The sequence below is a fragment of the Dyella sp. EPa41 genome (assembly GCF_016586165.1).
Lineage (GTDB): Bacteria > Pseudomonadota > Gammaproteobacteria > Xanthomonadales > Rhodanobacteraceae > Dyella.
In genome coordinates, this window is the sequence record NZ_BCPR01000012.1 from 1 (window position 1) to 56,206 (window position 56,206).

Here is a 56,206-nt window from a genome sequence, read left to right on the forward strand (position 1 = left end):
GCGGATCTTTGCTCCCTCCCCCAAAGCAGGAGCGCGAACCTTTACCCCCTCCCCTGCTTGCAGGGGAGGGTTGGGGAGGGGTCACGCCACACCGACGAAACCCCTCCCGCCCAGCAACTAGCACTTCACCGCCCACATCCTTCACCGCCCACTGCTTCAACAGAGAACAGACCTTCACCCCTTCCCCAACAAGCAGAACCGCGAGCCTTTACCCTCTCCCCTGCTTGCAGGGGAGGGCTGGGGAGGGGTCGCGCCACACTGGCGAACCCTTCCCGCTCAGCAACAGCTCACCGTCACCGCACCTCACCGCCCATCCTTCGCCGTCCACTGCATCACGCACGCATTAACCACCTCATACCGCTGCACTTTGTTCCGCAGCTTGAGCACCCAATGGTTCTCGCCGGTGAAGCACCAGCTTGCTCGAAATGCCTCGCCGCTGCAGCGCAGTGACCGCACCCACGCCCTGCATGTCGTGAACGCGAGAACACCCAGCTGGAATGAACCACCAGCATCCACGCTCGCCAGTCCTCGACGAACCACACCGCTTCGCTCTTGTAGTACATGGCCCACACATCGAACTCGCCATGGTGGCCCACCAGATCGCATCCGCAGCTCTTCAGATAAACCCTCTGTCCGGAAGCAGCATGGGATGCCAGCTACACACTCAGAACGATGACGCGAACACTCAGACGCGCCGACAAAGCCGTCAGCCCAATCCGACGTCCGAATTCCGTCGCTGCGCGTACGGCTCTCGTGCCGACCGATCCATCGATAGCCGTCGATGACAAGCGCGGCATACAGCGTGCTGCCAATACAAGCGAGCACCTGGTCGTTCCGAACCTACAAAGAGAATCCCCCCGAGGGGAAGCAGAACTGGGGCTCAGTCGCATCACCGGCATTTTCACCAAGGTTATGAGGAGCCCCCATGAAGTACGTACAGAAAGGCTTTACCCTGATCGAACTGATGATCGTCGTGGCGATCATCGCGATCCTGGCCGCCATCGCCATCCCGCAGTATCAGAACTACACCATCCGTGCCAAGGTTTCGGAAGGCTTGGTGCTGGCTGATGCCGCGAAGCTTTCCGTGGCCGAAACCATTGCGTCCAATTTCGGCACTGCCATCACCAAATACGATGGCACCGGGGACGCGGACGCAGACAGCTATGGTTATGAGTTCACGACCACCAACAGTGTTGCAAGCATTGCCATTGCCGCGACCAACGCTTCACCCAAAACGGGCGACGGCCAGATCACTGTCACGTTCAGCAGCTCATTCCCTATTCCCGGCATGGTTCTTCACCTGACGCCCGGCAGTGGCACGGTGGTAAAAGGCAAGCCCACGGGCGCCGTGTTGGCGGGCCAACCTATCGTCTGGGGTTGCGACGCCGGCGCGAAGACTACAAATTACAAGTACGTCCCTTCGAATTGCCGCAGCTAAGCTCAACCTTGCGCTAGTAGTCATAAAGAAGCCGCCGAAAGGCGGCTTCTTTTCTAGCTCTTCCAGAAAAGAAAGGCGGCCCTATGGCCGCCCTTCCCTTGCCTGTTCCACACGCTTACTTAGCGTCGCCCTTCCCACTGTCGGCCGAAGTCCACTGCTTCAACCACGCATTGACCGTCTCATGCCACTGCACGCTGTTCTGCGGCTTGAGCACCCAATGGTTCTCATCCGGGAAGTGCAGCAGCTTGCTCGGGATGCCACGACGCTGCAGCGCGGTGAAGGCACCAAGGCCCTGCGTATCGGGAATGCGGAAATCCTTGGCCGAGTGGATGACCAGCATCGGCACGCGCCAATCCTTCACGTGGTTGACCGGATTGAACTTCTCGTAGTTCTCCGGGTGCTCGTACTGCGTGCCGCCGTTCTCGCGCTCTTCGAACCAGAGCTCTTCGGTGTCGTAATACATGGCACGCGCGTCGAACACACCGTCATGGTCCACCAGGCACTTCCACGGCTGGTTCCACACGCCGGCGATCCAATACGTCATGTAGCCGCCGTAGCTGGCGCCCAGCGCGCACGCGCGATCGCCATCGAGGAACTTGTACTTGGAAAGCGCCGCACTCCAACCCGCCTTCAGGTCTTCCAGCGGCTTGCCGCCCCAGTCACCGGAGATCGAATCGGTGAAGGCCTGTCCATAACCAGTGGAACCGTGGAAGTTGATGGTGACCACGGCAAAACCCTGGCCCGCGTAGGTCTGCGGGTTCCAGCGGTAGCTCCAGCCGTTGCTCATGGCACCCTGCGGGCCGCCATGGATGATGAAGGCCACCGGGTACTTCTTGCCCGATTTGTAGTTGGCCGGCTTCACCACGTAGCCCTGCACCGTCTCGTTGTTCCAACCCTTGAAGGTGAAGAACTCCGGCTCGCCCATCTGCGCGTTCTTCAGGCGCGCGGCGTTGTAGTGCGTCACCTGCTTGAGACCCTTGCCCTGCAGGTCGGCGACATAGAGGTCAGCGGAGCGCTTGAGGTCGTCGCGCTGCACCAGCAGCTTCGACTTGCCGGCCGAGTAGGCACCGACATCGCCCGCCGTCACCAGCGTCGTGACCTTGCCGGTCGCAGCGTCGATGGCAAACAGCGGGTGCTGGCCCTGGTCATCGGCGGTGGCGTAAAGCGTCTTGCCGTCGGCTGAAATCTGCAGGCCGCCAGCGGAGCGATCCCACTGGGGAGCCACTTCGCGCTTCTGCCCGGTCGCCAGATCCAGCGCCATAATGCCGAAGCGATCGGCCTCGGACACCGGCGTCTTCATCGCCAGGTAGTACAGCGTCTTGCCGTCTGGCGAGGGCAGCGGGAACGCATCCCAGGCCTGGTTGGCGGCAGTGAGGTTGTTCGGCGCCGCCGAGCCATCGGCGGGCACGCTGTAGACGTCGAAGTTGGTCGACCACGGCTCGGTCTTGCCAGCCACGCGCACGCTGAAATAGACCGTCTTGCCGTCGGGCGAGAAGCTGAACTCGTCGTCGCCACCGAAGGGCTTGCTCGGCACATCGCCGTCGATGCCATGGGTAAGAAGCAGCGGCTGTTCACTGGCGTTATCGACATCGGTGACAAACAGCTGCGCGCGGCGGCCGTCGGACCAGGTGTCCCAATGGCGCACGAACAGCTTGTCGTAGACCGTGCCCGAGGCCTTGTCGGCAGCGCGGCCGTCCAGGCGCTCCTTGGTGCAGGCCAGGTCGGCACAATCGGTGAACACGCCAAAGGTCAGCAGCACCTTCTTGCCATCCGGCGAGAGCTTGTAACCATCCACGTCGATCGGCGCATGCGTGACCTGCACCGCCTCCGCTGAAGCCGTGGGCGAGCGGCGCCAAACCTGCGCCACGCCGTCCTTCGCCGCGACGTAGTAGAAGGCCTGGCCATCCGGCGCCCAGCGCGGCGACGAGGCCTTCTCCACCAGCCTCACCGGCGTGCCGCCCTTGCCGAGATCCAGCAGGTAGATCGACGTCACGCCCTTGTTCGCCGCGTAATCGGTAGCACGCACGGTATACAGCGCATACCGCCCATCCGGCGACAACTGCGGATCGCCCACGCGATCCATCATCACGAGATCGCGGATATTGAACGGATGCGGTCCATGGTTTTCGACCTCGGCCGCCACGGCAGAGGTTCCGGCCAGCGCAAGCGCCAGCGCGACAAACAAGGGTTTCATTGGAGGGTTCCCTGGGTGCTGCGAAGGCGTTGACGGTAAGAGGCATGGCGTTGCGGCGCAAGCCGGCGCCCCCATCGGCCGCAGCTGGCGCACGGCTATATCGATAAGAACGGGAACCGCACTGCATCCCTCCCGTCCCGCTATATCGAACGGATATGGGCCATGGAAGCCGCGCTGAAGCGCCCTGCAGCGAGCCCCCGGAAGCCAACGCCTCGGCGGCAGATTCGCCCCCTCAAGCCCGAAATTACGCGGGACTTGCGGCCAGGCGCCCCTAAAAGGAGTGACCACCAAGGGCGCTTCGTGATCCCTGCCCCATATCACAATGACACCCAGCGTCACTTTGTGACAAGCAAAGGCACGCCCTTCAAATCGACCATTTCCGCTTAACCAGGTACCGGAGTCATCGAATTGCTCGATCCCGTGACAGCGTGCACAATCTTCGTGCCTACCGAACACCTACATAACAGTAGGCAATCACCTACGATATGGCCCGGCACGTAATGTGCTGTAAGTGCCATGAGCTTCCTGGTCGTTCCAGACCGCTGTAAGGGGAACCGTTCCCGCCTAGGGGGATTCGGGGCCGGGGCTCAGGGGGCATCACCGGTTAGCTAATCAAACAGAGGAACCACCATGAAGAACGTACAGAAGGGCTTCACCCTGATCGAACTGATGATCGTCGTGGCGATCATCGCGATCCTGGCCGCCATCGCCGTGCCGGCTTACCAGAACTACATCATCCGCTCGAAGGTGACCGAGGCGGTCTCCGCCATCGATATGGCGCGTACTGCCGTTGCGGAGACCTTCCAGTCCACCGGTACTGTCCCTGGTAGCAACCAGTCGGCAGGTCTGCCGGCCACGCAGGCGAGCGTTCAAACGACGTACGTTGACGACCTGGAGGTCGGCCAGAACGGTATTATCACGGCCACGATCCGTGCCACCAATAGCGATGCAGACCAGAAAAAGGTCATTTTCAAGCCGTATGAGTCTGATGGCGCGACTGCACTTACCAACGGTGCCAATTACTCCGGTCCGATCACCTGGAAGTGCACGGGTGGCGACGTACCGACCAAGTATCTCCCGGCTAGCTGCCGCTGATACTCGCTTTACAGCAAGTCCTTCGAAGGGCCGCATACTTGCGGCCCTTCTTTGTTTGCGCGGAAACAGCAAGCTGGCATCAGTCCCGGCCCCTGCTTGGCTAACATGACGCACCCAACCCGCCGGATCGTCCTGATGCATGTGAATGAACGCACTCGTCTATGGCTGCCTTGGCTACTGCTGGCTCTTGCAGCGCTGGCCACGGCGGCCGTGTACGCACCAGGCATGACTGGCGGTTGGGTGTTCGACGACTTCCCCAATATCGTGGATAACTCCGGCATCCACATCACGCCTGGGCAATCAACACTGGCGGCCTGGGTGAATTCGGCACTCTCTTCACCGTCGAGCTTTCTGCGCCGGCCATTGGCTTCGCTCACGTTCTCCCTGAACTGGTATGCCGGCAACGGGGATCCTCTGCCGTTCAAGATCACTAACATCGTCATCCACCTGATCAACGGCTTATTGCTGTTTTGCATGCTGCGGGTGCTGTTGCAATTGCTGTGGTTGCGAAAGGGTGGGCGTTCCGCCACGGCCCCACCCCATCTGCCGACAAAACAAGGGGACGCCATCGCCTTCGACCAGGCCGGCGCGACACGCCTCGCGTTGATCGTGAGCGCGGCGTGGATGCTACTGCCCATCAACCTGATGGCCGTGTTGTACGTCGTGCAACGTATGGAAAGCCTGTGCCAGGTATTCATCCTGGCGGGCTTGTGGGCATACCTGCATGGCCGCTGGATGATGCTGACGGCGAGCCACTCGCGCCAGGACAGAAAAGGGCTTGTATTGGCCATCAGCGGCATCGCGTTGGGCACGGCATTGGGGCTGACGTCGAAAGAGACCGCTGTCCTGCTGCCGGTGTTCGCTTTCCTGGTCGAATGGATCGTGCTGCGATTCGCGCGCGCAGCCCCTGCTGGACACCGACAGCCGGAAGGGCCCAGAAAAGAGACGCAGGATCCGCGGCTTTGGTGGACATTTATCATCACCCTGTTTTTGCCCGCCTTGCTGGGCTTCGTGTGGCTGCTGCATGCGGCCCTACGCCCCAGCGCGTGGGCCGGCCGCGATTTCAATCTCGCGCAGCGGCTTCTGACCGAGCCACGAGTTCTTGTGGATTATCTGCACTGGACGCTGCTGCCCAATCCAACGGTGTTGAGCCTCTACCACGACGAGATTGTTGTATCGACGGGGCTGCTGATGCCGTGGACAACGCTGGGCGCAATAGTTTTGCTGGTCGCGTTGATCGTACTAGCCGTAAAGCTCCGCAACCGCCACCCTCTGGTTTCTCTAGGCATCGGCTGGTTTTTCGCCGCGCAGCTGCTGACAGCCACCATCATTCCTCTGGAGCTCGTATACGAGCAGCGCATGTATTTCGGATCGATCGGCGTGCTGCTGGCAGCGGGAACATGGCTGCTTGGCCTGCGCTGGAAGATTGCACTGCCGATACTGCGCGGGTTCCTGGTAGCCACCGCCTTGATGTGGTTCGCGCTGGTCACCCACCTGCGCGCCCTGGAGTGGTCCAACCCTTTGCGGCTGGCCATTGCGGAAGCCAATGACCACCCCACATCAGAGCGCGCGGTGTACGAAGCCGGCCGCCTGCTGCTGATCGCATCGGACTATCAACCCGGCAAGACACAGGATGAGTCAGTGAAGTACTTGCGACGGGCAGCCGCCATCCCGGGCTCATCCGTATTGCCCGACCAGGCGTTGATCATGCTCGTCGATCACGGTCGGCCAGGCGACGATCTTGCCTTCTGGGATTCGATGGTCCGCAAACTGCGCGACCAACCCACAGGGCAGGAAAATATCTCTGCGCTAATTACGCTGACCCAGTGTTATAGCAAAAGCATCTGTAGATTCGATGTCACCCAATTGCAGCGCGCCTACCAGGCAGTGCTTTCACGGCCACACCCCATTGCGCGCCTCAACGGCGCCTACGCGGTCTTCCAGCGCGATATCCTGCACGATGACATGCTCGCGGCAAAATATCTGGCGCTTGCGGTCACCGGCGATCCAAACGAACCGGCCTATCGCATTGACCTTGCCGTGTTGTATGCGCGCCAGGGTCAGATGGAAAAGGGGCGGGAGCAGATTGATGCGCTGAGACGCTTGAACTATGCCGGGCGCCTCGACCGACAGATCGCGGAGCTCGAACGCAGATTGGCGCCAGGCAAGGCGCCGTTGTCGAAGTAGCAGCAACGGACCCCATTCAAACAGTCATGAAATCAAATGCCCTCCCCCCCCACGAGGACCAGGACTTGCGGTTCGCGTTTGGCCGCAATTGGAAATCCTTTCTCTCGACACTCGATGAGCGCCGAATCAACGAGGCGCAGCGTCGGCTATGCGAATCGCTGGGTCACGACCAACTACGGGGCATGCGGGTACTGGACATCGGCTCGGGCAGCGGCCTTTCGAGCCTGGTGATGCACCAGTTGGGCGCGGACGTCGTGGCCTTTGACTACGATGTCGATTCGGTAGCCTGCACGGAGGAATTGCGCAGGCGCTACGCGCCGAATGCAACAAACTGGCAAATCATGCAAGGCTCGGCGCTTGATCCGACGTTCATGGCCGGATTAGGACAATTCGATCTGGTCTACAGCTGGGGGGTTCTGCACCACACGGGTGCCATGTGGCCTGCCATTGATCTGGCTGCGACTCGTGTTGCCCCGCACGGGACATTGCTCCTGGCGCTGTACAACGACCAAGGGCGCCGCTCACGGATCTGGCATACGATCAAGCGCATTTATTGCAGCAGCACACTCGGGTGCTGGCTGGTTGGCGCCACCTTCTACCCGCTGTTTGCCACGTATGCGCTGTGGCAAGACCTGCGGCATTTCCACATGCCTGGTTCTCACGCGCGCAACTATGCGCGCAAGCGCGGCATGTCCCTTTTTCACGACTGGCGGGATTGGCTGGGAGGATATCCTTTCGAGGTCGCCAAACCCGAAGAGGTCGTGCGCAAACTCGCCGCAGCCGGATTCGAATTGCAAAGCCAAACCCTTACCCAAGGCTTGGGCTGCAACGAATTCGTTTTCGCCAAGAGCGCATTGTCGCATGACAAGTGAGTTCGCGCATGCCATGCGAAGCGCCGAGCTGGCGCTCGCCATGCCGCTGCTACCCGCTGGCGGCAGGATTCTTGAACTTGGCGCGGGTGATGGATGGCAAGCATCCATTCTCACCCAGCACGGATTCACTGTTACGGCTATCGATGTCGAGGGCGTTGCCGCAGGGTCTACGCAATATGCCCCGGTCACTCTCTACGATGGCCGAACACTGCCCTTTCCTGACGACTCCTTCGACGCTGTCTATTCCTCCAATGTGCTCGAACACATAAAGGACTTCGACCGGATCCAGGCGGAACTGGCGCGAGTGCTCACGATCGAAGGCATCGCAGTGCACTGCCTTCCCTCGGCAACGTGGCGTTTCTGGACGACACTCGGCCACCCTTTCCACGCTGCGAGGTGGCTTTGGAGTTCGCGCAAACCTCTGCCCTCACCACCAAGCTCGTCGCAAGCTTCGGGCACGCGCCCCTCTTTGATCGATAAGAGCATGCTTGGATTGCTGCGACTAGGATTGATCGCACCAAGACATGGCGAACATGGCAACTTGCTTACGGAACACTATCTGTTCAGTCGTAGCGCCTGGAAGCGCCGGTTCGAGCAAACCGGGTGGCAAATTCAAGTGACACGCCCGACGGGTTTGTTCTATTCCGGGAATGAGCTCTTCGGCCTGCGCTTGACCCGTCAATTTCGTGGATTGGTGGCAAGAATGCTTGGTAGTAGCACATTCCTACTTACAGCGCGCGCCGCACCGAGCGCGAGCCTGAGTCGACCTTTGAGGCAAACTCGATGACATACAGGCATGATAGCGAAGCCCAAACCGAGCAAGATTAAATGACGATGATGTACGCAAAACGTCTAGGCAGGGCCGCAAAATGGCTACTGACCGGAAGCGCTGCGCAGCGAAGGCGCGTGAGACAGGAATTGGCTCGCGCATCGGCTGCTATATTCGGCGACTTTCCAATCAGCGAGGATCACAAACTTTGGCGTGACGACAAGGCGTTCCTAGATGACTTCAGCCGCATGTCGCCAGGAAATCCGTATTCGCAGGATAGAAAATGGACGTTGCGCGAATACGTAAAGGTCAGCAATACGCTACAGGGAGACCTGGCCGAATGCGGCTGCCATGTCGGCACATCTGCGTTTTTCATCGCTCAAGCGTCTTCGCATGGAAAACTGTACTTGTTTGATTCATTCCAAGGGCTGTCCGCCCCGGATGAGACAGATTTGGATGTCGCGGAATCCGTGATGCCCTGGTCTAAAGGTGGTGGCGACATGACTGCGAGCGAGGCAACGCTTCGACACAATCTCTCCCGCTACGACTCAATCGCGATACTACCCGGCTGGATCCCTGAACGGTTCGCTGAAATCGCGGATCATCAATTCCGACTTGTACATGTCGACGTCGACCTCTATCAACCAACGCGCGACAGCCTCATTTTTTTCTATCCCAGACTCGTAAAGGGCGGCATAATCGTCATGGATGATTACGGATTCAAGACCTGCCCCGGCGCAACACGCGCCGCAGACGAATTGGCCGCATCGGAAGGCTTTCAGATTCTGCACCTCGCCACCGGCCAGGGTGTAATCATGAAACGCTGACCTCACCCGCACGCAATGACGTCACGCAGGATTCCTTTTGCGCGAGCACCTCGATGATATTGCCACCTGCGTGTAGTCGATCAGCCATACCGAGCAACAGTCTAAGCACGTAGTTTTTGGGCGAAAAAGGCCAAAAGGGAGTTTTGTTACTGTTGAATGTAGATAAGCTCAGAACGCTGAAGCCTGCTTCAGCAAGCAAGGTTGCGGCTGTTGAGGGCGTGAAGAAGTAAGTATGGTGCAACGAATAGGCATCGAATCGCGAAAGCTTCCCACCAATACTCAGCGTGCGACGAAGACGGTCAAGGTCATTGTCGAACTGCTGCGGCACTTCCAAAACAAATAGTCCACCTGGCTTGAGAATCCGCGCACACCAGCGAGCATGTGCAAGCGGGTCTGGCATATGTTCGAGCACATGATTCATGTGAATGGCGTCGAATTGCGACTCCACCATTCCTCCAACACCGTCAATCGACAGCAGCGTCACACCATTCTTTTGTTTTGCGGCTGCTCGCGCGTCTTCGGACAGCTCTATACCAATGCAATCATGTCCGGCGTCAAGACCCGCCCGAACAAAGTCGCCAGTGGCTGCACCGTAATCGAGAATCGACAACGGCCCCTCTTTGCCAGCCGCGTGCTCAAGACGCGCAATCCTCGCGCGCATGTAGTCAACTCTGGCCTTCACGGATGACTCATAGTCAGCAGGCGAAGCGCCGTCACCACCGAAATACATGGCATCGGTGTAGAGCTGCACATAACCCTCGGCACTTGGCCGAGGACTCAACCATCGCAAAGAACAGGCCGGGCATCGCAGTACGTCGAATGGCGATACGAGATTCAAGTATTCACGCCATCGCGGATCAGGCATTCCGCGCGCGCCCTCGCACAGCAAACAATCGCGCACTGTTTCAACCGGAAGTTCGCAAAGCCGGCTTTGCCAAGAGTTACTCATGACCCGCCTCAAATCGATCGCCACCACACCACGCACCCACCAGCGCAATCAGCAAATTTGTCGATATATTTGCGGTACGAATCAGTAGCGCCAACGCGCCAGCCTGCGCCAGGTCCAAGCCAAACCCATGGCCACCCAACATATAGATCGCTTCCGTCACACCAAGGTTACCTGGCAATACTGCGATGAGGGACGATGCATAAACCAGGCATGTCAATATTAGTGCTTGCCCAAGCCCAATCGGGGCATCAAAGCACGCATAGACCCAATACAGTAGAAATGTGCCGAGCACATACTGCGCGACAACACCACCGATGCCGCGCGGCGTGATGCCGGTGACGGCACGGACCATGAGCTGCTTTCGGTTCGCCAGCCAAGTGGGGTGCGTTATGTTGCTTAACCACTTTAACCACAGTTTGCGCATGAAAAACATGGCAAGACACAGGAAAAATAGTATAAGAGCAGGCCAGCGGCCGCGCGCGTCGCCCATGAGCAGCAGCCCAGCCGCCAATCCCGCAATCGCAATCCAGAGGCTCAACGCGAGCTGACGCCAAGTCGCCAGCAGGCTGTCTGCAACGCTCACCTTGTGTCTCCCCAGCCATGCCACGCGGATTGCGATGCTACCGGCCTGTAATGGAGCCACATAGTTGGCCAATGCTCCCCATGCCCATACAGGCATGAAACGCCAGACTCGCAAGCGGACTGGCGTATCGAGGAATACCAGAAAGTTGTTCGCCTGCACCAAGGTGGCACAAGCCATGATCAAGACAGCACCCACGAAGGTCAGTGCCTGCGCGCGCCAGATCGATGCAAGCGTCGGCCACCAGTAGACAACCAGAATAATTGCCACAGCCACAAGCAGTAGATATGCCGCATTGCGCCACACTTGCCATGGCCGGATCATGACTGCCCCCCCGCAGCCTCATTATCCAGCAACGCCAGATAGCGCGAGGCAATGACTTGGGAATGGTGGACTGCGAGTACCGCCTCAATGCCAGATGATGGCTGTTTCAACTCTTCATCCATAGCACGTGCCAAGGCAGTGGCGCTACCGACTGGCACGAGGCGACCGTAGCGTCCATCATTGAGCATCTCGCGCGGACCGTGCGGGCAATCGGTTGATACAACCGGGACTCCCAGCGCCAAAGCTTCCAGTAGAACGTTTGGATAGCCTTCCCAGCGGGACGAAAGAACGTGCAGCTTCGCATCCGCCAGTACACGATACGGGTTGTCCATCGCGCCGGTAAGCAGGACGCGATCCGTCAAGCCAAGTTCATCCACTAAGTGCTTCAGGTACATATGCAGCTCGCCCCCACCGACGATGACCAGGCGATGACTGGCGCGTAATAGGCTCGCAGCATAGGCGTGCAACAGGGTGGAATGATCTTTTTGCTCAGCCAATCGTCCAAGCGATGCCACGTACGGCTCATCGCCGTGCCCCGACAGGGGCAACCCTACTTCGGCCAGATGTCGCAGCCGGTCGACATCAACCGGATTGCGTATGACGTGAATACGGTCACCCGAAAGACCTAACCCACGCAGATCCTGCGCAACGCCCGTTGATACAGCGATTAAATTATCAGCATCCCGATAGAGCCAACGCATTGCCAGTCGTTTCAGGGCACCCTTCGCATTGACCAGGCTGGCAGCTTCCCGCAGCACAAGGCGCGCACGAGTACGCGCCACCATGCATGCCAACACTACAAGCAAATTGGTACCGGTCATCGTGCTCAATACCGCATGTGGCCTAATCGTGTGGATGACCGATACCAACCTAGGGAATGACCTCCATGCCAATGCAAGGCCCTTGGGCGCGTCACCGGCATCGACCAACTCGTGCAACGTCACCTCGCCCGGAACAAACGACCTCAGCGGACCGCCGCCGAGCAAAACCGCTACGTGCACTTCTCGACCCGAGGCGACGAAGGATCCAGCCAGTTGCAGCAACACACGCTCGCCACCCCCACGCTCGAGGCTCGGCAACACCAGCAAAATGCGATCGGCACGTGCAGTCACGTGATCAACCTGTGCGCCAGCGCAGGTACGCGTAGGCTAGCCACAGAGGCTGGGAATGATCGGCACGCCCTGCGCGGTGCTCGCGCAACAGCGCACGCAATCCCGCAACATCTACGACGCCGGTGTTATTTGAATTCGTCATGGCTAGCAGATCATCACCCAACCAATCGCGCAGCCAATGGCTGACCGGCGAAGCGAATCCCTGCTTGCGACGATTCCAGATGAAGTCTGGCACTCGACCGCGCATGGCCGCCTGCAGCAACTGCTTTCCTCGCATGCCTGAAAAGTGCCATTGCCAAGGCAGGCGGATCGCAAATTCAAACAACGCTTTGTCCAGGAACGGACTGCGCGCCTCGAGCGAATACATCATCGTTGCGCGGTCGACTTTCTGCAGGATGTCCTGAGGCAAATAGACCAGGCAATCCATCAGCAGCATATGCCTCAGTTCGGCCGGGTCATCGGGCCATGGCCGATCGGGCATCGGGTTTCCCGCACCAAGCCCAGGTACCAGTTGCGCGAGCGTCTCCTTGCGGATGGCCGGCGGGCCTATATAGGTGTCCCGGTCCTCACGCGCCAACCGCACAAAAAGATGTGCACGCTTCAAAAGGCTACCACTGTGATGCGCATAGGGCTCCGGCGTCGCCAGCACGCTGCGTTCAACCACCGAGCGCAACGCAGCCGGCAGGCGGTGATACCTCTGACGCAACAGGCGGCCCATATACCTTGCGTATCCGCCGAAGATCTCGTCGCTACCGTCGCCCGTCAACACGACTTTGACGTGCTTGGCCGCCACGGAAGCAACCAGCGCGCTTGGCACCAGCGATGAGTCGCCGAATGGCTGACCCATCCGACGTGGCAGGTCGGCTGCAAGGGCCGCTGCCACCTCCGGCCTGATCTCCTCGGCGGTATGTAGCGTACCTAGCTCGGCCGCAGCACGTGCCGCCGGCGCGCGCTCATCGTAGGTCGGCTCGGCGAAGCCGGCGGTGAACGTTCGCAGTCTCCCGAACCCGGATTCCTGCGCCAGCGCGCACACCGTGGTCGAATCGATGCCTCCGGAAAGGAACGCCCCGACCTCGACATCGGACGCCAACTGGCGCCGACGCACGGCTTGGGTCAACAAATCCCGGACGTGCTCTGCGGCTTCGGAAAAGCTCCCTGTCCACGGTTCGACCGAAGGCTTCCAATAACGCTCCTGAACCAGGGCACCATTTGCGCGCAGCCACAGCGTGTGCGCAGGCAAAACCTCGCTGACGCCTGCCACGCTGGTTTTTCCAGGTAACGCGTAACCGTAGCGAAAATAGTCCGCGATGCCTGCAGCATCCTCGGTAACGGCCACATCCGGAGTCAGCGCCGCCAGTGCCGGCAACTCGGAGGCGCAGGCAAACGTTTCCCCGCGGCATCGGTAATACAGAGGTTTCTTGCCAAAGCGGTCCCTGGAGAGCAGCAGGTCGCCGGAGGTCGTATCGTGCAACACGAACGCCCACATGCCATCCAGGCGCTCGATGAACCTCGCGCCTTCCGTGACCAACCCGGCCAGCAGCACCTCGGTGTCGCTGTCATCCCGGAAGTCCCAGCGCCCGGTCAACTGGGCACGCAGTTCCCGGTAGTTATAGATCTCTCCATTGAACACAAGGACCCAACACCCACTGGGATCGCGCATGGGCTGATGCCCACCCTTGAGATCAATGATCGCCAGCCGCGTATGTCCGGCGATGAAATCGTCGCCAGCAAAGCTCCCGGACTCATCGGGTCCGCGAAGCCTGAGTCGCTGCAACGCCGTGTCCATGCGTTCGCGGCGCTCACCGGGTGAGATCGTTGGCGCGCGGAGAAAGGCTATTCCACACATGAGGAGCGATGCCTCTCGTCTGCCGTCAGCGCGGCCAGAAACAGGGTTTCGTAACAACGCGCGGTATCTGCCCAGGTTCCGATCCGGTTCTGCGCAAATGTACGTGCGCGCTCACCACGGCGGTGCAGCTCCGCACGATTGTCGATCGCCTGGTCCAGCGCGGCGGCCAATGCATCCGCGTCATCGACTGCGACCAGCCAACCGTTGTCACCGTTGCTTACCATTCCCTGCACACCCTCCAGATCGGTAGAGATGACCGGCAGGCCGCTCGCCAGAGCTTCCACGACAACATTCGGGCGTCCTTCCGAACGGCTGGAAAGGACGAATACATCCGCCTCGGAAAAGCATTTCGGCATATCGGTAGCGGGCACGATGCCAACAAACGTGAAACAGGATGACACGCCGCGGGATGCGGCTTGGGCGAGCAACGGCTCACGCTCGGGTCCACCGCCCACGACCCATACATGCATCCGATCTCGATGGCGCGCGCGCGCAACAGCCTCGACCAGAACGTCGAAACCTTTAAGGCGAATCAGGTTGCCCACCGCGAGCACCCGCAAGCCGGCGTCGGCCGAGATCTTCCTGTCAATCTGGAAGAACGCGTCGTCGGCGCCATTGAGGCACGCATGGATATCGGCGCTACGCTGCGGATATTGCGCGCGTAGATTTTCGGCCATTGCCTCCGAAACACAAATCACGATTCGACTATTGCGCATGGCCAGATCCAAAATCATCCGGTCCACCCATGAACGCGTCGAGCGCGCCACATCACTTCCTCGCAAAGTCGTGATGACGGGCTTCCTCCGCAAACGTCCCACGGCTCCTGCCAAAGCTCCGCAGACTGACCAGTTCGCATGGATCAGGTCCGCACGGCTCGCGAGCAACAGGCAGCGCCAAAATAACCCTAACAGCAAGCCCGGCAGCAAAAATGCCTTCCAAGGCGCGCGCTGCAGGCCCGTCACGACGCCTCCAGAGCCCTGGGCCAATGTACGCCATGCTCTGGGGGCATAACGCACGGCATGAATTTGAATGTCCGATGCTGCGCCGTCGCCGGATGTCGGCCCTGTCGGATTTGAATCGGCGGGACATACGACCTCTATCGCGCAAGTTGCCGATAGATGCCGATAAAGGCTTTGGACGAACAGGCCAGCGCAGCTGTCCGGACGCAACGGATACGACGTGGTCAGCGCGAGCAACCGCAGTGTCTTCATATCCGCGTCACGCAGGTCGCTTTAAGCATCGCGGCGGTAGATCAATGACGTGATCTGCTCGGAGATCAATCCAATCAGGAAAATGATCACCGCCGCACTCCACATCAGCGTACTCATGTTCGTCAGTCGACCATCCGCAAGGAAGGTTCGCGCATAATTGGCACAACCCAACAGGAAGAAAAGCAAACTGGTGGGCGCGAAAAGTTTCAACGGCGAATAGAGCGTGGCGATCTTGAAGATGATCAGGAAAAACCGCACGCCGTCCTTGAACGGCTTGATATGGCTCTTGCCAATACGCTGCGCAGCCTTGATAGGCACATAGGCGACAGGGTAGGCACTGCGGAAAAAGGCCATCGTGCTGGTAGTGGGATAGGAAAACCCGTTGGGCAGCAGATGCAGGAACTCCCGAAACCGCCCAGCGCGCACCGCGCGGTAGCCAGAAGTCAGGTCAGCCACCATGTGCCCGGTCATGCGCGTGGCGAGCCAGTTGTAGATGGTATTGGCAACACCGCGCCCCACGCCCGCCTGGCTGCCCCAGTCGCGCGCGCCCACCACCATGTCGTAGCCCTGTTCCAGCTTCTCCAGCAAACGGGCAATGTCCGCCGGGTCGTGCTGGCCATCGCCGTCCATGAACACGAGCACGTCGCCGCTGGCGGCCCGGGCGCCTCGCTTGATGGCCGCGCCGTTGCCCATCGAATAGGGAGACGACAGGCAAGTCACTCCCGCGGCGGCGCAGATGTCGCGGGTGTCATCGGTAGAGCCGTCGTCCACCACGATGATCTCCGCGTCGGACTGGGCGGCGCGCAGGCGAGGCAGGAGCTCCTTCAAGGCCGCCCCTTCGTTCTTGGCGGGCAAAATGATGCTTAGATGACTCAAGTAGGCTCCCCCGATGGACCTGCGCATGATAAACCGCAGCCCGGCATCTGGCTGTGGCGAATTTGACGTTTGAGGCGGATCAGAATGCCGGGTTCGCTCAGGAACGCCCCACGATCGCCGTTACTGCCTCCACGACGCGCTGCGCGTCCTCGTCGGTCATGGCTGGCGAAAGGGGGAGACTTACCGTCTGGCGCCCAAGGCGCATGGCCTAGGGCCACTGCTCCGGGCACCACCGACGCGTTGCTGGTAATACGGGTGTTCCGGAATCGAGAGGTAATGCACACCGGCGCCGATGCCGGGGGCATTCATGGCTTCGAGGAAATCATCCCGACGGATATCGCGGCGGGCCTGATTCACCATGAGCGTGTACAGATGATGGACATGACGTGCCCCTCCTGCGCCGGCGCGGGCAGGCCCATAGGAAGGCCCACGGTCATAGCGCCACCGGCATTCACACCGTCGCTCCCTGCCCCCCCCCGATCGCAGCCTGCAGATTCAGCATGTTGTACTTGAAGCCGCATTCACCCTTGGTCGTGCCGCAATGTCTGTTCGCATTGTGCCGCCCGGGGTCCCGTGCCCAACCAGCCAGAGCGCAGACAGGTCTCCACCTCGATAATCTCAGGCCCCTCGATACTTGGGGAACCACTAAATCAGCGGGGCGCTTGCCTGGATCCGCACGGGGAGCCATCCGCAAAGACAAACGCCCTATCTATCCCAGCCGGCCTCGCAACGTCCATGACCGCACCCTCGGGGGCATGGCCGTTGCATGGACTCTGGAGCCTTCGGGCAATTGTGCGACGCGTCACTCAAGGCGCATTGCCCTGCTGTCCCTGCGTGACCAACCTGTCCAACTGGGGTAAATTCCCTTTCAATCAGGGGGCTGAGTCAGTATCGCCATGTCAACGCTAATGCAACCCTCGCTTGCGGGCCTTTCGGGCCTGGCACGCAGGCTGGTATCCGAGGACGTTCTGCCGGAAGCGGATGTGCGCAAGGCGGTCGCCGACTCGCTCCAGCACAAGACCTCGCTGGCTGCCTGGCTGCTGGACCATAACCTGGTCGACAGCAGCCGCCTCACGCGCATCGCCTCGGATGAATTCGGCATGCCGGTGATGGATGTGTCTGCCATCGCAGTTGGCCAGATGCCGGCCAACCTGATCAGCGAAGCACTGATCAACAAGCACCACGCCCTGCCGCTGTTCAAACGCGGCAAGCGCCTGTTCGTCGGCATCTCGGATCCGATGCAGTCACATGCGTTGGACGAAATCAAGTTCCACTCCAACTGCATGGTGGAACCTATCCTCGTCGAGCGCAGCCAGTTGCTGCGCACCATCGAGACCACGCTCAATTCCATGAGCAACACCCTGCCCGATCTGGGTGGGGGTGATCTGGACGAGCTGGCGCTGGAGAGTGGCGACGACGAAGCCGAGAGCACCGGTATCGACGCCAATTCGAGCGACGATGCCCCGGTGGTGAAGTTCGTCAACAAGATCCTGGTGGATGCCATCAAGCGCGGCGCCTCGGATATCCACTTCGAGCCGTTCGAAACGCAGTACCGCGTCCGCCTGCGCATGGATGGCATGCTGCGGGCCGTGGCGAGTCCGCCGATGAAGCTGGCTTCACGCATCTCTTCCCGCCTGAAGGTGATGTCCGGCCTGGACATCGCCGAGCGCCGCGTACCACAGGACGGCCGCATCAAGCTCAACCTGTCCAAGAGCCGCGCGGTGGACTTTCGTGTAAGCACGCTGCCCACGCTGTTTGGCGAGAAGATCGTGCTGCGTATCCTGGATGGATCGGCAGCCAAGCTCGGCATCGACGCCCTGGGCTATGAGGACAACCAGAAAAAACTCTATCTGGAGGCCATCCACAAGCCCTACGGCATGGTGCTGGTTACCGGCCCTACCGGCTCGGGCAAGACGGTCTCGCTGTATACCGCGCTCAACATCCTCAATACTGCCGAGCGCAACATTTCCACCGTCGAGGACCCGGTGGAAATCCGCGTGGAAGGCATCAACCAGGTCCAGCAGAACACCAAGCGTGGCATGACCTTCGCCGCGGCCCTGCGCTCCTTCCTGCGCCAGGACCCGGACGTGATCATGGTCGGCGAAATCCGCGACCTGGAAACGGCCGAGATCGCCATCAAGGCGGCGCAGACCGGCCACATGGTGTTGTCCACGCTGCATACCAACGATGCGCCGCAGACCATTTCGCGCCTGATGAACATGGGCATCGCGCCCTACAACATCACTTCCTCGGTCAGCCTGGTCATTGCCCAGCGCCTGGCTCGTCGCCTTCACGACTGCAAGCGTCCCATGGACTTGCCGCCACAGGCGCTGCTGGACGCCGGCTTCACCCAGGAGGAGATCGATGCTGGCCTGACCATCTACGAGGCCGTGGGCTGCGATAGCTGCAACGAGGGCTACAAGGGCCGCGTGGGCATCTACCAGGTCATGCCCATGCTGGAAGAAATCCAGAAGATCATTCTGCAGGGCGGCAACGCGCTTCAGATCGCCGAGGTCTCCCGAAAGGCAGGCATCAACGACATGCGTGCGTCAGCGCTGCTCAAGGTGAAGAAGGGCGTCACCAGCCTGGCCGAGATCGACCGTGTCACCAAGGATTAGCATTGCCTTTTCGGCCTGGACGGGCTGAATAGGGGCCTCGTCACACCGGAGTTGCGCTCGGTGCCACGAATTGAGCTGTAATAATGACTTAAGCTGGACGAGACAAGAGCGGTCGCCCTCCTGAGGCGGCCCGACCGTACCATCAGGGGAAATCGCAATGGCCACGGCCACCGCCACCGCAAAGAACACCGCCAAGCTTGCCGCGCAACGCGCCCAAGTCAGTGCGCTGACCATGTATGAATGGGTCGCGCTCGACAAGCGTGGCAAGCGCATGAAGGGTGAAATGACCGCGAAGAACGCCTCGTTGGTCAAGGCGGAACTGCGGCGGCAAGGCATGAATCCGCAGACGGTCCGAGAGCGCGGAAAGCCGTTGTTCGGCGCCACGGGCAGCACGGTGAAGCCTGGCGACGTGGCCATCTTCAGTCGCCAGATCGCCACCATGATGGCCTCCGGCGTGCCGATGGTGCAGGCCTTCGAGATCATCGCCGACGGTCAGAAGAACGTCCGCTTCAAGAACATGCTGACGGATGTAAAGCAGACCATCGAGGGCGGCGCAGCCCTGCATGAGGCGCTGGCCAAGTACCCTGTCCAGTTCGACGAGCTCTATCGCAACCTGGTGCACGCCGGTGAATCGGCGGGCGTACTCGACACCGTGCTGGATACGGTGGCGACGTACAAGGAGCGCATGGAGAACATGAAGGCCAAGATCAAGAAGGCCCTCTTCTATCCCACCATGGTGGTCGCAGTCGCCATGCTCGTCAGCATGATCATGCTGTTGTTCGTGGTGCCGGTGTTTGCCCAGACCTTCAAGGACGCCGGTGCGGAATTGCCGGTACCCACCCAGATCGTCATGAACGCGTCTGAGTTCATGAAGGCATATTGGTGGGTGTTGATTGGCGGCATCGTTGGCACGGTTGTGGCCATCGTGGCGGCCAACAAGCGCTCACCCAAGTTCGCGCATTTCCTGGATCGGGTCTCGCTGCGCTTGCCGGTCATGGGCGATATCTTGCGCAAGTCGGCCATTGCCCGCTTCGCGCGCACCCTGGGCGTTACGTTTAAGGCTGGCGTACCCCTGGTCGAGGCCATGGAAGCCGTGGCTGGCGCCACTGGCAGCATCGTCTACGGTGAGGCGGTCCTGCAGATGCGTGACGACGTCGCCGTAGGCCATCAGCTGCAACTGGCGATGCGTCAGACCGGCCTGTTCCCCAACATGGTGGTGCAGATGACGGCCATTGGTGAAGAATCCGGCGCGCTCGACCACATGCTGTTCAAGGTCGCGGAGTTCTACGAGGAAGAGGTCAACACCGCGGTGGACACGCTGTCGACCCTGCTCGAGCCGCTGATCATGGTGATCCTCGGCGTGGTGGTCGGTGGCATGGTCATCGCGCTGTACCTCCCCATCTTCAAGCTCGCGGGCACCGTGTAATCTCTTCAGATTCAGGCCCCTCTCCCACCGGGAGGGGGGCCTTTTTTATAACCCTTGGAACCACGCATGCTCGAACTTCCCCTCTGGGCCTGGATCCTCGCCGCCGGCGTGCTTGGCCTGCTGGTTGGCAGCTTCCTCAACGTCGTGATCCTGCGCCTGCCGGAGCGGATGAAAGCCGAGTGGCGGCGGGATGCGCTGGATACGTTGGAGATGGCTTCGGAGGAGCACGCGATGCCGCCGGGCATCGTGCGGGAGCCTTCCCATTGCCCGCACTGCAAGCATCCGCTGGCGGTGAAGGACAATATCCCGCTGTTCGGGTGGCTGTTGCTGGGTGGGCGGTGCCGGTACTGCAAGGTGCCGATCTCGATCCAGTATCCGCTGGTGGAACTGTTGAGCGGCCTGCTGAGCGCGGTGATCGTGTGGAAGTTCGGGCCGACCTGGCCTGCGGTCGCGGGGTTGGTTTTCACCTGGATGCTGATCGCCCTGTCGGGCATCGATTTCCGCACCCAATACCTGCCCGACCAGCTCAACTACCCCCTGCTCTGGATCGGCTTGCTGCTGAGCCTGCTGTCGATGTTCGTGCTGCCGGCCACCGCGATCATCGGCGCGGCCATCGGCTACCTGAGCCTGTGGAGCGTGTACTGGCTGTTCAAGCTGCTGACCGGCAAGGAAGGCATGGGTTACGGAGATTTCAAGCTGCTGGCTGCCCTGGGTGCCTGGATGGGTCCGGCGGCGCTGTTGCCGGTGGTGCTGCTGTCGTCGCTGATCGGCGCGCTGATCGGCGGCGGGCTGATCCTGCTGCGCAAGCATGAGCGGGACATCCCCATGCCATTTGGCCCCTTCATCGCCGCGGCCGGCTGGACCTGGTTCGTGGCGGGCGACTGGCTGTGGCAGCACTATGCGCAGTTGACCGGCATGCGATGAACAGGCAACACCCGGGCTATGTGGTCGCGCTGACCGGCGGCATTGCTTCCGGCAAGAGCGCGGTATCGAAGCGGTTCGAGGCCCTGGGTATCCATGTCTATGACGCCGATATCGCCGCGCGGGAAGTGATCGCGCCGGGCAGCGACGGGCTGCGTGCCGTCGTCGACCATTTTGGTGCCGGCGTGCTCGACGGACAGGGCCAGCTCGACCGTGCCGCCATGCGCCAGCGGGTCTTCGGCAACGACGGCGAACGGCGGGCGCTGGAAGCCATCATTCATCCCCGCGTGCGCGCGTGGCTGCACGACCACGCCTCGGCGGACCGGGGCCCGTATTGCCTGCTGGCCATTCCACTGCTGGCCGAAAACATGACGCACTACCGCTGGGTAGACCGGGTGCTGGTGGTCGATGCCCCCGAGTCGGTCCAGCTTGACCGGCTGGTCCGTCGGGACGGTATCGATGAAGGCCTGGCGAAACGCATGATCGAACGCCAGGCCAGCCGGGCCGACCGGCTTGCGCTCGCGCACGACGTTATCGAAAACCACGGCGACGAGGCCGAACTCGACGCCGCTGTCGACCGGCTGCACCGGCACTACCTCGATCTGGCCCGCGCCAAGCGCTGAGCCCGATTACCAGAATCCCCGGATGCCGGCGACGCCCTGCCCGCCGCTGCGCCGTGCCATCGCGACGTCTTCGTGGCGCATGCCGCCCAGTGCGAAGACCGGCAAAGCAGCGGCATCGACCCGCTCGCGAAAGGCATCCCAGCCCATGGGCACTTGGCCGGGATGGGTGGCGGTAGCCGCCACGGGGGATAGCGTCGCGAAATCCGCCACGGCGGCGGCGTGGGCCAGCTGGCCGCCGTCATGGCAGCTGGCCCCCACGTACTGGTGCCATGGCAAGGGCCGCGCATCGAGCGCCATCAGCTGATGCGCCTTCAGTTGCACGCCTGTGCCGGGCCCAAGCGCCCTCGCGCCGTCCAAATCGCCACTCAGCATCAGCTGCGCGCCCAGCGCCCGCGCCAGCGGCAGGAGCGATCGAGCCAGCTCCCGTACGCGCTCTGTGGGCCAATCGGGAAAGCGCAGCAAGACCAGTCGCTCGCCGGCACGCAGGGCGCGAGCCAACCGCGCGTGCCATTCGTCAAACGCCTCCGGGGAAACGTCAGCAGGGGTGATCGGATAACGCGCGGGCAACTGCAACGCACGCAGGATGGGGCGGTCGGCTGGCGCCAGCATGGCCAGGTCAACGGCGGGGGGCTCGCACCATTGGAGAGCTTGTCCTTCCAGCGACGCAGGCTGCCCACGCCACTGGCGCAAGACCCATGCGTCGAGCAGCAGGAGGCGATCGCCATAACGCCATGGAATGCGGACCAGCGGCTCACCTGCTTCCGCCAGATGGACGCCGAGCTCTTCGCGCAGCTCCCTGGCCAAGCCGGCGGAGGGCAATTCGCCGTCTTCGAGCTTGCCTCCGGGGAATTCCCACAGACCTGCCAGATGCTTGCCCGGTGGCCGCTGCGCCAGCAGCACGCGGCCTTGCGCATCGAGCATGACGCCGGCCATGACGTGCATGGCGCGGTCGTCAGTAAGAGGCGACGTCAACGGAACACTCAGGCGTTGCGAATGTACTCGACCATGTCGAAGTCGTACTGGTGGTCGGCATCCTTTTTATGGTGCACGCGTGACACTTCGGTCCAGTCGCTGAAATGCAGGCCCGGGAAGAACGTATCGGCGCCGTCCACGGCGGCGTTGACCCAGGTGAGGTAGAGGCGCCGGGCATGCGGCAGCGCCTCGGCATAGACCTCGCCTCCTCCCACCACCATCAGGCCGGTACCACCCGCCCTCGCCAGCCCCTCGGGCAGTGAGCGCACGGTGATCTGGCCGGGGAACGGCGCCTCGTGCTTGCGGGTGAGCACCAGGTTGGTCCGCTCGGGCAACGGGCGGCCAATGGCGACCGCGGTGTTGTACCCCATCAGGATGTACTTGCCGAGGGTCAGCTGCTTGAACCACCGCAAATCGTCCGGCAAATGCCAGGGAAGCTGTCCCTTTCGGCCGATGGCGAAGTTTTCGTCCAGCGCGGCGATCAGCGAAATAGCCATGGAATTCCTTGAGTCATCGACAATGGGGACGGCTCGCGTCGCCGGGCCGATGGCGCCGCGCCCGCCGATCTTAGCAGGATGCGCCGACGCAACCCACGTCCATTGGCTACTTGCAGAAGTGTTACACCGCCACCGGCGCCCTGATCGCGCCATGCGGCTCGTAACCGACGATGGCGACGTCCTCGAAGCGGAAGTCGAACACCGAATGCACGTCCGGGTTCAGCTGCAGTTTCGGCAGCGGGCGCGGTTCGCGCGACAGCTGCAGGCGCGCCTGCTCCACGTGGTTGTTGTACAGGTGGGCATCGCCCAGGGTGTGCACGAAGTCGCCCACGCCCAGTCCGCAGACCTGGGCGATCATGTGGGTCAGCAGCGCATAGCTGGCAATGTTGAACGGCACGCCAAGGAAGATGTCACCCGAGCGCTGGTACAGCTGGCAGCTGAGCTTGCCGTTCGCCACGTAGAACTGGAACAGCGCATGGCACGGCATCAGCGCCATTTTTGGCAGTTCGCCGACGTTCCATGCATTCACCACCAGCCGCCGCGAATCGGGGTTGCGCTTGATCTCGTCGATCACCCAGCGGATCTGGTCGACGGTGCCGCCATCCGCGGTGGGCCACGCGCGCCATTGCCGGCCGTATACCGGCCCGAGTTCGCCGTGCTCGTCCGCCCATTCGTCCCAGATGCTGACGCCATGCTCCTTGAGGTAGGCGATATTGGTGTCGCCCTGCAGGAACCAGATCAGCTCGTGGATGATCGACTTCAAGTGCAGCTTCTTGGTGGTAACCAGCGGGAACCCCTGCGCCAGATCGAAGCGCATCTGCCAGCCGAACACGCTGCGCGTGCCGGTGCCGGTGCGGTCGGCCTTTTCGACGCCGTGGTCGAGCACATGCTGCAGCAGGTCCAGGTATGCGCGCACGGCGTTACTCCTTGGCGGGCATGGAAACGTTGTAGAGCCGCAGGGTCGGCGCCTTGCGAGACATGACGATCAGGACGACGCCCACCACGATCAAGGGCAACGACAGGACCTGGCCCATGGTGAGCCAGCCCCATGCGAGGTAGCCGGGCCGCGGGAAGTCCGGCAACCGCAGGAATTCCACGGCGAAGCGGAAGCAGCCGTACATCAGCGCGAACAGACCCGAGATCAGGTAGCGCGGACGCGGCTTCATCGACACCAGCCACAGCACGGTGAACATCACCACGCCCTCCAGGGCCATTTCATACAGCGGCGAGGGATGGCGCGGCAGCGCGCCGAACTGCGCCAACGTGGCCTGCCACTGTGGATGCGAGGCGGCCCATGGCATGTCGCACGACAGCTCCTGGCACGTCCTGGCATGCGGAAAAATCATCGCCCACGGCACATCGCTGGGCTTGCCCCACAGCTCGCCGTTGATGAAGTTGCCCAGGCGACCGAGCCCGAGACCGATCGGCACCAGGGGCGCCACGAAATCGACCGTATCGAAGAAATGCATCTGGTTGCGGCGCGACCACCACAACCCCGCAGCCAGCACGCCCAGCAGGCCGCCATGGAAACTCATGCCGCCATCCCATACGCGGAACAGTGCAAGCGGGTCCTGCCAGATCCAGTGAAGGTCTGCGTAAAACAACATGTAGCCGACGCGGCCGCCCACGATCACGCCCATCATGACGTAGAACGCAAGATCGCCCACGGCGTCCTTCGTCACTGGCAAACGGCCTTGGCGGCGACGGTATTCCGCCAGGAGCCAGGCCCCCAGGAACCCGCCCAGGTACATCAGTCCATACCAGTGGATCTGCAGCGGCCCCAGATGGAAGGCGACGGGTTCGATGGCGACGGTGAAAGGTTGCGTCATGGGCAAACGGCGGCGGCAGACAAAACGGGAGTGTAGCCGGGTGCGATCCGGCTAGATATCGGACCGCCAGCGCGATCGCACGCGGCCTTCCCTTTCGCCGGGCCGCGTTCCGGAGAGACTCCGACACCAAAATGAGGTAATGCCTGAATATTTCAGTAGGCTTGCACCTACACGTCACTTTGTTTTAACTTCGGACTTACGTCGCCTGTCCCCCAAGCCCGGCGACGCCAACGGTGCCCAGACTCTTCCCCAGGGTATGCGCGCCATCCCCAATACCCAGATGTCCAGCCTAGAGCGCTGGCTGCTGGCTATTTTTTGTTCGGAGTTTCTAACAATGAAGCAAAAGACACTGCTGGCTACTGCCATCGCCGCAGCGCTCGTGCTGCAGACGTGGTCCGTGGCCGCACAGGATGCTGCCCCCGCTCAGGCCGACCAGGCCAAGAGCCTTGAGACCGTCACCGTTACCGGTTCGCGCATTCGCAGCGTGGACGTGGAAACCTCGCAGCCGGTCTTCACCATGGACCGTGCCGCCATCCAGGCCACCGGTCTGACCAACGTCAACGACATCCTGGCCCGCATGCCGTCGGCCGGTACTCCGGACATCACCCCGCAGGACACGCTGTCCTCGGGCGCTGACGTCGGCGGTCGCTACGTCAACATCCGCAACCTCGGCTCCCAGCGCACGCTGGTGCTGGTCAACGGCAAGCGCTGGAGCACCAGCCTGTCGGGCCTGACCGACCTCTCGACCATCCCGGTCTCCATGATCGACCGCATCGACATCCTCAAGGATGGCGCGTCCTCGATCTACGGCTCCGACGCCATCGGCGGCGTGGTGAACATCATCACCAAGGAGAAGTTCGAAGGTTCCGAAGCCAACGTCTACTACGGCCAGAACGGCAAGGGCGACGGCCAGACCCAGAACTACGACTTCACCTGGGGCCACAGCACCGAGAAGAACTCCATCATCATCGGCGCTTCGTACCAGAACACCGATCCGATGTGGAACAGCAAGCGTGACGAGACCAGCTATGCGCAGGGTCCGCGTCACCCGAACGCCGGCCTGGGCCTGGGGCCGTGGGGCCGCGTGGTCGACCCGACCACTGGCGACCAGTACGTGATCAACCACGGCTCGACCGCCACGAACGACATCAACAACTACCACCTGTACGACCCGACCAGCACGGCCGACAAGTACAACACGCAGAAGGACATGACCTTCCGCGCCGGTTCCAAGCTGAAGAACCTGTTCGTGCAGGAACGCTACAAGCTGACCGACAACATCACGCTGCACGGCGCCGCCACCTACAGCACGCGCGATACCTCCAGCCAGCTGGCCGGTTATCCGTTCCAGTCCGGCGCTGCCGATCCGGCCATCCTGATCAGCGGCCAGAACGCGTACAACCCGTTCCCGGGCCAGGACGTTGAATTCTTCCGCCGCACGGTGGAAATGCCGCGCGTGACGGACTCCAACTCCAAGCTTGCGCACGTCGACCTGGGCGTGGACGGCTACTTCCAGTTCCTCGGCCACGACTGGAGCTGGGATGCTGGCTTCACCTTCGACCAGAACAAAATCAAACAGGTCACCACCGGCAACATCTACCTGCCGAATGCTCGCGCGGCCCTGGGCCCGACGACCATCATCAATGGCCAGGTCGCCTGCGCCAGCGCCGCTGACCGCGCTGCGGGCTGCGTGCCGTGGAACATCCTCGCCGGCCCGGGCGGCACCCCGCAGTCGGTGTGGAACTACGTGAACTACGTCGGCACCGATCGCCAGACCAGCTACACCTCCGACTGGTCGGCCAACGTGTCCGGCGGCCTGTTCGACCTGCCGGCCGGCACGGTCAACCTGGCCGTAGGCGTGGAGCACCGTGGCGAGAAGGGCAACTTCCGCCCGGACGCGGCCGACTCGCAGGGCCTGACCACCAACCTGGCCAGCGCCCCGACCTCCGGCGCCTACAACACCAACGAAGCGTACGCCGAGCTCGACGTGCCGCTGCTGCGTGACCTGCCGGGTGCGCAGGAGCTGGGCCTGAACATCGCCAGCCGCTACTCGCACTACAGCAACTTCGGCAGCACGACCAACAACAAGTACAGCTTCCGCTGGCGTCCGTTCGCGGACCTGCTGGTCCGTGGCACCTGGGCCCAGGGCTTCCGTGCTCCGACCATCAGCGATCTGTACGGCGGCACCGGCCAGAGCTTCGAGACGTTCCTGGATCCGTGCGACAGCAAGTACGGCGCGGCTGCCACCAGCTCGTCCGTGGCTCAGCGCTGCGCCGCCGCTGGCGTGCCGGCCAACTACCGCCAGGTTGACCAGACCGGTGCGCAGATCACCAGCACCAACGGTGGCCAGACGCCGGTCGCGTTCCTGTCGGGCTCCAACGCCAACCTGAAGCCGGAAACCTCGATCACCCGTACGCTGGGCCTGGTCTACAGCCCGCATCAGGTGGAAGGTCTGGACTTCACCGTGGACTACTACAACGTCTACGTGAAGAACATCATCTCCTCGGTGCTGGCGCAGGACATCGTCGACTTCTGCTACATCCAGGGCGACTCGAACTTCTGCAACAACTTCCACCGCTCCGGTACCGGCACCTCGAACCTCGTGGCCGGCTCGATCGACCAGCTCAACGAGGGTCTGTCGAACCTGGGCACGCTGAAGACCGAAGGCTACGACGTCGGCATCCACTACCGTCTGCCGGAAACCTCGTTCGGCCGCTTCCGCATCGCTTCGGACAGCACCTACCTCAACAAGTACGAAATCGTCAGTGGTCCGGGCGCTACCGCCAAGACCCCGGTCGGCTTCATGTACGGCGAGGATGGCCTGTACCGTCTGCGTTCGAACCTGCAGGTCGATTGGGACTACCGCGAGTTCGGTGCCAGCTGGACGGTCCGCTACTACTCGGGCCTGAAGGACAACTGCTACACCGACACCATCGAGTGCTCGTCCCCGAACTACACCAACCCCTGGTGGGGCACCTATGGCATGAGCCAGAAGGGTTCGGTGGCGTTCAACGACGCGCAGTTCCGTTACACGGCTCCGTGGAAGGGCGTGTTCACCGTTGGCGTGAACAACATCTTCAACAAGAAGGGCCCGTACTACTACTCGGTGACCACCTCGGGTACCGGCAGCTCGCCGTACAACCCGGCGTTCGACATCGACCGTTACTTCTACGTGTCGTACAACCAGAAGTTCTAAACTCGAAAGAGTTTGGTCTTCGAGAGGGCGGGCCTTCGGGCCCGCCTTTTTTTGTGCGCGGAAATGGACGGCACTGAAACGATGCGGGTCTGCGGTCGCGCACTGGGTGCGCTCCTACAGTGAGGGCATTGGCGCTTTTTGTAGGAGCGCACCCAGTGCGCGATCAGCCCGCCTCGGTCGCCCTATAGCAATACCGGCCGGTCCGGCAGCTCGTCCGGATTGGCCTTGTCGTTGCCAGGGAAATGACGCTTCAGCAGGGCGTGCGCTTCGCTGATGCCATCGAGACAGCCCTGGCGCCATGCGCCTTGGGCAAAGCTGGCGAGCATGTGGTCGCGCACGGCGTCCCACTCGGCCTGGCTCACCGCGGCGGCGATGCCGCGGTCGGCCACGATGACGACGCGATGCTCGGCCATCAGCACGTAGAACAGCACGCCGCTGTTGTGTTCGGTGTCCCACACGCGCAACTGCGCGAATACCTGCTGGGCGCGACGGTCCGCGTCCAACCCTTCCAGCACCGCCATGGGTGCCAGCCGTGATTCGATGGCAAAGCACACTTCACCACGATGCTCACGCTCGCCGTCGGCGATCGCCACGGTCATCTCGTCCAGCAGAGCGCGGGGGAAACGACGACGCATCTGGAACCAGCCATCGAACAGGTTCAACAGCAGACGTTGGGTGCGCGCCATGTCACCAGCTCCCCGATGAACCACCACCACCGAAACTGCCGCCACCGCCGCTGAAGCCACCGCCTCCACCACCACCGAAGCCGCCTCCGCCACCACCAAAACCACCGCCGCCCCAGCCGCCGAAACCGCCCCAGCCACCGCCGCCGATGGACCGTCCGGCGCCAGCCGGCAACAGCATCAGCACGCCGCCGATCAACGCACCCATGATGCCGGCACCGATCGACGCCGCGAGCAGCCACAGCAGGCCACCCGTCAGCGCCGCGCCCAGTGGCGTGCGCAACCAGATGGCGGAGCGACCCAGGATGCCGCGCAGGAAAAACGCGACGAACACGCCGATCAGGAGGATGTGGCCAAAGTCGATGCCGCGTCGCTCGCGGTGGCCGCTTTCCACCGGCGGCGGCAAGGCCTCGCCGTTCACCAGCTGGGTGAGCGCGCCGAGCGCGTCGTTGATGCCGCCGTAATAGTCGTTGACGCGGAATTTCGGCGCGATGTATTCGCGGATGATGCGCGCCGTCGCCGCGTCGGGAATCGCGCCTTCGAGTCCATAACCCACTTCGATGCGCACGCGGCGGTCGTTCTTCGCCACCAGCAGCAGCAAGCCGTCATCCGTGCCCTTGCGGCCGATCTTGTTGGCCTCGGCCACGGCGAGCGAATACTCGGCGATCTCCTGCGGCTGCGTGGTGGGCACCATCAGCACCACGAGCTGGGCGCCCTTGGCCTTCTCCAGCGCTACCAGTTGCGCGTCGAGCTGGTCGACCTGCTGTGGCGTGAGCGTGCCGGTGAGGTCGGTGACGTGCCGGGCGAGCTTGGGTACCTCGTCCGCCGCATGCAGCAGCGCCGGCGACAGCAGGGCCATCGCCAGCACCAGCAGCAGGCGCGTGAAGCGCCGCATCATGTTCAATGCGCCGTGGTGGCCGGCGCGGGCGTGTTGCCGAAATCGACCGTCGGCGCCGTGGAGATCGCCTTCTCGTTATCGACCGAGAAGTTCGGCTTCACCTGGTAGCCGAACATCTTGGCCGTCAGGTTGTTCGGGAAGGTGCGGATCATCGAGTTGTATTCCTGCACCGACTGCACGTAGCGGTTGCGCGCCACGGTAATGCGGTTCTCGGTGCCTTCCAGCTGCGCCTGCAGGTTCTGGAACAGGCCGTCGGCCTTGAGCTGCGGGTAGTTCTCGCTCACCACCATCAGGCGCGACAACGCGCTGGACAGCTCGCCCTGCGCCGCCTGGAACTGCTTGAGCTTCTCCGGGTTGTTCAAGTCGTCGGTGGTCAGCTGGGTGCTGCCCACCTTGGCGCGCGCGTTGGTGACTTCGGTCAGCACCTTTTCTTCGTGCTGCGCGTAGCCCTTTACCGTGTTGACGAGATTGGGCACCAGGTCGGCGCGGCGCTGGTACTGGTTGAGCACTTCGGACCAGGCTGCCTTGACCGCCTCGTCCTGGCGCTGCATGGCGTTGTAACCGCAGCCCGACAGGCCGGCAACGACCAGCAGCAATACAAGGGCACGAAGAAGTTTCATGGGGTCGCTCCGATCCGGTGGAGGTGCCATTGCAGCATTCCACCGTGAAGGGCGCAATCTCGGGCATCCAAAGGTAGGAGCGCACCCGGTGCGCGATAAGCCTACGGAGCGGCGACGCCACGAATCTGCGGTCGCGCACTGGGTGCGCTCCTGCAAGAGCGGGTTTCAGCCCAGGCGGGGCCAGAGGATGAGGCCCCAGCTCAGCGCGGTGAGCATCAGCAGCAGGAATACGGCGGCCGAGCCCATGTCCTTGGCCCGTCCCGCCAACTCGTGAAACTCGGGGCTGACCTTGTCCACCACGGCTTCGACGGCCGAATTGAGCAGCTCGGCCGACAGGACCAGGATGGGCGGCAGGACCAGGGCGATCTTCTCCAGCGGCCCGTTGCCGAGCCACAACCCCAGGGGCACCAGCACCACGGCGAGGCACACTTCCAGCCGGAACGAGGCTTCATGCACCCAGCCCGCCCGCAGGCCCTTCATGGACCACTTGAAGGCATTCCAGATCTGTCGGGGTCCGCGAAAACCGGTGGCGGCCATGGTGTTGTCCTCGTGAGCTCGCGGCCGGGCCGCACCCGTCCGGCGGGCATAAGCCCACAATGATGCCACAGCCCGCCCCGACCGTTCGCGTCGCAGTTTCCTGCTTGCGGCGTCGCAACGAGACCTGAATGACGGATCGGTTACCCTTCACGGGTTTTTGTGACCCATTTCCGGGTGACGCGAGCCGACCGCCTGGCGGTCGATGTATGAACCGCAGTACGGACATTTGAATGGCAACCCAGAATCCACCGGTCTCCCAGACCCGCTCGTTCAGCACCGTGTTCCTGATCGAGATGTGGGAGCGCTTCGGCTTCTACGGCATGCAGGTGCTCATGGTCACCTACATGATGAAGAAGCTCGGCTTCATCGACACCAAGGCCAACCTCGTGTGGGGCGCGGCCGCCGCGCTGATCTACGCCACCCCCGCCATCGGCGGCTGGGTGGGCGACAAGCTCATCGGCACCCGCCGCACCATGGTCGTCGGCGCCGTCGTGCTGGCCCTTGGCTACATGATGCTGTGGATTCCCTCGGACAACCCGACGCTGCTGTACTGCGCGCTCGGCGTGATCATCGTCGGCAACGGCTTCTTCAAGCCCAATGCCGGCAACCTGGTACGCAAGATCTACGAGGGCGACGACGTCCGCATCGACAGCGCCTTCACCATCTACTACATGGCGGTGAACGTCGGCTCGATGGTCTCGATGACGGCCACGCCGTGGATCCGCGATTACGTCGGCGCGCACTACGGCGATGCGATGGGCTGGCATACCGCGTTCGGCGCCTGCGCCGTGGGCCTGGCGCTCGGCCTGGCCAATTACTCGCTGATGCACCGCACGCTGGCGCACATCGGTTCTCCCGCCGACGAACAGAAGCTGCAAATGAACCGCGTGCTCGCGCTGTTCGCCGCATCGCTGGTGCTGGTGCTCGTCTCCGCCTTCATCCTGCAGAGCCTGCTGGCCGCGAAGATCTGCGTGTATCTCGCGGGCATCGTGATCCTGGGCATCTTCGTGCACCTGATCCGCCATGCCGAGAAGAGCGAACGCGCCGGCCTGATCGCCGCGCTGGTGCTGACGGTGCAGACCATCTTCTTCTTCATCTTCTACGCGCAGATGGCGACCTCGCTGAACCTGTTCGCGCAGAAGAACGTGAACCTCTCGTTCGACGTGTTCGGCGTGCACCTGTTCAACTGGATTCCCGAGCAGTACCAGAACCTCAACGCGATCTGGATCGTGGTGCTGAGCCCGGTGCTGGTGGCGATGTACAACACGCTCGGGCGCGTGGGCAAGGATCCGTCGGTGGCGGCCAAGTTCGCCTTCGGCTTCGCCGCGGTGGCGCTGGGCTTCTTCATGTACGGCTTCGGCGCGCTGAGCGCCGTCGATGGCCAGGTGTCGTCCTGGACGATGATCTGGGGCTACGGCCTGTACTCGCTGGGCGAGCTGCTGGTGAGCGGCCTGGGCCTGGCGATGATCGCGCGCTACGTGCCGGCCCGCATGGGCGGCTTCATGATGGGTGCCTACTACGTGGCCGTGGGCATCTCGCAGTACCTGGGCAGCGTGGTGGCCAATCTCGCCGCGATGCCGGAGAACATCAGCAGCCCGGTCGAGTCGCTCAACATCTACGTGAGCCTGTTCAACAAGCTCGGCTTCGTCGGCGTGGGCTGCACCGTGATCGCGCTGGTGATGCTGCCGCTGATGAACCGACTCTCCCGCAGTCACGCCGAAGCGCACACGCCGCTGCCGGCCGTGCACAGCGAAGAGGTTTGACCCTACCGATGCCCGCCCTCCGGCGGGCATCGTCGTTTTGGGCGCGACGCATGGACGCACCGGGCTGTTCCGAACCGAGGTGACGGCGCAAACCTACTACTATCGCGCCCATGGAACGGTCCCATTCCCAGCAGCGCATCGGCCCCCGCCCCCTCTTCCGCAGCCTCGCCTGGCTGCGCATCTGCGCCATTGCCGGCCAGAGCGCCGCCGTGCTGGTCTGTGCGCTGTGGATGCACCTGGACATCCCGCTGTTGCCGCTGCTGGTCGGCATCTGCTCGCTGGCGGTGTTCGCGGTGTTCGCCGCCTGGCGGCTCACGCAGCCCTGGCCGATCAAGCAATGGGAAACCATCCTGCACGTGGCCGTGGATACGCTGATCCTCGGTTACCTGCTCCATTTCACCGGCGGCGCGAGCAATCCGTTCATCACCCTGCTGATCATCCCGATCGCCCTCACCGCAGCGGCGCTGCCGGTCAGCGCCGTGCTGTCGGTCGCCTCGCTGGTGGGCGCGGCCTACGTGATGCTGCTGTTCTGGTACGTGCCGCTGCCCGCGCCCATGCACGGCGAAACGGCCTACGGTTTCTCGCTGCACGTGCTCGGCATGGGCGTGAACTTCGTGATCATGGCCCTGCTGCTCGGCTTCTTCACCAAGCGCCTCGCGCGGTCTTTGCGCTTCCAGCAGCTGGAAGTGCAACGCGTGCGCGAGCGTGCCCTGCGTGACGAAGGCATCCTCGCCATCGCCACCCAGGCCGCCGGCGCGGCGCACGAGCTGAATACGCCCTTGGCCACCATGCGCACGCTGCTGCCCGAGTTGCGTCGCGAGCACGCGGACGACAAGGCGCTTGCCGAAGACCTGGAGCTGCTGGAAGGCCAGGTCGATCGCTGCCGCACGATCCTTCGCGAGATGGTGGCGTTCGGCAAGGCCCAGCTTTCGCAGGAGCCCGAACTGCTGACGGTGGACCGCTTCATCCACGGCTGCCTGGAGCGCTTCCAGTTGCTGCGACCCGAAGCCGATCTCTCCGTGGCCATGGACCAGGAAGCGGCGCGCACGGTGTTGCGCACGCCACCCGGCCTGCGCCATGCGCTGCTGAACCTGCTCAACAACGCGGCCGACGCCTCTGCGATCAACCACTCGCAGGCCGTCGCCCTGACCGTGCGCAGCGATGGCGACTGGCTGGAGTTGATCGTGATCGACCACGGGCCGGGCTTTACCGATACCGACGAACTGGGCGTGCTGGGACAGTCACGCAAGCAGACCGGCCTCGGTATCGGCCTGGCGCTGGCCGAAGCCACCGCCGAGCGCCTCGAGGGCGAACTGACCGCCAGCAACACCGGCAGCGGCGCCCAGATGCGGTTGCGCCTGCCCCTGACGGTGGTAGCCGCGCCATAATCAGATGTGGCGGATAGCCACAGTGGCACATGGCCACATGTGCATGCGTTGCCGCAGCGGTGAGAATGTGCTCGTCCGGCCACCGTGCCGTGGAGACCCCCATGAGCGACCAGCAACTCCTGATCATTGATGACGACGCCACCTTCGCCCGTGTCCTTGCGCGCGCACTCAGCTCGCGTGGGTTCGAGGTGATCACCGCCAGCAACGCCGATGAAGCGCGCGCCCTGACCCGGCGGCACCAGCCGCGTTACTGCGTGCTCGACCTGAAGCTGGGCGAGGAAAACGGCCTACGCCTGATTCCCGAACTGCAGGCACTGGTACCGGAAATCCGCGTCCTGCTGCTTACCGGCTACGCCTCGATCGCCACCGCCGTGGAAGCGATCAAGCGCGGCGCGCACGACTACCTGGCCAAGCCGGTCGACGCCGACGCCGTGGTTCGCGCCCTGCTCGACGGCGACACCAGCACCGGTGACGACGATGTGGTCGATGCCCCTGAAGCACCGCTCGCCTTGCGCCGCCTCGAGTGGGAGCACATTCAGCGCGTGCTGACCGAGTGCGACGGCAACATCTCCGAGACCGCGCGCCGCCTGGGCATGCATCGCCGCACGCTGCAGCGCAAGCTCAGCAAGCACCCGGTGCGCGAGCGTCCCGACGCTGACGATTGATGGTCTGCCCGTGCGAGGCCGTGGCGGTGTCCACCGCCTTGGCCTGGTGCGCCCGACTCGCCGTCAAGGCTGATTCGACGAATTGTCCGCCGGCAACGGCTCGGTCGTGCCGTCGTCTTCGTCGCCATAGATCGCCACGTGCGGCACGCCATCGGCCCCGATCCAGCCGCGATACATGCCGTCGGTGTTGAACGGCATGGCGATGGTGCCGTTGCTGTCCAGCGCGATGGCGCCGCCGTTGCCGCCCATCGAGGGAATTTCCTGGTTGATCACCTCGGCCGCTGCGCGCCTCAGCGGCACGCGCATCTGCGTCACCCGCATGCAGATTTCATGCGCCGCCACGGTGCGCAGGTAGTACTCGCCCCAGCCCGTGCCTGATACCGCGCAACCGGAATTGGCGTAGGTGCCGGCGCCGATGATCGGCGAGTCGCCGATGCGCCCCCAGCGCTTGTCGTTCATGCCGCCCGTCGAGGTACCCGCGGCCAGGTGCCCTTCGGCATCCAGCGCCACGGCGCCCACGGTACCGAAATGTTTGGCCGTCTCGACGTCCGAATGCCTGACCTTGTCGGCATCTTCCTTGAGCGCCTTCTGCAGTTGCTGCCAGCGCTCCTCGGTGCGGAAGTAGGAAGGGTCGACCAGCTCGACGCCGACGCTCTTGGCGAACGCCTCCGCGCCGTCTCCCACCAGCATCACATGGTCGGATTTCTCCATCACGGCGCGGGCGAGAAGGATGGGATTCTTCACCCGGTGCACGCCGGCCACCGAGCCGGCGCCAAGCGTCGCGCCGTCCATGATGGCCGCGTCCAGCTCGTTCTTGCCGTCGTGCGTGAACACCGAGCCCTTGCCGGCGTTGAAGTTGGGATCGTCCTCGAGCACGGTGATCGCCGCGGAGACGGCATCCACCGCCGCCTTGCCGGATTTCAGCTGCGCATAGCCCTTCTGCAGCGCCTGCGTCAGCGCCGCGCGCACCGCCTTTTCCCTGGCCGGGCTCATCTCGCGCTTGATCACCCCGGCGCCGCCGTGGATCACGAGAACGGGCGCGGCGGCATGGCTCATGGACGCGATTCCCAGCGCCGCCATGGCGGCGACAAGACGGCAGGACTTCACAGACGGTACTCCCCTAGCTTTGGCCGGAGTATATCCAGCGCCTGCACCATCCTCATCCGGATGGTGGACCGGGCCCGTTACCGCGTTTTTCAGGGCCTTGGACCTTGGTACAACGTGAGCGGCCGGCATTCCGTCGTATCCTTGGAAGCTGGCTATCCCTGCAAGAAGGCACCAGCAATGGACAAGGTTTATGCAAGCGCGGCGCAAGCTCTCGACGGGCTGCTGTTCGACGACATGACCATCGCCGCCGGCGGCTTCGGCCTCTGCGGCATCCCCGAGAACCTGATCGCGGCGCTGCTGAAAGCCGGAACCAAGGGGCTCACCATTGTCGGCAACAACGCCGGCGTGGATGACTTCGGCATGGGCCCGCTGCTCAAGACCCGCCAGGTGAAGCGCGTGTACGCCTCCTACGTGGGCGAAAACAAGGAATTCGAACGCCAGGTGCTGGCCGGCGAGCTGGAATTGCATCTGGTGCCGCAGGGCACGCTGGCCGAGAAGCTGCGCGCGGGCGGCGCCGGCATCCCCGGCTTCTATACCCGCACCGCCTTCGGCACCAAGCTCGCCGAGGGCAAGGAAACCAAGGTCTTCGACGGCAAGGAATACGTGCTGGAGGAAGCCATCCACGCCGACGTGTCGATCGTGAAGGCATGGAAGGGCGATCGCCTCGGCAACCTGGTGTTCCGCAAGACCGCGCGCAACTTCAACCCGATGATCGCCACCTGCGGCAAGGTCTGCGTCGCGGAAGTGGAAGAGCTGGTGGAAGTGGGCACGCTGGAGCCCGACAACATCCACGTGCCGGGCATCTACGTCGACCGCATCATCCAGGGGCCCTCGTACGAGAAGCGCATCGAGTTCCGCACCATCGCCGGCGCCAACACCGGCAAGGAAAGCCCGATCCGCACGGCGATGGCGCAGCGCGCCGCCAAGGAGCTGCAGGACGGTTTCTACGTGAACCTGGGCATCGGCATCCCCACGCTCGTTGCGAACTACATCCCGCCGGGCATGGACGTCACGCTGCAATCGGAGAACGGCCTGCTCGGCATCGGCCCGTTCCCGGACGACGCGCATGTGGACCCGGACCTGATCAACGCCGGCAAACAGACCATCACCACCCTGCCCGGCTCGAGCTTCTTCTCCAGCGCCGAGTCGTTCGCGATGATCCGCGGCGGCCACATCGACCTGTCGATCCTCGGCGGCCTGGAAGTGTCCTGCACCGGCGACCTCGCCAACTGGATGGTCCCCGGCAAGATGGTAAAGGGCCCCGGTGGCGCCATGGACCTGGTCAGCGGCGTGAAGCGCGTGGTGGTGCTGATGGAACACACCGCGAAGGACGGCTCGCCCAAGATCAAGAACCAGTGCGACCTGCCCATCACCGGCAAGGAATGCGTGGACCTGATCATCACCGACCTGTGCGTGTTCTCGGTGGAAAAGGGCCAGGGCCTCACCCTGATCGAGCTGCACGACGGCGTGACGCTTGAGGATGTGAAGGCCAAGACGGGGTGTGCGTTCGCCGTCTCGCCCGAGCTATAAACCCTTCCCCCAACGTTCTGTCGTAACATGGGGCCGGGCCGGCAGGCCGCTCCGCAAGAACGCGGAACCAAGGGGGAAACAATGCGCAAGGTGCTTTTTGCGCTGCTGGCGTTGGGCGCCAGCAGCGTTTGTGTTGCCGGTGCACCAGAACTGGTCCGGCAAATCTCCACCAAGGACAGCTTCCTTCAGGGAAACGAACGGCTGTTCCCTGTCGATCTGCAACGCGACGCCGTGCGGACCGCCCAGACTGAAGGTGGTTTATGGTTCACGACGCCCGATGGCGAACACCTTTTTGCCCGAACGGTCCGCGTCGACAAGCAGGCCGATGGCAACCAGACCTGGATAGGCACGCTGGCAACCAAGAGCGGTGATCGCAGCATCGTCATAACCGTGGGGACAGACGCCGTCTTCGGCTCTCTCCTTTCATCGGATGCCAAGCCGCTACGGTTGGTCACCCGCCAGGGCAAGAGTTACATCACCAAGCGTGACGAGCAGATTGCCGCCGCCCAGGCAACGCTGCAGGCGCCGTTCACCGCGCCGGTTGACTATGTACTGCCACCGGTCGCGAAGACCCCTCCCACGGGCGGTTCGCGTGTGCAATCGGCCGCGGCGGGAGCCACACTTCTGGCAGCGGCGCCGGGAACCGGTCCCACCGTGGATGTCTTGCTGGGCTACACCCCCGGCATGGTGACGCAGATCGGCTCGGCGTCGGGAGTGGTGACCCGCCTGAACTACCTGGTTGCAGTGGCTAACCAGGCATACAGCGATAGCCAGGTCAGCGGCCGCGTGCGGTTGGTTGGCACCATGCTGGTGAACTACCAGGACTACAGCAATGACAACACGGTCCTCACGGATCTGGTGAACCCCTCCAGCACGGGTCCTCTGGCCGCGCTCCGGGCTCAGCGCCATGCGCTGGGTGCGGACCTGGTCAGTCTGGTCCGCCCCTTCTCGTCGACCGGCCAAGGCGGCGTATGTGGCCTGGGCTACCTCAATTTCTCAAGCGGAGCGCCACTCTCCACGGCCTTGGCGCCTTATGGCTATTCAACCATCGGGGACGGTGTGAATGGCGGGTATTACTGCCTCGATACGACGCTGGCACATGAGATGGGCCACAACATGGGGCTGGCCCATGACATTGCCGACGCCAATGGCCCGGGAGTCTTTCCTTACGCTTATGGCTGGCGCCAGACACTCACCACCGGCAGCTTCTACACCATCATGGCCTACAGTGCTGACAATCAACAGCCTGTGCCTTATTTCGCCGACCCGGCCATCAATCTCTGCAATGGAAATCCTTGCGGCGACGTGACTCAGGCCAATCAGACCCTGGCTCTTAACCAGACCATGTCCATCGTTGCGGCGTTCAATGCCCCGGGGCAGCCTTCTCTTGACCTGGACGGCGATGGGTCAGCCGACCTGATGCTGCAGAATCCTTCGATAGGGCAGTACGCCTCTCTGCTTGTGCAAGACGCCTCGGTCCAGAGTGGAAGAATCGTATCCGTCGCTGCCGGTTATCACATCGCAGCCATCGGCGACTTCGACAACAGCGGCTCGACCGATCTGGTGTGGACCAGCGCGGCCAATGATCTCTATTTGTGGATGAACGATGGCACGGGACATTTCGCTTCGAACTACCTCGGCGTGTATCCCGCAGGATGGACGTTGATCGGTGCAGCCGACCTGAACGGTGACGGCAAGTCCGATCTCTTGTGGATGAACAACACGACACATCAGTTCGGCTATTGGCTCATGGACGGCGCCAAGTCAACCTCCATCCGATCCGTCAACGTGACCCCGGGGTACTACATCGCAGCCGTTGGAGATTTCGAGGGCAACGGTCATACGGACCTGGTTTGGACCAGCCCCAACAACGACCTATACCTGTGGATCAACAACGGCAGCGGCTCCTTCAGCAGCGTTCGCGGCCTGGACTATCCCGCTGGCTGGCAGTTGGTCGGTGCCGGTGACGTCGATGGCGACCAGAAAGCAGACCTGATCTGGACGAACGATACGACGCACCAATTCGCCTATTGGACGATGAACGGCACGACGCGAACAGGCTATAGCATCAGCACGATGCCTTCCGGATACCACATTGCGGCGATCGACAGGTTTTCGTCATCAGTGGTCAGCATTCTGTGGAACGCCCCGGGCAATTACCTCTATCTCTGGAGGAATAATGGCAGCGGCGCCTTCAGCACCGATACGGAGTTGCTTAGCTTTCCCGCAGACCCGACGGGCAGCACTGGCTTTTACTGGGCTTATCCGAATGGATGGAGCGTGGTCTCTGGCCTGATTACCAGGCCGTAGCCAATTATCCGGCAACGACCGGCGTCGACTCCGGAAACCGGATGCGCGCGATGTGCCTGCGGTCATCGCGCGTCTGCAGTTCCAGCGGCCAGCGGAAGCGTTCGCTGATGCGCTGGGCGATGGCCAGTTCGAAACCGTGGCGGTTCGCGGCCGGGGGGGCGGAGGCATCGCCGCGGTGCGTCACGGTGACGACGCCGGGCATGACCGTGACCACCACGGTGCCGCCTTCCGCCTGCTGGCAGGCGTTGCGGATCAGTTGCCAGCACAGCACGGAAAAAACGCGGGGGGAGCCGTGCAGCGCGAAGCGGGCCGGCTCTTCCAGCTCCAGCGTGATGGGTCGCCCTTCCAGCATGGCCAGCACGTCAGGCAGCTCGTGCCTGATGACGTCGTTGACGACGAAGTCTTCTTCGGTGAGCCCGTTGTCCGATTCGCGCGCGAGGATCAGCAGCGCTTCCACCAATGCCTCCATCTCGCGCGTCGAACGCTTGATGCGCTGCACCGAGCGCTGGCCGAATTCACCGAGCGAGAGGTCATCCGCCAGCATGTCGGCCGACATCTTGATCACGGTGAGCGGGCTGCGCAGTTCGTGGCTGGCATCGCGCGTGAAGTTGCGTTCGCGCTGGTTGTAGCCGGCGATGCGGTTGGCGAAGCCGTACAGGCTGTTGGCCAGCGTCATCACGTCCGCGTCCGTGCGGCGTGGCAACTGGTCGGGACGCCAGCCGTCGAGATCCAGGGAGCCTTCGTCCCAGCGGCTCACGGCACGCGCCAGGCGGACCACGGGCGACCACTGGTGCCACGCGGCGAACCAGGCCAGCACGCTGATGATGACGATCAGCGCGAGCACGGCGCCGATGGGCGCCACGTTGTAGACGCCCATCAGGCAAACGATCACCACGGCCAGCCATTGCAGACCGAAAATGATCGCGAGACGTCGATGGAACAGCCCGCGTCCCAAGGCCGACGCGGGCCGCGCAGTGCCCCTGCTTGCCATGTCAGTTCATGCGCTACCGATCATGCCGGCTGCGAGGCAGTAGCGACCTCCGATTCGAGATCGGCAAGGCGGTATCCGGCGGAGTGGATGGTATGCAGCAACGGACGATCGAACGGCTTGTCGATCACCCGGCGCAGGTTATAGAGATGCGACCGCAGCGTGTCCGAATCGGGCAGCGTGTCACCCCAGATTTCGCGCTCGATGTCGCGGCGGCTCACCACGCGCGGTGATTCGCGCATGAGGATGGCGAGCAACTTCAACCCGATCGGCGACACGGTGAGCTCCTGGCCGCCTCGGACGAGGCGCAGCGTGGCCGTGTCCAGCGTCATGTCGCCCACCGTGAGTATCTCGGTGGACACCTGGCGACGGTCGCGACGGATCAACGCGCGAAGGCGCGCTTCCAGCTCCCGCACTTCGAACGGCTTGACCAGGTAGTCGTCGGCGCCGGCTTCCAGGCCGACCAGCTTGTCTTCGAGCGTGTCGCGCGCGGTGAGCATCAGCACCGGCGTGGATTTCTTGGCATCGCGGCGAAGCTTGCGGCAGACATCCAGGCCATCCATGCCCGGCAGCATCAGGTCGAGCACCACCACGTCGTAGCTGTTGGAGACCGCCAGGTGCAGGCCGCTGACGCCGTCCGCGGCGTAGTCGACCGAATAACCCCGGCGCTCAAGGAATTCGCCGACCATCTCGGCGATCTGGCGATTGTCTTCGACCAGAAGAATCAGGCCGGACTGTTCATCGCGTGCGCTCATCCCTACCTCCTGCAGCTGACTTCACAAAGGTGAACAGCTAACGACCCGCATCGTGAGGCTCGCGTGAAAATCCGCTGACAGATTCACATCGGGTTGTGAGCGTGTTCACCTTAGTGCAACAGCGGCGTCAAGGCCTTCCACACGTTGTCCAATACCTGGGGCTGCGCGGAGGCGACCGGATGCAGGCCGTCTTCCTGCATCAGCCCGGGCTTCAGGGCCACGCCGTCGAGCAGGAAGGGCAGCAGTGCGGCCTTCTTGTCCTTCGCTACGTCGGCGTACACCGCCCGCAGACCGTCACGGTACTGTGGGCCGTAGTTCACCGGCAGTTCGATGCCCAGCAGCAGCACCCGCGCCTTGGCCTGCTGGGCCGCGGCGACCATGGCCGTGAGGTTGTCGCGCAGCTGGGCCAGCGGCAGCCCGCGCAGGCCGTCGTTGGCGCCCAGCTCGATCACCAATACGGCCGGGTGATATTTCTCCAGCAGCGCCGGCAACCGGTTGCGGCCGCTCAGCGACGTCTCGCCGCTGATGCTGGCATTGACCACCGTCCAACCCGGCTCCATCTTGGCGAGACGGTCGCCCAGCAGGTGCACCCAGCCGGACTCGACCGGGATGTTGTGCGCGGCCGACAAGGAATCGCCCAGCACCAGCACGGTTTTCGGCGGGGCCGCCTGGGCGGTGCCGGCGACGGCGCCCAGCAGCATGACGAGGCAACAAAGGAAACGACGCATGAGTGGCACGGCCTCCGCTTTTTCCAACGGTGTTCTTCTGGATGCCATCGATGTTAGCAAGTCGGTCCAGGGCCCCGAAGGCAGGCTGGATATCCTCTCCGGCGTATCGTTGCAGGTGCGCGATGGGGAGAGCTTCGCCATCGTGGGCGCCTCCGGCTCGGGCAAGACCACCCTGCTCGGTCTCCTCGCCGGCCTCGACACGCCCAGCCGCGGCCGCATCGCGCTCGACGGCCATGCGCTGGAATCCATGGACGAGGAAGCGCGCGCCGACCTGCGCCGCCGCCTCGTCGGTTTCGTGTTCCAGTCGTTCCACCTGCTCCCGGCGCTCACCGCCGAGGAAAACGTCATGCTTCCACTGGAACTGGAAGGCCGCGACGACGCCCGCGCACGCGCCCGCGAGGCGCTGGAGGCGGTCGAGCTGGCGCCGCGCCGACGCCACTACCCCGCGCAGCTTTCCGGTGGCGAACAGCAGCGCGTGGCGATTGCGCGGGCCTTCGTCCATCGGCCTCGCCTGCTGTTTGCCGACGAGCCCACCGGCAATCTCGATCAGCGCACCGGGCATCACATCAGCGACCTGATGTTCGCGCTGAATCACGACCATCGCACCACGCTCGTGCTGGTCACGCATGACCCGAAGCTGGCGGCCCGCTGCACGCGCCAGGTCGAACTGGACAATGGCCGCGTGATCGCGCCACGTGCAAGCGCAGCGGTGGCGCCATGAGCGCGCGTGCATCGCTGCCGGGGCGTCCGGCATGAGGCTGCTCACGCTGTCCTTGCGCAGCCTGCGTCGCGAATGGCATCTGCCGGAGCTGCGCACGCTGGGGGCATCGCTGGTGCTGGCCGTGGTGGCGCTGGGCGTGGTCGCCACGCTGTCCACCCGCATGGAGCGCGGGGTGCTGGCGAGCGCCGCGGAGTTGATCGGTGGCGACCTGGGCATCAGCGCGCCGCAGGCACTCCCGGCGAACTACGCCGAGCAGGCCATGCAGCTCGGCCTGCACGTTACGCGCAATGCCAGCTTCCCAAGCGTCGCGTTCGCGCACGAACAGAGCCAGTTGCTCGATGTGCAGGCCACCGATGGCGCCTATCCGTTGCGCGGCACGCTGGAACTGCGCGATCCGCAGGGCAAGAGCGTGGTTGGCCATGGCCCGCCGGCGGGCACGGTTTACCTGGATCACCGCGCGCTGGTCGCCCTGAACCTCAAGCTCGGCGACGCCGTGCAACTGGGCGGACGCGACCTGCGCATCGCCGGGGAACTGCTGCGCCAGCCCGACGGCGGCGAACTGGTCGCGATGGCGCCAAGGGCACTGATGAATGTCACCGATGCCGAACAGGCGGGCCTGCTGGGCGCGGGCAGCCGGGCGAGGCATCACCTGCTGGTCGCGGGCGAACCCGATGCCGTGCAGGGCTGGCGGCGCTGGGTGCAGGAACAGGCCCTTCCCCAAGGCGCGGAGCTGATCACGCCCGAACAGACCCAGGAGCGCATGCGCAGCGCCTTCGACCGCGCCAGCGCCTTCCTGAGGCTCACCGCCCTGCTGTCGGCGCTGCTGGCCGGCGTGGCCATCGCGATGGCCGCACAGCGCTACGCACGCCGCAAGACGAACGAAGTAGCCCTGCTGCGCGCGCTCGGCACGCCGCGGCGACAGGTGCTGGGCTTGCTGACCGGGACACTCGGGCTGCTTGCCGTGCCGGCGGTCCTCGTGGGCGGCCTGGTGGCGCTGGGCCTGGCCCAGCTGACCTGGCATGTCGCCAGCCAGATGTTCACCACCGTTCCCACGGCGTTGCCCCTGGGCCCCGCCGCGGCCGCCGCGGCGATGGGCCTTGCCGTGCTGGCCGGTTTCGCCCTGCCGCCGCTCACGCGGCTCGCGGAGGTGCCCCCGGTCGCCGTGTTCCGTGAAAGCGCCGCGCGGCGCGTGCGTCGCTTCGATGCGCTGTACCTGGTACCCGCCGTCGTCGCCCTGCTTCTGATCTGGAGCCAGAGCGGCTCGGCCAAGCTGGCCGGCATCCTTGCCGCGAGCCTGGCCGGCGTGGCGGTGGTGGCGGCGCTGCTTTCCGCCCTGCTGCTGTGGATCGCGCGACGCGTGGCGCCAGGTGCGCACCCCGCCTTGCGCCTGGGCCTCGCCGCCCTGGCACGGCGGCGCGGCATGAGCCTGCTGCAGGCCACGGCGCTTAGCCTGGGGCTGGTTGCGCTGCTGCTGCTCGCCATCGTCGCGCCGGCGCTGCTGGAAGGCTGGCGGCGCGAGCTGCCGGCGGATACGCCGAACTGGTTCGTACTCAACCTGCAGGACGACCAGCGCCCCGGCTTCGAACATGCACTCGCCGGCATGGGCGGCCAGAAGCTCAACATGCTGCCACTGGCGGTGGGCAAGCTCACCGCCATCAATGGCCATCCGATCGACCAGCTGGGCTTCAAGGACGAGCGGGCCAAGGATTGGGCCGATCGCCAGCTGCGCCTGTCCTGGGCGGGCGACCTGCCGCCCAGCAACCAGGTGATTGCCGGGCAATGGCATGGCGAACATCCGGCCCAGGCCGAGGTGTCGGTCGATACCATGTGGCGCGACATGTTTGCGCTGAAGGTCGGCGACGTGATGAGTTTCAACGTAGGCGAAGGCCACATCGACGCGCGCGTGGGCAGCATCCGCAAGGTCGACTGGACTTCGTTCCGGGTGAACTTCTTCCTGGTGTTCGACCCGGCCCATGCGAGCGAGCTCCCGCACACCTGGATCGCCAGCTTCTACCTGCCGCGGGGCAATGCGCCGTCACTCGCGCAGCTGTCGCGCGATTACAGCAACCTCAGCCTCATCGACGTGGACGCCATGCTCGACCGCGTGCGCGAGATCGTGAACCAGGTCAGCGGCGCGGTGCGCTGGGTGCTGGGCTTCAGCCTGCTCGCCGGTGCGCTGGTGCTTGCCGCGGCACTCGCCGCCAGCGCGCAGGAGCGCCGCCACGAGGCCGCCCTGCTGCGCACGCTCGGCGCACGCCGTAGCCAGTTGCGCGCCGCCGCGGCCTGCGAATTTGCCCTGCTCGGCCTGGTGGCAGGCCTCACCGCGGCGTTTGGCGCCGCCGGCACGGGCCTCTGGCTGGGGCACGCCATCTTCCACATCGACGGCTTCGTGCCTCCGCTGGGCTCGCTGCTGTTGGCGGCGCTGGCGGCCGCCATCGTGGTGATGCTGCTGGGGCTGGCCGGCACGCGGCGCGTGAGCCGCACCTCGCCGATGCGCCTACTACGGGAAAACTAAGTGACTGTATCCAAGGATGACGCCGGCCGCGGCGAAAACGCGGTCATGCGGGTACTTCGGCGCATGGCACACGAGTGGTTGCTGCTCGGCTTCCTGCTGCTGACCATCGTGCTCGCCGTGGCCGATCCGCGACCGCTGGCCGATCACCAGCGCTGGCTGCAGCTGCCGACCCTGGCTGGCCTGCTCGGCCTGCTCATCTGCATCCAGGGCATCCGCGACAGTGGCCTGGTGCAGCACCTGGCGGCCGCCATGGTGGCGCGCGCCCATTCGCTGCGCATGCTGGGGCTGATGCTGGTGAGCACCACGGCCGTGCTCGCGATGGTGCTCACCAATGACGTGAGCCTGTTTCTCGTGGTGCCTCTCACGCTCGCGATCGGCCGCATTTCCAACGTGCCGGTGATGCGCATGGTGGTGCTGGAGGCGCTTGCCGTGAACGCCGGCTCCACGCTCAGCCCGATCGGCAATCCACAGAACCTGTTGCTGTGGCAATACACGCACCTGCCCTTTCTGCATTTTGTCTGGGCGATGCTGCCGGCGTTCGGCGTGATGTTCGTGCTGCTGGCGTTGCTCACGCTGTGCTGGTTGCCGCGCGGGCGCGTGCTGCTGCATGCCGAGGACGTCGACGGCCACCCCATCTCGATGGCGCAGGCCGCGCTGTCGGTGGCCGCCTTGGCGAGCATGGTGCTGATGATGGAGCACGACCATGCCGTGCTCGGTGCGCTGCTTCTGATGGTGCCCTTCGCGCTGCTGGAGCGCGGCACGCTGGCGCGCGTGGACTGGCTGCTGCTGGTCACCTTCGCCGCGATTTTCCTGGGCCTGGGCCATGCCGCGGAACTGTCGCCCGTGCAGCGCGCATTGGATGGGCTCAACCTGGATCAGCCGCTCACGCTTTACGTGAGCGGGATCGTTGCCTCGCAGGTGATCAGCAACGTGCCGGCCACCGTGTTGTTCCTGCGCCACGCGCCGGATGCGATGGCGCTGGCGGTGGCCGTGAACGTGGGCGGCTTCGGACTGGCCATCGGTTCGCTGGCCAACCTCATCGCACTGCGCCTGGCGAAGCAGCCCGGCGGTGGCCGGCTGCTGCACCAGGTCTCGGTGCCGTTTCTGCTGGTGTGCGCGCCGCTCGTCTATCTCGTATCGCGCTGGCTAGGCTGAAAACGGCTCAGTCGTCGTCGCGATCGCGCGGCACGCTCACCTTGCCCTGCACGCCGGAGTGGCTCACGTCGCCACTGCCCTTCGCGCCCACGGTGAAGTCGCCACGCACGTCGCGTACCCGCACGTCGCCCGAGCCGACGGTGTCGATGCGCACGCTGCCGCTCACGTCGCGGATGGCGACGTCGCCCGAGCCGATGCTGCCCACGCGCGATTCGCCGCGAACGCCGTCGACCTTGACGTCGCCCGAACCGATCGAGCCGATGTCGAGGCTGCCCACGTCATGCACGTCCACGTCGCCCGAGCCGATGCTGGCGCTGAAGGGACCGGCGATCTTGTTGACGTGCAGGTCGCCCGAACCCACCTGGGAGGACAACTTCTGCAAGCCGGTTACCCAGGCATCGCCGGAACCGACGTTCAGCACAACCGGAATCTGCGCCGGCACCTGCATGTTGAGCTCGAGGTTGGTGTAGCTGCTCTTGAACAGGCTGATCGTCATGCGGCCGTGGTTGCCCGCCTCCACGATCAGGCGATCGCCTTCGCGGCGCTGCGTGACCACCAGGTCCTCCAGCAGCTTCGGATCAGACGCGCAGGCGCGCCCGGTGACCGAACCACCCGTACCGCCGCCATTGCCGTTCAGATGCAGGTCGTGGCTGTGCAGGTCCACCTGCACCTCGCGAACGCCGGCCAGATCGAGGGTGAGGTTGCGCGGCGCCTCGTACTTGCACTCGTCAGCGTGCGAAGCCAGGGGGGCGAGAAGCAGTGCGGCAAGAAGAAGGCGACGCATGGGTAACTCCTGATTGACCAGACAGGCTTGAGATGTCGCGCGCACCCAAAAGGTTTAGAGCCCCGGTCAACGCGGGATGGCACGGCACGTTTGAGGCTCGACCCACATCGTGGAGATGGATCGACATGCAACGCAAGACCCTGCTCACCTCCGCCCTCGTCCTGCTGATCGTTGCAGGCGGCGGCTATGCCATCGCCCAGGACGCCGCCCCCAAGGGCGCGCCGGCGCCCACCGCCAAGGCCATGCCGGCGCCCCCGCGTGGGCCGCAGATGGCACACGGCGACATGCCGGGCTTCATGGGTGATGGCCCGGGTGCCGGTCGCCAGGGCTTTGGTGGTCCCGGCTTCGAGGGCCCGGGTTCCGCGGTGATCGATGACCTGCAGGCACTCGAGCGCCTGTACCGCGAGAGCGGCCGCGGCAAGGACCTGCAGGCGCTGTACAACGACGTGCTGACCAAAACGCAGGATCCGCGCGTGCGCACCTACGTCTACCACCACCTGGCCCGCCTCCAGTCGGCGCCGGCCAATGCGGAGCAGGCCATCGCCACGCTGCGCAAGAGCCTGGACGAGAACCTCGCCAACGAAGCCAGGCAGCGCGCGGATTTTGAAAAGATGCGCAGCGAATGGGAACAGCGGCGCAACGCGATGAAGCCGGCGCCGACCGCACAACCATAACCACAAGAACAATCGACGCGACCGACACGGGAGCGTCCACGGCTGAGGCACGGGGACCCCAGAACCCGTGCCTCCTTTTTTTTCAGACGGCCGGCTTGTCCGTGCGCTTGGCCTCGCGCCACAGCGCTTCCTGCTCCACCAGATCACGCTCCGGCAGCGGCCGGCCCTCCTCGCGCGCCAGCTGTTCCATCTGGCGGAAGCGTCGCTCGAACTTGGCATTGGCATGGCGGAAGGCCTGCGAAAAATCCACGCCGGCGTGCCGCGCGAGGTTTGCCACCACGAACAGCACGTCGCCGATTTCATCCTGCAGCCGCTGCTTGTCACGGCCCTGGGCAAACTCCGTGCGCACTTCTTCGACTTCCTCCAGCAGCTTGTCGAGCACGGGCTGTTCATCCGGCCAGTCGAAGCCGACCTTGGCCGCACGCTCCTGCAACTTCAGTGCGCGTTTCCACTCGGGCAAGCCACGCGAAATACCGGCGAGCGCGCTGTCGTCGTGCTGCTCGCCCTTGGCCGCGCGCTCGGCGCTCTTGATGTCGTCCCAGGCCTGCTTCTGCGCATCGAGATCTTCGTAGCTCTCGTTGCCGAACACATGCGGATGGCGGCGCACCATCTTGTCGCTGATGGCATGGGCGACATCAGCGAATTCAAACAGCCCGACCTCTTTCGCCATCTGCGCGTGGAACACCACCTGCAGCAGCAGGTCGCCCAGTTCGTCGCGCAAATCGTGCCAATCCTTGCGATCGATGGCGTCGGCGACCTCGTAGGCCTCCTCGATGGTGTAAGGCGCGATGGTGGAAAAATCCTGCTGCAGATCCCACGGACAGCCGCCTTGGGGGTCGCGCAGGCGCGCCATGATGACGAGCAGGTCATCCAGGCTGTGGCGAACGGCCTCGGTCATCACGCCTCCAGGTCGGCGGCAAGCAGGCGGCCTTTCCAGTCGATGGCGCTGTCCCCCACCGCGATGAATTCGGGATTGATCAGCGAGTCGCCGCGGTTGTAACGCAGCGGCTCGCCGGCGAGATCGAGCACGGCGCCGCCCGCCTCTTCGAGCACGCTCTGCGCCGCCGCCGTATCCCATTCGCTGGTCGCGCCGCGACGCAAATAGACGTCCGCGTCGCCACGCGCCACCAGGCAGAACTTCAGCGACGAGCCCAACGGCATCGATTGGTAGCCTTCGCCGATCAACTGGTCGAGCAGTGCCGCGCCCGCGGCTCCGTGCGAGCGGCTGCCGGCCACGGTCGCCGGCTGTGCGAAATCGCGCGTGGCGATGCGCTGCCAAGGCGCATCCACCCGCGATTGCAACCAGGCACCCTGCCCGCGCGCCGCCGCATAGAGCTCGCCTGTCACCGGCGCCAGCACCACGCCGAGCACCGGCTCATGATGCTCGATCAGCGCGATGTTCACCGTGAACTCGCCGTTGCGCTTGATGAACTCGCGAGTGCCGTCGAGCGGATCGACCAGCCAGTAGCGTGTCCAGTCGCGCCGCTCCGACCACGCCGCGGCGCGCGCCTCCTCCGAGATCACCGGCAAGCCACCCTCAAGCTGCACCAGGCCGGCGGTGATCACGCGTTGCGCCGCCAGGTCCGCCGCCGTGACGGGCGACTGGTCCACCTTGCGCTGCACTTCGAAGTCTTCGCCATAGACGAGCAGGATGGCATCGCCCGCCTTGCGCGCGAGGCTGGCCACCTGCTGGAGCAGCGTGGAAAACGGAAGGTGGCTCATGTCGGGGAAAACCGGCCGGCGAGGTACTCGCGGGCCATGAAGAGGGCGGCGATCGAACGGCCTTCGGTGACGTCTTCGCGTGCGATCAGGAGATGCAGGTCGGCGAGCTTCCACGGAACCACTTCCAGTTCCTCGGGTTCGTCGCCCTGCAGGCGTTCGGGATAGAGGTCCTGCGCCAGCACGACATGCGCCATGTGCGTCATGTACGAGGGCGACAGCGACAGGTTGTGCAGGATCTTCAGCTTGCGCGCGCCATAGCCGATCTCTTCCTTGAGCTCGCGATCGGCGCCCTGCTCCACCGTTTCATCGCGATCGAGCCGGCCCTTGGGCAGGCTGAGTTCATAGCGGCCGACGCCCGCGCCGTACTCGTGCACCAGCAGCACCGTTTCGTCATCGAGCATCGGCACGATGATGACGGCGCCCAGGCCGCTGCCCTTCAGCCGCTCGTAGACGCGGCGTTCGCCGTTGGAGAATTCCAGGTCGAGCTGCTCGACGCGCAGGAAACTGCTGTCGTGCACGTCGCGTGTCGCATGGATGATGGGTGGCTTGCGCATGGGTCGATTGTAGCTCAGCGTCCCGGCATCACCGGCGGCGACTGGCGACCGCGCCCGGCCGCCACCGCCCAGACCAGGAGGCCGAACACGATGCCCTGGGCCACGCTCGTGGCCATGCCGAAGACGGCGGCATGGCGGGCCAGCTCCATGGTGGTCTGCTCGTGCGCCTGCACTGCGGCGGGGAAATAGGCAAAGTGGTACCAGCCGGAGGCCAGCAGCACCACTATTTCGATGATGCTGGCGAGCAGGAGCAACAGCGCCGAATCCGGCATTTTTCGCCAGAACACCCCAGCCACCACCACGCCGATGACGGCCGCCGCCATCGGCGGCGCGTTGGCCAGCAGCCCGTACAGCATCTGCATGGATGCATCCATTCCAGACCTCTCCTCTCAGCGTGCCTCGTGAAGGCGCTTCCATACGGCGGCGTGGATCGCAGGCGTGCCGGCGAGCACGCTGCGCGAATCCAGGCCAAGCGGTTGGCCGTCCAAATCGGTGAACACCCCGCCCGCTTCGCGCACGATCACCGCTAGTGCGGCGACATCGAGAATGTTCACGTCCGACTCCAGCACCAGGTCCAGGCTGCCGCGTGCCAGCAGGTGGTAGTGGCAGAAATCGCCGTAGCCACGAAGGCGATTGGTATCCCGTATCAGGGCGCCCAGCTCGGCCCAGCGGGCATCGGCGGTAAGCGACTTCACGTTGCCGATGGACAGCGATGCCTGCGCCAGCGTCGCCGTCGGCGCGACGCGCACCTGCTCGCCTTCGAACCAGCAGCCGCCACCGGCGCTGGCCCACATGGTCTCGCCATAGATCGGCGCGCTGGAAACGCCCAGCACCAGCTCGCCGCGATGCATCAGGGCGATCTGCGTGGAGAAGAACGGCGTGCGACGCACGAAGCTCTTGGTGCCGTCGAGCGGGTCCACCAGCCACAACAGCTCGGGGTTACCCTCGTCGCGCCCGAATTCCTCCCCGTAGATCGAGGCCTGCGGCAAGGCCTGTTGCAGCACCTTGCGGATGGCCATTTCCGCCTCGCGATCGGCAACGGTGACGGGCGTGTCGTCGCTCTTGAGCTCGACGTCCACGCCGCGACGCCAGTAGTGCCGCAATACCTCGGCAGCGGCCTGCGCGGCTTCGCGCGCCGCGGCAAGCGCGTGTGGCAGGTTCGGTTCAGCCATGATTTTCCCCGGACATGGTGGCCGCGAGGCCACCGGTGTAATGGATGTGCGTGACGCCATCGGCATCGACCGGGCCGAAGGCGGCTAGCCAGCGAGTCAAGGCGGGCATCGGTTCGCGCGGCGCCGCCGCGGCATGGAAGCGCCAGGCCAGCGGGCTGAGTTGCAACGCGCCGTCGATGCGCAGTGGACCACTGCCGACATCATAAAGATGACCATCGACCACGCCACTGCTGCCGTGCAAGGCCAATCGCAAGGTGCCCAGCGGCACATCGCCCTGGCGAGGCGTGCGCAACGATGCCGCCTGCCACTCCAGGTGCGCATCGAGTACGAGTGGCCACCCGCCCTGCAACTGTGCCTTGGATGCCTCGGCCACGAGGATTCCGCGCGGTTTTCCGCCGGGAAGCGTCAGGTGTGCGTTCAACAGGTCGAGATCAACGCGCATATGGACGTCCGTCCACGTTGCCTCGGTGGCGCTGCGGCCGCGCATGCGACCATGAAACTGCAGGCGCGGCCCCTGCAGGTCGACCAGGCACTCGGGGTCGCCCAGCAGCAAGGCGCTTCGCGACAGCTGCCAGTCCAGCCGTCCCAGATCCTCGCCCCTGGCCGACACGACGTGGCCCGCATGACCATCCCAGAGCAGGCCGCCCACCTGTTCCAACTGGATGCCGCCGAGGCGACCCGCCAACAGCGGCAGCACCCAGCGCGCGGGCAGGAACCACGCGAGGGCAACGCCGATGAGCAGCAGGCCAAGCAGGCCGGCCAGTGCGATACGCCAATGCTTCAAACCAATTCCCAGGGATTTGGAAGACTTGAGCGGGCATGCTCGAAACCCCGATCATAGCCGGATGAACACCCTTCCCGCTGCCGACGCGCTGGTGCGTCGAGACCTGAGCCGCCTGTGGCACCCTTGCACGCAGATGCACGATCACCAGACGGTGCCCATGGTGCCTATCGCGCGCGGCGAAGGCGCATGGCTGGTCGGCACCGACGGCCGGCGCTATCTCGATGGCATCAGTTCGTGGTGGACGAACCTGTTCGGGCATGCCAATCCGCGTATCGCTGCGGCGCTGGCCGAGCAGGCGCGCACGCTGGAACACGTGATTTTCGCCGGCTTTACCCATGAACCCGCGGTGGCGCTCGCCGAGGAACTGGTGCGCGTGACGCCGCCCGGGCTCGAACGCGTGTTCTATGCCGACAATGGTTCGGCGGCAATCGAAGTGGCGCTCAAGATGAGCTTCCACTACTGGCTCAACCAGGGCCACGGCGAGAAGACGCGCTTCATCGCGCTCACCGGCAGTTACCACGGCGAAACGCTGGGCGCCTTGTCGGTCAGCGACGTGGCGCTGTACCGCAAGACATACGCGCCGCTGCTGCTCACGCCCATCCTTGCGCCTTCGCCCGACGCCTACGAAGCAGAGCCCGGCGAAAGCGCAGCCGCGGTCGCACAACGGCGACTCGGCCAATTGCGCGTCCTGCTTGAGCGGCACGCCCACGAAGTTTGCGCTGTGATCGTGGAACCGCTGGTCCAATGCGCCGGCGGCATGCGCATGTACCACCCGGATTACCTGGCCGGGCTGCGCGCACTGTGCGACGAGTTCGCCGTGCACTTCATCGCCGACGAAATCGCAGTCGGCTTCGGCCGCACCGGCACCTTGTTCGCATGCGAACAGGCCGGCGTATCGCCCGACTTCATGTGCCTGTCCAAGGGACTCACCGGCGGCTTCCTGCCGCTGTCGGCGGTGCTCACCACCACGCAGGTGTATGACGCTTTCTACGCGGAGTACAGCGCGGGCAAGGCCTTCCTGCATTCGCACAGCTACACCGGCAACCCGCTCGCCTGCCGCGTGGCGCTCGAAACGCTCGCGATCTTCCGCGACGAACCCGTGCTCGAACGCAATCGCGAACTGGCGGCACACCTGGCACGGCGGCTCGATGCGCTACGCGACCACCCGCATGTGGCCGACGTGCGCCAGACCGGCATGATCGCCGCCGTCGAACTGGTAGCGGACAAGCATCGCCGCACGCCCTTCCCCGCCAGCGACCGGCGCGGCCTGCGGGTCTATCTGCACGGGCTCACCCAGGGCGCGTTGCTGCGCCCCCTGGGTGACGTCATCTACTTCATGCCGCCCTACGTGATCACCACGCAGGAGATCGACCGGCTCGTGGACACCGCCATCGAAGGTATCGGGCGGGCCATCGCCGGCTGACAGGCGGTCAGTGCCCGCCTTGGATGGTCACGCTCGGGTCGAGCTTCTGCAGCGCCGGGCCCATGGTGGTTTCACCCGTGTTCTGGATGTCCTGGCGGTTGTAGCTGCGTCCGGGCACCGTCAGGCAGCTGCCGTGCTTGGCCGGAATCATGCTGCCCGTCGTCTGCAGGCAGCTGCGATCGCCGGGCCTTGGCGGGCCCTGCTTGACCGCCTGCGAGCCAAGCGGCTGCACCTGGCCCTCCGGCAGCGCCTGCATGCTGTTGCCGGTGGCCGGTGTCGTGCTCTGCGCCATCGCCAGCGGGCTGGCCGCGAGGGCAACCGCCACGCCGAGAAAAAGTGCCATCGTGGACTTGTTCATGCTCCACCTCCGGGAATGAGGGACGACTTCATCCTGCGCCTGCCCGACTCGGCAGGCAAATCCAGGCCCGTCGTGGTCGCCGCGTGTTCAGCTTCCGCCGCACGCGGCGCGTGAGACGGCCCGCCGCTGTCCGTTATGCTTTCGGTTTCCACCATCATAGAACGCGCCATGCGCACCATTCGCATACACGTCGACCAGCCGCTTGCCGTCGGCCTGGCACTGGCCCTGCCGGCGCAGGCCGGCGAGCACGTGGCGCGCGTGCTGCGGCTGGTGGCCGGCGACCCGGTCACGCTGTTCAACGGCGACGGCCACGACTTCCCCGCCGTCATCGAGACCGTCGGCAAGCGTGAGGTCACGGTGCTGGTGCAGGCCGCCCAGGCGATCGCCAACGAGTCGCCGTTGCCGCTGACGCTCGCCCAGGGCGTGGCTCGTGGCGAGAAGATGGACCTGATCGTGCAGAAGGCGACGGAACTGGGAGTCGCCCGCATCGTCCCGCTGCTGACTGAACGCTCCGAAGTGAAACTCGACGCAGCGCGTGCGGAAAAGCGCCTCGCCCACTGGCGCGCCGTGGTCGCCAGTGCCTGTGAGCAAAGCGGACGCGCCTGCGTGCCCGAAGTGAGCCCCGCGCTTCCGCTGGAAGCCTGGCTGAAGGGATTGGCGGATGACGGCGCCTTGCGCCTCGCTTTGCTGCCCGAAGGCGATCAGCGGGCCAGCCAACTGCGTTTCACGTCCGCGGGTGGCCTGCTGGTCGTGGGACCCGAGGGCGGCCTGGGCCAGCGCGACACGGCGGCCCTGGCCGACGCGGGCTTCATGGGGCTCAAGCTGGGGCCGCGCATACTTCGCACGGAAACGGCCGGCCTGGCTGCATTGGCAGCCCTGCAGGCACTGCACGGGGATATCTGAAGCCGCGCCGCCCCGATGGAGACGGCGCAGCGGCGTGCTCAGCTGGCGAGATCGAGCAACTCGATCAGCTCGGCCTCGATGCCTTCCAGATCCGGGATGACCGCGATGTCGTCACGTACCAGCACCTGGGCCTTCACGCCCGGCGGCAGCGGTGCGCCGTCGTGGGTGGGAATGATCAGCTCCGCGTTGAGCGTGGTCAGGCGCGGGAAGCCCTGCGTGACCACGGCCACGAACGGCAGGTCGGCATGACCGCCGAGCGCCTTGAGCACCGCCACGCGAACGGCCTGCTCGCTGTCGCCCTCGCCGGCGCCTGCCAACGTGCTGAAGGACAGCAGCGGCACGCGCCAGCCACGCCAGGCGATACGGCCAAGCAGCCATGCCGGCGCGGCTTCCACCGGTTCGGGCGTGGGCAGGGTGATCACTTCGGCCACGGTCGCGTTGGGCAGCAGCAGTCGCAGGTTGCCCACCGGCACCAGCACGCAGCGGATTTCACGCGGTAGCGGTAGCTCGCTCATCGCCGGCCCTCCATCGATATCTCCTCGACCAGGCGCGCCGCCAGCTCGGCGGGCGTGCCGGAATAACTGTTGAGGCGCTCGGCTTCAATGCCATGCACCATATCCGTGAAGTGCGAGTCGGGGGACGCCTGCACCCAGACCTGGCCGCCACGGTCGTAGATGGCCTGCGAGCCACCGAGCGCATCGTTGGCCTGTCCGGCGAACACGATCGCCAGCGCGTTGCGGCCGAACACATTGGCCGCCATGGTGAAGCTGGCATCGATCGGCGAGCTGCCCCGTCCGTCCTGCCCATCCAGCGGCTGCAGTTCGATGCGGCCGTCGCGCTGCACGCGCGCCTGCTGCCCGGCGGGCACCACGAGCACCTCGCCCATCCGCGCACGTGCGCCATGGGACGCCACGTTCACCGGCAGGCCGCAATGACCCGTCATCCGGTCAGCCACGGTTTCGGCGGAGGTGCCGCCCATGTGCTGGACATGCAGCACCGTGGCGCGCAGGTCCATGGGCAGTTGCGACAGGAACGAACAGACGGCATCGGTGCTGTCGGCGGCGGCGCCAATCACCAGGATGCGGCTGATCGCGCCATCGAGATCCG

At 64.1% G+C, this 56,206-nt stretch carries 51 protein-coding genes (1 of these 51 cut by a window edge); 22 read left to right on the top strand and 29 right to left on the bottom strand.

Features of this window, described 5'->3' with window-relative positions; all coding sequences use genetic code 11:
* Nucleotides 1-925 precede the first annotated feature (925 nt).
* Nucleotides 926-1,438 (top strand): pilin, encoded by a 513-nt coding sequence (locus JMF82_RS05980; RefSeq protein ID WP_201313619.1) that lies wholly within the window; start codon nucleotides 926-928, stop codon nucleotides 1,436-1,438.
* A gap of 115 nt (nucleotides 1,439-1,553) precedes the next feature.
* Here JMF82_RS05980 and JMF82_RS05985 read toward each other — a convergent pair whose 3' ends face one another.
* On the bottom strand, nucleotides 1,554-3,632 hold the full coding sequence (locus JMF82_RS05985; RefSeq protein WP_201313620.1) for a S9 family peptidase: 2,079 nt from the start codon (nucleotides 3,630-3,632) through the stop codon (nucleotides 1,554-1,556).
* A 630-nt stretch (nucleotides 3,633-4,262) separates the two neighbouring features.
* Between JMF82_RS05985 and JMF82_RS05990 the strand changes: the two genes are divergently transcribed.
* From JMF82_RS05990 to JMF82_RS06010, 5 genes are all read left to right on the top strand, one after another.
* Nucleotides 4,263-4,727 carry a pilin gene (locus JMF82_RS05990; RefSeq protein ID WP_201313621.1) on the top strand — a complete coding sequence of 155 codons (465 nt, stop codon included), beginning with the start codon at nucleotides 4,263-4,265 and terminating at the stop codon, nucleotides 4,725-4,727.
* Nucleotides 4,728-4,862: 135 nt separating this feature from the next.
* The gene (locus JMF82_RS05995) at nucleotides 4,863-6,914 is read left to right on the top strand and encodes a hypothetical protein (RefSeq protein WP_201313622.1); all 2,052 of its coding nucleotides are present in this window, start codon (nucleotides 4,863-4,865) and stop codon (nucleotides 6,912-6,914) included.
* A gap of 26 nt (nucleotides 6,915-6,940) precedes the next feature.
* The gene (locus tag JMF82_RS06000; RefSeq protein WP_201313623.1) at nucleotides 6,941-7,786 is read left to right on the top strand and encodes a class I SAM-dependent methyltransferase; all 846 of its coding nucleotides are present in this window, start codon (nucleotides 6,941-6,943) and stop codon (nucleotides 7,784-7,786) included.
* On the top strand, nucleotides 7,776-8,573 hold the full coding sequence (locus JMF82_RS06005; RefSeq protein ID WP_201313624.1) for a class I SAM-dependent methyltransferase: 798 nt from the start codon (nucleotides 7,776-7,778) through the stop codon (nucleotides 8,571-8,573). The genes JMF82_RS06000 and JMF82_RS06005 overlap by 11 nt, the downstream gene beginning before the upstream one ends.
* A gap of 41 nt (nucleotides 8,574-8,614) precedes the next feature.
* Entirely contained in the window at nucleotides 8,615-9,382 is a 768-nt protein-coding gene (locus JMF82_RS06010; RefSeq protein ID WP_201313625.1) for a TylF/MycF/NovP-related O-methyltransferase, read from the top strand.
* On the opposite strand, the gene JMF82_RS06015 is transcribed toward JMF82_RS06010, so the two are convergent.
* The 6 genes from JMF82_RS06015 to JMF82_RS06040 form a co-directional block, all read right to left on the bottom strand.
* Nucleotides 9,369-10,133, bottom strand: a complete 765-nt coding sequence (locus JMF82_RS06015; RefSeq protein ID WP_201313626.1) for a class I SAM-dependent methyltransferase — start codon at nucleotides 10,131-10,133, stop codon at nucleotides 9,369-9,371. The genes JMF82_RS06010 and JMF82_RS06015 overlap by 14 nt on opposite strands.
* A gap of 190 nt (nucleotides 10,134-10,323) precedes the next feature.
* On the bottom strand, nucleotides 10,324-11,235 hold the full coding sequence (locus JMF82_RS06020; RefSeq protein WP_201313627.1) for a lysylphosphatidylglycerol synthase domain-containing protein: 912 nt from the start codon (nucleotides 11,233-11,235) through the stop codon (nucleotides 10,324-10,326).
* Nucleotides 11,232-12,347: a glycosyltransferase gene (locus JMF82_RS06025; RefSeq protein ID WP_201313628.1), complete on the bottom strand. Its 1,116-nt coding sequence runs from the start codon at nucleotides 12,345-12,347 to the stop codon at nucleotides 11,232-11,234. Before JMF82_RS06025 ends, JMF82_RS06020 begins: the two co-directional genes overlap by 4 nt.
* A gap of 4 nt (nucleotides 12,348-12,351) precedes the next feature.
* On the bottom strand, nucleotides 12,352-14,133 hold the full coding sequence (asnB, locus tag JMF82_RS06030) for an asparagine synthase (glutamine-hydrolyzing) (protein ID WP_236585318.1): 1,782 nt from the start codon (nucleotides 14,131-14,133) through the stop codon (nucleotides 12,352-12,354).
* 47 nt (nucleotides 14,134-14,180) lie between these two features.
* Nucleotides 14,181-15,404, bottom strand: coding sequence for a glycosyltransferase (locus JMF82_RS06035; protein ID WP_201313630.1), 1,224 nt, complete (start codon nucleotides 15,402-15,404; stop codon nucleotides 14,181-14,183).
* A gap of 21 nt (nucleotides 15,405-15,425) precedes the next feature.
* Nucleotides 15,426-16,280 (bottom strand): glycosyltransferase family 2 protein, encoded by an 855-nt coding sequence (locus JMF82_RS06040; protein ID WP_201313631.1) that lies wholly within the window; start codon nucleotides 16,278-16,280, stop codon nucleotides 15,426-15,428.
* Between the two features lie 896 nt (nucleotides 16,281-17,176).
* On the opposite strand from JMF82_RS06040, the gene pilB reads away from it, so the two are divergent.
* The 4 genes from pilB to coaE all read left to right on the top strand — a co-directional run bounded on the left by pilB (nucleotide 17,177) and on the right by coaE (nucleotide 21,868).
* The gene (pilB, locus tag JMF82_RS06050; RefSeq protein WP_201313633.1) at nucleotides 17,177-18,898 is read left to right on the top strand and encodes a type IV-A pilus assembly ATPase PilB; all 1,722 of its coding nucleotides are present in this window, start codon (nucleotides 17,177-17,179) and stop codon (nucleotides 18,896-18,898) included.
* A gap of 157 nt (nucleotides 18,899-19,055) precedes the next feature.
* On the top strand, nucleotides 19,056-20,324 hold the full coding sequence (locus tag JMF82_RS06055) for a type II secretion system F family protein (RefSeq protein ID WP_201313634.1): 1,269 nt from the start codon (nucleotides 19,056-19,058) through the stop codon (nucleotides 20,322-20,324).
* Nucleotides 20,325-20,390: 66 nt separating this feature from the next.
* Complete coding sequence (locus JMF82_RS06060) at nucleotides 20,391-21,248, top strand: A24 family peptidase (protein WP_201313635.1); 858 nt, start codon at nucleotides 20,391-20,393, stop codon at nucleotides 21,246-21,248.
* Nucleotides 21,245-21,868, top strand: coding sequence for a dephospho-CoA kinase (gene coaE, locus JMF82_RS06065; protein ID WP_201313636.1), 624 nt, complete (start codon nucleotides 21,245-21,247; stop codon nucleotides 21,866-21,868). The genes JMF82_RS06060 and coaE overlap by 4 nt, the downstream gene beginning before the upstream one ends.
* 6 nt (nucleotides 21,869-21,874) lie before the next feature.
* Here the strand turns inward: coaE and JMF82_RS06070 are convergent, their stop codons facing one another.
* From JMF82_RS06070 to lgt, 4 genes are all read right to left on the bottom strand, one after another.
* On the bottom strand, nucleotides 21,875-22,810 hold the full coding sequence (locus tag JMF82_RS06070) for a Nudix family hydrolase (protein WP_201313637.1): 936 nt from the start codon (nucleotides 22,808-22,810) through the stop codon (nucleotides 21,875-21,877).
* Between the two features lie 38 nt (nucleotides 22,811-22,848).
* Nucleotides 22,849-23,337: a dihydrofolate reductase gene (locus JMF82_RS06075; protein ID WP_201313638.1), complete on the bottom strand. Its 489-nt coding sequence runs from the start codon at nucleotides 23,335-23,337 to the stop codon at nucleotides 22,849-22,851.
* Between the two features lie 121 nt (nucleotides 23,338-23,458).
* Nucleotides 23,459-24,253 (bottom strand): thymidylate synthase, encoded by a 795-nt coding sequence (locus tag JMF82_RS06080; RefSeq protein WP_201313639.1) that lies wholly within the window; start codon nucleotides 24,251-24,253, stop codon nucleotides 23,459-23,461.
* A 4-nt stretch (nucleotides 24,254-24,257) separates the two neighbouring features.
* Nucleotides 24,258-25,166, bottom strand: coding sequence for a prolipoprotein diacylglyceryl transferase (gene lgt / locus JMF82_RS06085; RefSeq protein ID WP_201313640.1), 909 nt, complete (start codon nucleotides 25,164-25,166; stop codon nucleotides 24,258-24,260).
* Nucleotides 25,167-25,500: 334 nt separating this feature from the next.
* On the opposite strand from lgt, the gene JMF82_RS06090 reads away from it, so the two are divergent.
* Complete coding sequence (locus tag JMF82_RS06090; protein ID WP_201313641.1) at nucleotides 25,501-28,362, top strand: TonB-dependent receptor; 2,862 nt, start codon at nucleotides 25,501-25,503, stop codon at nucleotides 28,360-28,362.
* A gap of 182 nt (nucleotides 28,363-28,544) precedes the next feature.
* Here the strand turns inward: JMF82_RS06090 and JMF82_RS06095 are convergent, their stop codons facing one another.
* The 4 genes from JMF82_RS06095 to JMF82_RS06110 form a co-directional block, all read right to left on the bottom strand.
* Nucleotides 28,545-29,048, bottom strand: coding sequence for a TPM domain-containing protein (locus tag JMF82_RS06095; RefSeq protein WP_201313642.1), 504 nt, complete (start codon nucleotides 29,046-29,048; stop codon nucleotides 28,545-28,547).
* A 1-nt stretch (nucleotide 29,049) separates the two neighbouring features.
* On the bottom strand, nucleotides 29,050-29,943 hold the full coding sequence (locus JMF82_RS06100; RefSeq protein ID WP_201313643.1) for a TPM domain-containing protein: 894 nt from the start codon (nucleotides 29,941-29,943) through the stop codon (nucleotides 29,050-29,052).
* Between the two features lie 2 nt (nucleotides 29,944-29,945).
* A complete protein-coding gene (locus tag JMF82_RS06105; RefSeq protein WP_201313644.1) occupies nucleotides 29,946-30,563 on the bottom strand; it encodes a LemA family protein in 618 nt (205 codons plus the stop codon).
* 165 nt (nucleotides 30,564-30,728) lie between these two features.
* A complete protein-coding gene (locus JMF82_RS06110) occupies nucleotides 30,729-31,100 on the bottom strand; it encodes a diacylglycerol kinase (RefSeq protein ID WP_201313645.1) in 372 nt (123 codons plus the stop codon).
* Nucleotides 31,101-31,330: 230 nt separating this feature from the next.
* Between JMF82_RS06110 and JMF82_RS06115 the strand changes: the two genes are divergently transcribed.
* The 3 genes from JMF82_RS06115 to JMF82_RS06125 all read left to right on the top strand — a co-directional run bounded on the left by JMF82_RS06115 (nucleotide 31,331) and on the right by JMF82_RS06125 (nucleotide 34,916).
* Nucleotides 31,331-32,863 (top strand): oligopeptide:H+ symporter, encoded by a 1,533-nt coding sequence (locus tag JMF82_RS06115; protein WP_201313646.1) that lies wholly within the window; start codon nucleotides 31,331-31,333, stop codon nucleotides 32,861-32,863.
* Nucleotides 32,864-32,973: 110 nt separating this feature from the next.
* Nucleotides 32,974-34,251: an ATP-binding protein gene (locus tag JMF82_RS06120; RefSeq protein WP_201313647.1), complete on the top strand. Its 1,278-nt coding sequence runs from the start codon at nucleotides 32,974-32,976 to the stop codon at nucleotides 34,249-34,251.
* Between the two features lie 101 nt (nucleotides 34,252-34,352).
* Complete coding sequence (locus tag JMF82_RS06125) at nucleotides 34,353-34,916, top strand: response regulator transcription factor (RefSeq protein ID WP_201313648.1); 564 nt, start codon at nucleotides 34,353-34,355, stop codon at nucleotides 34,914-34,916.
* Nucleotides 34,917-34,979: 63 nt separating this feature from the next.
* On the opposite strand, the gene JMF82_RS06130 is transcribed toward JMF82_RS06125, so the two are convergent.
* A complete protein-coding gene (locus JMF82_RS06130; protein ID WP_201313649.1) occupies nucleotides 34,980-35,972 on the bottom strand; it encodes an isoaspartyl peptidase/L-asparaginase in 993 nt (330 codons plus the stop codon).
* Nucleotides 35,973-36,200: 228 nt separating this feature from the next.
* Here JMF82_RS06130 and JMF82_RS22195 point away from each other — a divergent pair, with 228 nt between their 5' ends.
* Complete coding sequence (locus JMF82_RS22195; protein ID WP_201313650.1) at nucleotides 36,201-37,553, top strand: 3-oxoacid CoA-transferase; 1,353 nt, start codon at nucleotides 36,201-36,203, stop codon at nucleotides 37,551-37,553.
* An 81-nt stretch (nucleotides 37,554-37,634) separates the two neighbouring features.
* Nucleotides 37,635-39,863, top strand: a complete 2,229-nt coding sequence (locus JMF82_RS06140) for a reprolysin-like metallopeptidase (protein WP_201313651.1) — start codon at nucleotides 37,635-37,637, stop codon at nucleotides 39,861-39,863.
* A 4-nt stretch (nucleotides 39,864-39,867) separates the two neighbouring features.
* On the opposite strand, the gene JMF82_RS06145 is transcribed toward JMF82_RS06140, so the two are convergent.
* From JMF82_RS06145 to JMF82_RS06155, 3 genes are all read right to left on the bottom strand, one after another.
* Nucleotides 39,868-40,854, bottom strand: coding sequence for a HAMP domain-containing sensor histidine kinase (locus JMF82_RS06145; protein ID WP_201313652.1), 987 nt, complete (start codon nucleotides 40,852-40,854; stop codon nucleotides 39,868-39,870).
* Between the two features lie 20 nt (nucleotides 40,855-40,874).
* Nucleotides 40,875-41,606, bottom strand: coding sequence for a response regulator transcription factor (locus tag JMF82_RS06150; RefSeq protein WP_038615615.1), 732 nt, complete (start codon nucleotides 41,604-41,606; stop codon nucleotides 40,875-40,877).
* Nucleotides 41,607-41,716: 110 nt separating this feature from the next.
* A complete protein-coding gene (locus JMF82_RS06155) occupies nucleotides 41,717-42,334 on the bottom strand; it encodes an arylesterase (protein WP_201313653.1) in 618 nt (205 codons plus the stop codon).
* On the opposite strand from JMF82_RS06155, the gene JMF82_RS06160 reads away from it, so the two are divergent.
* The 3 genes from JMF82_RS06160 (at nucleotide 42,333) to JMF82_RS06170 (ending at nucleotide 46,725) form a co-directional block, all read left to right on the top strand.
* A complete protein-coding gene (locus JMF82_RS06160) occupies nucleotides 42,333-43,055 on the top strand; it encodes an ATP-binding cassette domain-containing protein (protein ID WP_201313654.1) in 723 nt (240 codons plus the stop codon). The two genes, JMF82_RS06155 and JMF82_RS06160, sit on opposite strands and share 2 nt — an antisense overlap.
* A gap of 31 nt (nucleotides 43,056-43,086) precedes the next feature.
* Complete coding sequence (locus tag JMF82_RS06165) at nucleotides 43,087-45,570, top strand: FtsX-like permease family protein (protein WP_201313655.1); 2,484 nt, start codon at nucleotides 43,087-43,089, stop codon at nucleotides 45,568-45,570.
* A gap of 63 nt (nucleotides 45,571-45,633) precedes the next feature.
* Nucleotides 45,634-46,725, top strand: coding sequence for an SLC13 family permease (locus tag JMF82_RS06170; RefSeq protein WP_201313685.1), 1,092 nt, complete (start codon nucleotides 45,634-45,636; stop codon nucleotides 46,723-46,725).
* A gap of 7 nt (nucleotides 46,726-46,732) precedes the next feature.
* Here JMF82_RS06170 and JMF82_RS06175 read toward each other — a convergent pair whose 3' ends face one another.
* Nucleotides 46,733-47,509: a DUF4097 family beta strand repeat-containing protein gene (locus JMF82_RS06175; RefSeq protein ID WP_201313656.1), complete on the bottom strand. Its 777-nt coding sequence runs from the start codon at nucleotides 47,507-47,509 to the stop codon at nucleotides 46,733-46,735.
* Nucleotides 47,510-47,634: 125 nt separating this feature from the next.
* Here JMF82_RS06175 and JMF82_RS06180 point away from each other — a divergent pair, with 125 nt between their 5' ends.
* Nucleotides 47,635-48,183, top strand: a complete 549-nt coding sequence (locus JMF82_RS06180; RefSeq protein ID WP_201313657.1) for a hypothetical protein — start codon at nucleotides 47,635-47,637, stop codon at nucleotides 48,181-48,183.
* Between the two features lie 82 nt (nucleotides 48,184-48,265).
* Here the strand turns inward: JMF82_RS06180 and mazG are convergent, their stop codons facing one another.
* The 6 genes from mazG to gspN are packed head-to-tail and all read right to left on the bottom strand — an operon-like array spanning nucleotide 48,266 to nucleotide 52,415.
* A complete protein-coding gene (gene mazG, locus JMF82_RS06185) occupies nucleotides 48,266-49,081 on the bottom strand; it encodes a nucleoside triphosphate pyrophosphohydrolase (RefSeq protein WP_201313658.1) in 816 nt (271 codons plus the stop codon).
* Nucleotides 49,081-49,905, bottom strand: a complete 825-nt coding sequence (gene cysQ, locus JMF82_RS06190) for a 3'(2'),5'-bisphosphate nucleotidase CysQ (protein ID WP_201313659.1) — start codon at nucleotides 49,903-49,905, stop codon at nucleotides 49,081-49,083. The genes mazG and cysQ overlap by 1 nt, the downstream gene beginning before the upstream one ends.
* The gene (nudE, locus tag JMF82_RS06195; RefSeq protein ID WP_111984055.1) at nucleotides 49,902-50,459 is read right to left on the bottom strand and encodes an ADP compounds hydrolase NudE; all 558 of its coding nucleotides are present in this window, start codon (nucleotides 50,457-50,459) and stop codon (nucleotides 49,902-49,904) included. Before nudE ends, cysQ begins: the two co-directional genes overlap by 4 nt.
* A gap of 14 nt (nucleotides 50,460-50,473) precedes the next feature.
* Nucleotides 50,474-50,821 carry a hypothetical protein gene (locus JMF82_RS06200; RefSeq protein ID WP_201313660.1) on the bottom strand — a complete coding sequence of 116 codons (348 nt, stop codon included), beginning with the start codon at nucleotides 50,819-50,821 and terminating at the stop codon, nucleotides 50,474-50,476.
* 27 nt (nucleotides 50,822-50,848) lie between these two features.
* The gene (locus JMF82_RS06205) at nucleotides 50,849-51,631 is read right to left on the bottom strand and encodes an inositol monophosphatase family protein (protein ID WP_201313661.1); all 783 of its coding nucleotides are present in this window, start codon (nucleotides 51,629-51,631) and stop codon (nucleotides 50,849-50,851) included.
* On the bottom strand, nucleotides 51,624-52,415 hold the full coding sequence (gene gspN / locus JMF82_RS06210) for a type II secretion system protein N (protein ID WP_201313662.1): 792 nt from the start codon (nucleotides 52,413-52,415) through the stop codon (nucleotides 51,624-51,626). The genes JMF82_RS06205 and gspN overlap by 8 nt, the downstream gene beginning before the upstream one ends.
* Nucleotides 52,416-52,476: 61 nt before the next feature.
* Here gspN and JMF82_RS06215 point away from each other — a divergent pair, with 61 nt between their 5' ends.
* The gene (locus tag JMF82_RS06215) at nucleotides 52,477-53,838 is read left to right on the top strand and encodes an adenosylmethionine--8-amino-7-oxononanoate transaminase (protein ID WP_201313663.1); all 1,362 of its coding nucleotides are present in this window, start codon (nucleotides 52,477-52,479) and stop codon (nucleotides 53,836-53,838) included.
* A gap of 7 nt (nucleotides 53,839-53,845) precedes the next feature.
* On the opposite strand, the gene JMF82_RS06220 is transcribed toward JMF82_RS06215, so the two are convergent.
* On the bottom strand, nucleotides 53,846-54,196 hold the full coding sequence (locus JMF82_RS06220) for a hypothetical protein (protein ID WP_201313664.1): 351 nt from the start codon (nucleotides 54,194-54,196) through the stop codon (nucleotides 53,846-53,848).
* A 168-nt stretch (nucleotides 54,197-54,364) separates the two neighbouring features.
* Between JMF82_RS06220 and JMF82_RS06225 the strand changes: the two genes are divergently transcribed.
* Nucleotides 54,365-55,099, top strand: coding sequence for a 16S rRNA (uracil(1498)-N(3))-methyltransferase (locus tag JMF82_RS06225; protein ID WP_201313665.1), 735 nt, complete (start codon nucleotides 54,365-54,367; stop codon nucleotides 55,097-55,099).
* A gap of 38 nt (nucleotides 55,100-55,137) precedes the next feature.
* Here the strand turns inward: JMF82_RS06225 and JMF82_RS06230 are convergent, their stop codons facing one another.
* Entirely contained in the window at nucleotides 55,138-55,614 is a 477-nt protein-coding gene (locus JMF82_RS06230) for a chemotaxis protein CheW (protein WP_201313666.1), read from the bottom strand.
* A protein-coding gene (locus JMF82_RS06235) for a chemotaxis protein CheB (protein WP_201313667.1) crosses the window boundary here: on the bottom strand, nucleotides 55,611-56,206 show its 3' portion. 1,069 nt of this gene lie beyond the right edge of the window; the window shows 596 of its 1,665 coding nt (coding positions 1,070-1,665); its start codon lies off the right edge, out of view; it ends in the stop codon at nucleotides 55,611-55,613. Before JMF82_RS06235 ends, JMF82_RS06230 begins: the two co-directional genes overlap by 4 nt.

What these genes read in the sequence shown, in the direction of transcription:
- JMF82_RS05980 (WP_201313619.1), top strand. Translation starts at nt 926, where the DNA reads ATGAAGTACGTACAGAAAGGCTTTACCCTGATCGAACTGATGATCGTC.
- JMF82_RS05985 (WP_201313620.1), bottom strand. Translation starts at nt 3,632, where the DNA reads ATGAAACCCTTGTTTGTCGCGCTGGCGCTTGCGCTGGCCGGAACCTCT.
- JMF82_RS05990 (WP_201313621.1), top strand. Translation starts at nt 4,263, where the DNA reads ATGAAGAACGTACAGAAGGGCTTCACCCTGATCGAACTGATGATCGTC.
- JMF82_RS05995 (WP_201313622.1), top strand. Translation starts at nt 4,863, where the DNA reads ATGCATGTGAATGAACGCACTCGTCTATGGCTGCCTTGGCTACTGCTG.
- JMF82_RS06000 (WP_201313623.1), top strand. Translation starts at nt 6,941, where the DNA reads ATGAAATCAAATGCCCTCCCCCCCCACGAGGACCAGGACTTGCGGTTC.
- JMF82_RS06005 (WP_201313624.1), top strand. Translation starts at nt 7,776, where the DNA reads ATGACAAGTGAGTTCGCGCATGCCATGCGAAGCGCCGAGCTGGCGCTC.
- JMF82_RS06010 (WP_201313625.1), top strand. Translation starts at nt 8,615, where the DNA reads ATGACGATGATGTACGCAAAACGTCTAGGCAGGGCCGCAAAATGGCTA.
- JMF82_RS06020 (WP_201313627.1), bottom strand. Translation starts at nt 11,235, where the DNA reads ATGATCCGGCCATGGCAAGTGTGGCGCAATGCGGCATATCTACTGCTT.
- asnB (WP_236585318.1), bottom strand. Translation starts at nt 14,133, where the DNA reads ATGGACACGGCGTTGCAGCGACTCAGGCTTCGCGGACCCGATGAGTCC.
- JMF82_RS06035 (WP_201313630.1), bottom strand. Translation starts at nt 15,404, where the DNA reads ATGAAGACACTGCGGTTGCTCGCGCTGACCACGTCGTATCCGTTGCGT.
- pilB (WP_201313633.1), top strand. Translation starts at nt 17,177, where the DNA reads ATGTCAACGCTAATGCAACCCTCGCTTGCGGGCCTTTCGGGCCTGGCA.
- JMF82_RS06055 (WP_201313634.1), top strand. Translation starts at nt 19,056, where the DNA reads ATGGCCACGGCCACCGCCACCGCAAAGAACACCGCCAAGCTTGCCGCG.
- JMF82_RS06060 (WP_201313635.1), top strand. Translation starts at nt 20,391, where the DNA reads ATGCTCGAACTTCCCCTCTGGGCCTGGATCCTCGCCGCCGGCGTGCTT.
- coaE (WP_201313636.1), top strand. Translation starts at nt 21,245, where the DNA reads ATGAACAGGCAACACCCGGGCTATGTGGTCGCGCTGACCGGCGGCATT.
- JMF82_RS06070 (WP_201313637.1), bottom strand. Translation starts at nt 22,810, where the DNA reads ATGCACGTCATGGCCGGCGTCATGCTCGATGCGCAAGGCCGCGTGCTG.
- JMF82_RS06075 (WP_201313638.1), bottom strand. Translation starts at nt 23,337, where the DNA reads ATGGCTATTTCGCTGATCGCCGCGCTGGACGAAAACTTCGCCATCGGC.
- lgt (WP_201313640.1), bottom strand. Translation starts at nt 25,166, where the DNA reads ATGACGCAACCTTTCACCGTCGCCATCGAACCCGTCGCCTTCCATCTG.
- JMF82_RS06090 (WP_201313641.1), top strand. Translation starts at nt 25,501, where the DNA reads ATGAAGCAAAAGACACTGCTGGCTACTGCCATCGCCGCAGCGCTCGTG.
- JMF82_RS06095 (WP_201313642.1), bottom strand. Translation starts at nt 29,048, where the DNA reads ATGGCGCGCACCCAACGTCTGCTGTTGAACCTGTTCGATGGCTGGTTC.
- JMF82_RS06100 (WP_201313643.1), bottom strand. Translation starts at nt 29,943, where the DNA reads ATGATGCGGCGCTTCACGCGCCTGCTGCTGGTGCTGGCGATGGCCCTG.
- JMF82_RS06105 (WP_201313644.1), bottom strand. Translation starts at nt 30,563, where the DNA reads ATGAAACTTCTTCGTGCCCTTGTATTGCTGCTGGTCGTTGCCGGCCTG.
- JMF82_RS06110 (WP_201313645.1), bottom strand. Translation starts at nt 31,100, where the DNA reads ATGGCCGCCACCGGTTTTCGCGGACCCCGACAGATCTGGAATGCCTTC.
- JMF82_RS06115 (WP_201313646.1), top strand. Translation starts at nt 31,331, where the DNA reads ATGGCAACCCAGAATCCACCGGTCTCCCAGACCCGCTCGTTCAGCACC.
- JMF82_RS06120 (WP_201313647.1), top strand. Translation starts at nt 32,974, where the DNA reads ATGGAACGGTCCCATTCCCAGCAGCGCATCGGCCCCCGCCCCCTCTTC.
- JMF82_RS06125 (WP_201313648.1), top strand. Translation starts at nt 34,353, where the DNA reads ATGAGCGACCAGCAACTCCTGATCATTGATGACGACGCCACCTTCGCC.
- JMF82_RS06130 (WP_201313649.1), bottom strand. Translation starts at nt 35,972, where the DNA reads ATGAGCCATGCCGCCGCGCCCGTTCTCGTGATCCACGGCGGCGCCGGG.
- JMF82_RS22195 (WP_201313650.1), top strand. Translation starts at nt 36,201, where the DNA reads ATGGACAAGGTTTATGCAAGCGCGGCGCAAGCTCTCGACGGGCTGCTG.
- JMF82_RS06140 (WP_201313651.1), top strand. Translation starts at nt 37,635, where the DNA reads ATGCGCAAGGTGCTTTTTGCGCTGCTGGCGTTGGGCGCCAGCAGCGTT.
- JMF82_RS06145 (WP_201313652.1), bottom strand. Translation starts at nt 40,854, where the DNA reads ATGGCAAGCAGGGGCACTGCGCGGCCCGCGTCGGCCTTGGGACGCGGG.
- JMF82_RS06150 (WP_038615615.1), bottom strand. Translation starts at nt 41,606, where the DNA reads ATGAGCGCACGCGATGAACAGTCCGGCCTGATTCTTCTGGTCGAAGAC.
- JMF82_RS06160 (WP_201313654.1), top strand. Translation starts at nt 42,333, where the DNA reads ATGAGTGGCACGGCCTCCGCTTTTTCCAACGGTGTTCTTCTGGATGCC.
- JMF82_RS06155 (WP_201313653.1), bottom strand. Translation starts at nt 42,334, where the DNA reads ATGCGTCGTTTCCTTTGTTGCCTCGTCATGCTGCTGGGCGCCGTCGCC.
- JMF82_RS06165 (WP_201313655.1), top strand. Translation starts at nt 43,087, where the DNA reads ATGAGGCTGCTCACGCTGTCCTTGCGCAGCCTGCGTCGCGAATGGCAT.
- JMF82_RS06170 (WP_201313685.1), top strand. Translation starts at nt 45,634, where the DNA reads ATGGCACACGAGTGGTTGCTGCTCGGCTTCCTGCTGCTGACCATCGTG.
- JMF82_RS06175 (WP_201313656.1), bottom strand. Translation starts at nt 47,509, where the DNA reads ATGCGTCGCCTTCTTCTTGCCGCACTGCTTCTCGCCCCCCTGGCTTCG.
- JMF82_RS06180 (WP_201313657.1), top strand. Translation starts at nt 47,635, where the DNA reads ATGCAACGCAAGACCCTGCTCACCTCCGCCCTCGTCCTGCTGATCGTT.
- mazG (WP_201313658.1), bottom strand. Translation starts at nt 49,081, where the DNA reads ATGACCGAGGCCGTTCGCCACAGCCTGGATGACCTGCTCGTCATCATG.
- cysQ (WP_201313659.1), bottom strand. Translation starts at nt 49,905, where the DNA reads ATGAGCCACCTTCCGTTTTCCACGCTGCTCCAGCAGGTGGCCAGCCTC.
- nudE (WP_111984055.1), bottom strand. Translation starts at nt 50,459, where the DNA reads ATGCGCAAGCCACCCATCATCCATGCGACACGCGACGTGCACGACAGC.
- JMF82_RS06200 (WP_201313660.1), bottom strand. Translation starts at nt 50,821, where the DNA reads ATGCAGATGCTGTACGGGCTGCTGGCCAACGCGCCGCCGATGGCGGCG.
- JMF82_RS06205 (WP_201313661.1), bottom strand. Translation starts at nt 51,631, where the DNA reads ATGGCTGAACCGAACCTGCCACACGCGCTTGCCGCGGCGCGCGAAGCC.
- JMF82_RS06215 (WP_201313663.1), top strand. Translation starts at nt 52,477, where the DNA reads ATGAACACCCTTCCCGCTGCCGACGCGCTGGTGCGTCGAGACCTGAGC.
- JMF82_RS06220 (WP_201313664.1), bottom strand. Translation starts at nt 54,196, where the DNA reads ATGAACAAGTCCACGATGGCACTTTTTCTCGGCGTGGCGGTTGCCCTC.
- JMF82_RS06225 (WP_201313665.1), top strand. Translation starts at nt 54,365, where the DNA reads ATGCGCACCATTCGCATACACGTCGACCAGCCGCTTGCCGTCGGCCTG.
- JMF82_RS06230 (WP_201313666.1), bottom strand. Translation starts at nt 55,614, where the DNA reads ATGAGCGAGCTACCGCTACCGCGTGAAATCCGCTGCGTGCTGGTGCCG.